37 protein-coding genes and 1 riboswitch (1 of these 38 running past the window's edge) are annotated in these 57,671 nt (G+C 63.3%); of the genes, 18 read left to right on the top strand and 19 right to left on the bottom strand.

What is annotated here, in order from left to right; genetic code table 11:
• The 10 genes from CHB96_RS27350 to CHB96_RS27395 form a co-directional block, all read left to right on the top strand.
• A partial coding sequence (locus CHB96_RS27350) for a biotin/lipoyl-containing protein (protein ID WP_141136589.1) occupies positions 1–915 on the top strand: 915 nt, incomplete at its 5' end.
• A 123-nt stretch (positions 916–1,038) separates the two neighbouring features.
• Positions 1,039–1,179: riboswitch (cobalamin riboswitch) on the top strand.
• 100 nt (positions 1,180–1,279) lie between these two features.
• Complete coding sequence (locus tag CHB96_RS27355; protein ID WP_089252299.1) at positions 1,280–2,272, top strand: ABC transporter substrate-binding protein; 993 nt, start codon at positions 1,280–1,282, stop codon at positions 2,270–2,272.
• Positions 2,272–3,360 carry a FecCD family ABC transporter permease gene (locus CHB96_RS27360; RefSeq protein WP_089252301.1) on the top strand — a complete coding sequence of 363 codons (1,089 nt, stop codon included), beginning with the start codon at positions 2,272–2,274 and terminating at the stop codon, positions 3,358–3,360. Before CHB96_RS27355 ends, CHB96_RS27360 begins: the two co-directional genes overlap by 1 nt.
• Positions 3,357–4,124 carry an ABC transporter ATP-binding protein gene (locus CHB96_RS27365; protein WP_089252303.1) on the top strand — a complete coding sequence of 256 codons (768 nt, stop codon included), beginning with the start codon at positions 3,357–3,359 and terminating at the stop codon, positions 4,122–4,124. Before CHB96_RS27360 ends, CHB96_RS27365 begins: the two co-directional genes overlap by 4 nt.
• Positions 4,121–4,816: a (2Fe-2S)-binding protein gene (locus CHB96_RS27370; protein WP_089252305.1), complete on the top strand. Its 696-nt coding sequence runs from the start codon at positions 4,121–4,123 to the stop codon at positions 4,814–4,816. Before CHB96_RS27365 ends, CHB96_RS27370 begins: the two co-directional genes overlap by 4 nt.
• 195 nt (positions 4,817–5,011) lie before the next feature.
• The gene (locus tag CHB96_RS27375) at positions 5,012–6,853 is read left to right on the top strand and encodes an ABC transporter ATP-binding protein (protein WP_089252307.1); all 1,842 of its coding nucleotides are present in this window, start codon (positions 5,012–5,014) and stop codon (positions 6,851–6,853) included.
• Complete coding sequence (locus CHB96_RS27380) at positions 6,850–8,580, top strand: ABC transporter ATP-binding protein (RefSeq protein WP_089252309.1); 1,731 nt, start codon at positions 6,850–6,852, stop codon at positions 8,578–8,580. The genes CHB96_RS27375 and CHB96_RS27380 overlap by 4 nt, the downstream gene beginning before the upstream one ends.
• Entirely contained in the window at positions 8,577–9,536 is a 960-nt protein-coding gene (locus CHB96_RS27385) for an ATP-binding cassette domain-containing protein (RefSeq protein ID WP_089252310.1), read from the top strand. Before CHB96_RS27380 ends, CHB96_RS27385 begins: the two co-directional genes overlap by 4 nt.
• Complete coding sequence (locus CHB96_RS27390) at positions 9,533–10,321, top strand: ABC transporter permease (protein WP_089252311.1); 789 nt, start codon at positions 9,533–9,535, stop codon at positions 10,319–10,321. The genes CHB96_RS27385 and CHB96_RS27390 overlap by 4 nt, the downstream gene beginning before the upstream one ends.
• The gene (locus CHB96_RS27395; protein ID WP_089252313.1) at positions 10,318–11,106 is read left to right on the top strand and encodes an ABC transporter permease; all 789 of its coding nucleotides are present in this window, start codon (positions 10,318–10,320) and stop codon (positions 11,104–11,106) included. The genes CHB96_RS27390 and CHB96_RS27395 overlap by 4 nt, the downstream gene beginning before the upstream one ends.
• A 1-nt stretch (position 11,107) precedes the next feature.
• On the opposite strand, the gene CHB96_RS27400 is transcribed toward CHB96_RS27395, so the two are convergent.
• Complete coding sequence (locus CHB96_RS27400; protein WP_089252363.1) at positions 11,108–12,073, bottom strand: ABC transporter substrate-binding protein; 966 nt, start codon at positions 12,071–12,073, stop codon at positions 11,108–11,110.
• Positions 12,074–12,093: 20 nt separating this feature from the next.
• Complete coding sequence (locus CHB96_RS29880; protein WP_089252315.1) at positions 12,094–12,897, bottom strand: MTB12 C-terminal domain-containing protein; 804 nt, start codon at positions 12,895–12,897, stop codon at positions 12,094–12,096.
• A 186-nt stretch (positions 12,898–13,083) separates the two neighbouring features.
• Here CHB96_RS29880 and CHB96_RS27410 point away from each other — a divergent pair, with 186 nt between their 5' ends.
• Positions 13,084–13,725, top strand: a complete 642-nt coding sequence (locus CHB96_RS27410) for a GNAT family N-acetyltransferase (protein ID WP_089252317.1) — start codon at positions 13,084–13,086, stop codon at positions 13,723–13,725.
• A gap of 84 nt (positions 13,726–13,809) precedes the next feature.
• Here CHB96_RS27410 and mbtN read toward each other — a convergent pair whose 3' ends face one another.
• The 8 genes from mbtN to CHB96_RS27450 all read right to left on the bottom strand — a co-directional run bounded on the left by mbtN (position 13,810) and on the right by CHB96_RS27450 (position 29,999).
• Complete coding sequence (gene mbtN, locus CHB96_RS27415; RefSeq protein ID WP_089252319.1) at positions 13,810–14,955, bottom strand: mycobactin biosynthesis acyl-ACP dehydrogenase MbtN; 1,146 nt, start codon at positions 14,953–14,955, stop codon at positions 13,810–13,812.
• Positions 14,952–16,526 carry a long-chain-fatty acid--ACP ligase MbtM gene (mbtM, locus tag CHB96_RS27420; protein WP_089252321.1) on the bottom strand — a complete coding sequence of 525 codons (1,575 nt, stop codon included), beginning with the start codon at positions 16,524–16,526 and terminating at the stop codon, positions 14,952–14,954. Before mbtM ends, mbtN begins: the two co-directional genes overlap by 4 nt.
• On the bottom strand, positions 16,523–16,762 hold the full coding sequence (locus CHB96_RS27425; protein ID WP_089252323.1) for an acyl carrier protein: 240 nt from the start codon (positions 16,760–16,762) through the stop codon (positions 16,523–16,525). The genes mbtM and CHB96_RS27425 overlap by 4 nt, the downstream gene beginning before the upstream one ends.
• 33 nt (positions 16,763–16,795) lie before the next feature.
• A complete protein-coding gene (locus CHB96_RS27430) occupies positions 16,796–19,780 on the bottom strand; it encodes an acyltransferase domain-containing protein (RefSeq protein ID WP_176444531.1) in 2,985 nt (994 codons plus the stop codon).
• The gene (locus CHB96_RS27435; RefSeq protein ID WP_089252327.1) at positions 19,773–21,116 is read right to left on the bottom strand and encodes a beta-ketoacyl [acyl carrier protein] synthase domain-containing protein; all 1,344 of its coding nucleotides are present in this window, start codon (positions 21,114–21,116) and stop codon (positions 19,773–19,775) included. Before CHB96_RS27435 ends, CHB96_RS27430 begins: the two co-directional genes overlap by 8 nt.
• Complete coding sequence (locus CHB96_RS27440; protein WP_089252329.1) at positions 21,113–21,883, bottom strand: thioesterase II family protein; 771 nt, start codon at positions 21,881–21,883, stop codon at positions 21,113–21,115. Before CHB96_RS27440 ends, CHB96_RS27435 begins: the two co-directional genes overlap by 4 nt.
• A 28-nt stretch (positions 21,884–21,911) precedes the next feature.
• Positions 21,912–27,944: a non-ribosomal peptide synthetase gene (locus CHB96_RS27445; RefSeq protein WP_089252331.1), complete on the bottom strand. Its 6,033-nt coding sequence runs from the start codon at positions 27,942–27,944 to the stop codon at positions 21,912–21,914.
• 114 nt (positions 27,945–28,058) lie between these two features.
• Positions 28,059–29,999 carry a condensation domain-containing protein gene (locus CHB96_RS27450; RefSeq protein ID WP_089252333.1) on the bottom strand — a complete coding sequence of 647 codons (1,941 nt, stop codon included), beginning with the start codon at positions 29,997–29,999 and terminating at the stop codon, positions 28,059–28,061.
• Between the two features lie 139 nt (positions 30,000–30,138).
• Between CHB96_RS27450 and CHB96_RS27455 the strand changes: the two genes are divergently transcribed.
• Positions 30,139–33,180 carry an AMP-binding protein gene (locus tag CHB96_RS27455; RefSeq protein ID WP_089252335.1) on the top strand — a complete coding sequence of 1,014 codons (3,042 nt, stop codon included), beginning with the start codon at positions 30,139–30,141 and terminating at the stop codon, positions 33,178–33,180.
• Between the two features lie 69 nt (positions 33,181–33,249).
• Here the strand turns inward: CHB96_RS27455 and CHB96_RS27460 are convergent, their stop codons facing one another.
• The 5 genes from CHB96_RS27460 to CHB96_RS27480 all read right to left on the bottom strand — a co-directional run bounded on the left by CHB96_RS27460 (position 33,250) and on the right by CHB96_RS27480 (position 44,956).
• Positions 33,250–36,702, bottom strand: a complete 3,453-nt coding sequence (locus tag CHB96_RS27460) for a non-ribosomal peptide synthetase (protein ID WP_089252337.1) — start codon at positions 36,700–36,702, stop codon at positions 33,250–33,252.
• Positions 36,699–37,979 carry a SidA/IucD/PvdA family monooxygenase gene (locus CHB96_RS27465; RefSeq protein ID WP_089252339.1) on the bottom strand — a complete coding sequence of 427 codons (1,281 nt, stop codon included), beginning with the start codon at positions 37,977–37,979 and terminating at the stop codon, positions 36,699–36,701. Before CHB96_RS27465 ends, CHB96_RS27460 begins: the two co-directional genes overlap by 4 nt.
• Positions 37,979–42,286, bottom strand: coding sequence for a non-ribosomal peptide synthetase (locus CHB96_RS27470; RefSeq protein ID WP_089252341.1), 4,308 nt, complete (start codon positions 42,284–42,286; stop codon positions 37,979–37,981). Before CHB96_RS27470 ends, CHB96_RS27465 begins: the two co-directional genes overlap by 1 nt.
• Entirely contained in the window at positions 42,283–43,629 is a 1,347-nt protein-coding gene (locus CHB96_RS27475; protein ID WP_245866258.1) for a salicylate synthase, read from the bottom strand. The genes CHB96_RS27470 and CHB96_RS27475 overlap by 4 nt, the downstream gene beginning before the upstream one ends.
• A 61-nt stretch (positions 43,630–43,690) precedes the next feature.
• Complete coding sequence (locus tag CHB96_RS27480) at positions 43,691–44,956, bottom strand: lysine N(6)-hydroxylase/L-ornithine N(5)-oxygenase family protein (RefSeq protein ID WP_245866260.1); 1,266 nt, start codon at positions 44,954–44,956, stop codon at positions 43,691–43,693.
• A 143-nt stretch (positions 44,957–45,099) separates the two neighbouring features.
• On the opposite strand from CHB96_RS27480, the gene CHB96_RS27485 reads away from it, so the two are divergent.
• Positions 45,100–46,722 carry a (2,3-dihydroxybenzoyl)adenylate synthase gene (locus CHB96_RS27485; protein WP_089252345.1) on the top strand — a complete coding sequence of 541 codons (1,623 nt, stop codon included), beginning with the start codon at positions 45,100–45,102 and terminating at the stop codon, positions 46,720–46,722.
• A 130-nt stretch (positions 46,723–46,852) separates the two neighbouring features.
• Here the strand turns inward: CHB96_RS27485 and CHB96_RS27490 are convergent, their stop codons facing one another.
• Together CHB96_RS27490 and CHB96_RS27495 are read right to left on the bottom strand one after the other, a co-directional pair.
• The gene (locus tag CHB96_RS27490; RefSeq protein WP_089252347.1) at positions 46,853–48,307 is read right to left on the bottom strand and encodes a hypothetical protein; all 1,455 of its coding nucleotides are present in this window, start codon (positions 48,305–48,307) and stop codon (positions 46,853–46,855) included.
• Positions 48,300–49,295 carry a hypothetical protein gene (locus CHB96_RS27495; RefSeq protein WP_089252349.1) on the bottom strand — a complete coding sequence of 332 codons (996 nt, stop codon included), beginning with the start codon at positions 49,293–49,295 and terminating at the stop codon, positions 48,300–48,302. The genes CHB96_RS27490 and CHB96_RS27495 overlap by 8 nt, the downstream gene beginning before the upstream one ends.
• Before the next feature lie 176 nt (positions 49,296–49,471).
• Between CHB96_RS27495 and CHB96_RS27500 the strand changes: the two genes are divergently transcribed.
• A complete protein-coding gene (locus CHB96_RS27500) occupies positions 49,472–50,617 on the top strand; it encodes a pyridoxal phosphate-dependent aminotransferase (RefSeq protein WP_089252351.1) in 1,146 nt (381 codons plus the stop codon).
• A gap of 14 nt (positions 50,618–50,631) precedes the next feature.
• On the opposite strand, the gene CHB96_RS27505 is transcribed toward CHB96_RS27500, so the two are convergent.
• On the bottom strand, positions 50,632–51,354 hold the full coding sequence (locus CHB96_RS27505; RefSeq protein WP_089252353.1) for a GntR family transcriptional regulator: 723 nt from the start codon (positions 51,352–51,354) through the stop codon (positions 50,632–50,634).
• Between the two features lie 244 nt (positions 51,355–51,598).
• Here CHB96_RS27505 and CHB96_RS27510 point away from each other — a divergent pair, with 244 nt between their 5' ends.
• The 4 genes from CHB96_RS27510 to CHB96_RS27525 are packed head-to-tail and all read left to right on the top strand — an operon-like array spanning position 51,599 to position 57,401.
• The gene (locus CHB96_RS27510; protein ID WP_089252355.1) at positions 51,599–53,701 is read left to right on the top strand and encodes a hydantoinase/oxoprolinase family protein; all 2,103 of its coding nucleotides are present in this window, start codon (positions 51,599–51,601) and stop codon (positions 53,699–53,701) included.
• Positions 53,698–55,434, top strand: coding sequence for a hydantoinase B/oxoprolinase family protein (locus tag CHB96_RS27515; RefSeq protein WP_089252357.1), 1,737 nt, complete (start codon positions 53,698–53,700; stop codon positions 55,432–55,434). The genes CHB96_RS27510 and CHB96_RS27515 overlap by 4 nt, the downstream gene beginning before the upstream one ends.
• Before the next feature lie 45 nt (positions 55,435–55,479).
• The gene (locus CHB96_RS27520; protein ID WP_089252359.1) at positions 55,480–56,823 is read left to right on the top strand and encodes an MFS transporter; all 1,344 of its coding nucleotides are present in this window, start codon (positions 55,480–55,482) and stop codon (positions 56,821–56,823) included.
• A complete protein-coding gene (locus tag CHB96_RS27525; protein ID WP_245866262.1) occupies positions 56,820–57,401 on the top strand; it encodes a cysteine hydrolase family protein in 582 nt (193 codons plus the stop codon). The genes CHB96_RS27520 and CHB96_RS27525 overlap by 4 nt, the downstream gene beginning before the upstream one ends.
• Positions 57,402–57,664: 263 nt before the next feature.
• Here the strand turns inward: CHB96_RS27525 and CHB96_RS27530 are convergent, their stop codons facing one another.
• Positions 57,665–57,671 carry the 3' portion of a Glu/Leu/Phe/Val family dehydrogenase gene (locus CHB96_RS27530; RefSeq protein WP_089252361.1) on the bottom strand. 1,091 nt of this gene lie beyond the right edge of the window, so the window shows 7 of its 1,098 coding nt (coding positions 1,092–1,098); the start codon falls outside the window, past its right edge — the gene reads right to left on this strand; the stop codon is at positions 57,665–57,667.

Here is a 57,671-nt window from a genome sequence, read left to right on the forward strand (position 1 = left end):
CTCGAGGTCAACACCCGTCTGCAGGTCGAGCACCCCGTCACCGAGGAAACCTCCGGCATCGACCTCGTGCTGCAGCAGTTCCGCATCGCCAACGGTGAAGAACTCTCCATCACCGAAGACCCCGAACCGCGCGGACACTCCTTCGAGTTCCGCATCAACGGTGAAGACGCCGGCCGCGGGTTCCTGCCCGCACCCGGACCGGTCACCACGTTCATCGCCCCCGAAGGCCCCGGCGTGCGCGTCGACTCCGGTGTCGAATCCGGCAGCGTGATCGGTGGCCAGTTCGACTCCATGCTCGCCAAACTGATCGTCACCGGCGCCACCCGCGACGAAGCCCTCGCACGTTCGCGTCGCGCCTTGGCCGAATTCAAGGTCGAAGGCCTCGCCACAGTCATCCCATTCCACGCTGCCGTGGTCTCCGATCCGGCGTTCATCGGCGACGGCGACTCCTTCGACGTTCACACCCGCTGGATCGAAACCGAATGGGACATCACCGTTGCACCGTTCACCGCAGGCGAAGCCCTCGATGACGACGAGGCGCTGCCCCGTCAGGCCGTGGTCGTCGAGGTCGGTGGGCGACGCGTCGAGGTCTCCCTCCCCGGCCAGTTCTCGATCGGCGGCGGCGCAGCCGCATCCGACGGTGCCGTACGGCGTAAGCCCAAGGCCCGCAAGCGCGGCGGCGCAGGCGCAGGCGCTGCCTCCGGAGACGCCGTCACCGCACCCATGCAGGGCACCGTCGTCAAGGTCGCCGTCGAAGAAGGACAAGAAGTCGCCGAAGGCGACCTCATCGCCGTCCTCGAAGCGATGAAGATGGAAAACCCCGTCAACGCCCACAAAGCAGGCGTCGTCACCGGACTGACCGTCACACCCGGATCCGCCATCACCCAAGGCACCGTCCTCGCAGAACTGAAATGATCACTCCTGCACCATAGTTCGATGAAAGCGTGCGTAGGCAATGGGATTGTCTACGCACGCTGCCTGCATGAATCCACCCGCTCGCGCTCAGGTACCAGGATCCCCGAATGATCGTGGCCTCACAGTTGGTGCATACTGCAGGTCTGCACAAGCAAGCCAGTCGTAGGGGGAAGCCGGTCGAAATCCGGCGCTGACCCGCAACGGTAGGCCACCTCGTTCCTCGAGACGGCGAGCCCGATTACCCGACGACCGGTGTGCGACAACCCATTCGTCGTGGTCTACGAATCGGCAGTCCAGCTCGTGGCCGATTCGCGGACGCGTGCTGACTCTCATTTCGTGGCTCTGAGCTCCAAGTGAGGTTCTCATGTCACGCTCTACCCACACCGCTCGTCTTCTTGCGCTCGGCTCTGCGCTCGCACTCGTGCTCGCCGGTTGTTCTCGCGGCGACACTCTCGACATTGCATCCGACACGGCCGCATTCGACGAGCCCATCTCCATCACCAATTGCGATCTCACCCAACAGTTCGACGCACCACCCCAACGCATCATCTCCATGAACGACCATGTCACCGAAGTCCTCATCGAGATGGGCGTCGCCGATCGCATCGTCGGGATGGGCTACCGCAACGCCACCCCCACCCCCGACACTGCAGAAGCCTTCGCTCGGATCGACGGCCTCGCCGACGAATACCCCACCAAGGAACAAATCCTCGACCTCGACCCGGACCTTGTCGTCGGGGGTATGCGCAGCGCGTTCAACGACAAGGAAGGCCGGTCACGTGACTCGTTCACCGAGGTCGGCATCCCGACGTTCCTGTTCTCCGAATACTGCGGATCCGGATTCCCCGACATCGGAATGCTCGAGAACGACTACACACAACTCGGCGACATACTCAGCGCCGAAGACTCTGCCCGGGGCATCACCGACCGAGTCGTCGCCGAACTGACGGAAACGAACGACGCGCTTGCCGGAGTCACGCCGACGCCGACGTTCTTCTACGACTCCGGCGAAGACGTCCCGACCACGATCGGCGGAGTCGGTGTCGGCCAACTCATCGGCGACTATGCAGGAGCCGCGAACATATTCCCCGAAGGCGAACGCCCCTACCTCGACACCACGTGGGAAATCATCGGCGAACGCGCCCCGCAGGCCGTCGTCGTGCTCGACTACGGCGACACCACCGCCCAGGGCAAGATCGACTTCCTGAAAAGCCAACCGATCATGGCCACCACCCCTGCAGTGCAGCAAGACAACTTCATCGTCGTCCCACTCGACGACTTCTTCGAGAGCCCCCGACTGTTGACCAGCGTCGACACGATCGCCCGCGCACTGCACCCGGACAGGTTCGACTCCTGATGGTCGCCGTTACCGGAAGACCCACGAGGACAACAACACCCGAGCCACCACGACGGTCCGCGATCGGGTTCGGGGCTCTCCTCGTCGCCTTGACCGCAGTGCTGATCCTGGCCATCGCAGCGGCAGTGTCGTTCGGCTCGGTCCGCATTCCCATGGGAGACGTCTGGGCGATCGTCGCCCACCGCATCATGCCCGATGCATTCGAGTCCTGGTGGACCGAAGCTCGAGCAGTGATCGTCGTCGAATCCCGCCTGCCCCGATCGTTGACTGCCGCTGTCGTCGGCGCATCGCTCGCCATTGCAGGCGGCTCCGCTCAGGCAGTCACCCGCAACCCGCTCGCCGATCCATACTTGCTCGGAGTGTCCTCCGGCGCCGGCTTCGGCGTCGTGCTGGTGATGACAATGGGTATCGGCGCGGGAGCGCTCGGTGTGTTCACGATCCCGGCCGCAGCATTCATCGGAGCGATGATCCCGCTCTTCCTCGCCCTGCTCATCGGCGGCCGATATCCACAGTCGACGGCCATCGTTCTCGTCGGCGTGGCCCTGGGCAGCGTGTTCTCCGCGCTGATCACCTTCACGCTGCTCGTCTTCGCCGACGAACACACTCTCGGTGGCGTGTTGCACTGGCTCGCAGGAGGATTCGGTGATGCCCGCTGGGCAACACTCACCTTCCCCACCGTGGCACTGGTGGTCGTCGGCACGCTGTTGTTGCTCAGCGCCCCTCGGATGGACCTACTGAAAACCGGCGACGACGGGGCCGCTGCGCTCGGCTTGAACGTACGACGCTTCCGCGTGATCCAGCTTCTCGCTGTCTCGATGCTGGCCGGTGCAGCCGTATCGGTGGGTGGCGGAATCGGATTCGTCGGCTTACTGGTTCCCCACCTCGCCGGTTACATCGTCGGAACCCGCGCAACTCGACTGTTGCCGGTCGCAGCGCTGCTCGGTGCCGTCGCGTTGGTCTGCGCCGACACCCTCGCCCGGTCGATCGCGCGCAGCACCGAGGTACCCGTCGGTGTCGTCACCGCCCTGATCGGCGCGCCGATCTTCGTGTTCATGCTGTACCGCCAATACGGGAGGACCACAGGATGAGCCTGTCCGTTCACGACGTGACCGTCAGTCTCGGCAAACGAGAAGTACTGCACGGCATAAACTTCGACGTGCGACCCGGCCAGATTCTCGGACTCGTCGGACCCAACGGGTCCGGCAAGACGACCGCACTGCGTTGCTGCTATCGAGCCTTGACACCGACAACGGGAACGGTTCTGGTCGACGCCGTCGACGCTCACACCATGAAACGCGGAGTGCTCGCGCGGACAGTCGGCGTCGGGACTCAGGAACCGGAAGCCTCTGTCGGACTGACGGTCCGAGAATCCGTCGGGCTGGGGCGGGTACCCCACCGCGGCTGGTTCGACCGCCCGAGCGATAGCGACGAACGCATCGTCTCGGAGTGTTTGGCGCGTGTCGATCTGTTGGACCTCGCCGACCGTGACGTCGGCGCATTGTCCGGCGGTGAGCGCCAACGCGTCGCCATCGCTCGGGCGCTGACTGGGCAACCGCGCATCCTGCTGCTCGACGAGCCCACCAACCACCTCGACTTGCGCCACCAACTCGTCGTCATGAACGCCGTCCGAGATCTCGCCGCCGACGGCGTGGCCATCATCGTCACCGTTCATGATCTACGGCTCGCCGTCGAATACTGCACCACGCTGGCTGTACTCGACCGCGGATCCGTAGTCGCCAGTGGACCGACCGTCGAGATTCTCGACGAACGACTCCTGGCCGACGTCTTCGGGATCCGTGCCACCGTGCGCGCACACCCCGCGCTCGGCCTCGACATCCACGGACTCGCATGAGCATCTACTCGCAGACGATCGAGCGGGTGCCGGCGCTCGCGGACTACCTCGACGGCCCCTTCGATCTACCGGCGACGATCATGCTCGACTCGGCCTGGATCCGCGCACGCGTCGACGACACCGGTAGACGTTGGGACTGCGACGACGACCGCGTCAACGCCACACTGTGGTGGTATTCGGCCAGCAGCACACTGGCATTCGTCGCAGTTGCCACGTCGATGGTCACGGGCCGCGCAGCCGACCCAGCCCTGGAGACCTCGACATGCTTTCTGCGTGCGAACGGGTATCTCGGCGGTGTCTGCACCGACCGCATCCTCGACATCGACCATCTGTCGGCCGCCTTCGACAACACCCTCGGCGCCGTCATCGACGTGCTGTCGTCTGCCTCCGGCGTGCGTCGACGCGTCCTCTGGGCAATCACCACCGATTCCATTGCAAATCGTGCTCTCGATGTCGGTGCTGCACTGGACAATCGAGAACTGGGCAGCCGATTCGCCACCGCGGTGATCGAGAGGATGCGAGCGCCCCTCCCGACACCCAGATTCGTCGATGTCGGCGGTCGCCGGTTCACTCGACGCTGCTCCTGCTGTCTACTGTACGAAACCCAGGGGGCGGACAAATGCTCCAGCTGCCCACGACGACCATCGGCAGAGCGGCGGGATCTCCTCGCAGCCGCAGCCCGCAACCCTTGAGTAGAGGGTCGAGTTACCTGCATTTGCACACCGCACAGTGCGCGCCTTCGGTGTCGTCGACGACGTGCTCCTCGTATACGCCGGTACGGTCGAACACCCAATCGGAACGAGGTTAGGCTAACCTCTGGTACTGATGCGAAGATGTCAACCGTCCGGCGGTGCGATCCGCGTGGAGCGACACAGGAGTGAGTCAGCATGACGGGTGGGTCCGAGCCGCTTTCATCCAACGAGGCGGGCAATCGGCTTCCTCGCAGTGTCGCGAAGCGGATCAAGGAAGAAGAAGCGGATGCGCGTCGCGCTATCCTGGCTCCGGTCCGGACACGGTTGAACGCCGCAAGCGTGATCATGGCCTCTGCCGCGGTCTGCGCTGTCGCACCGTTCATCCTGATCGTCGAACTGTGTCGCGAACTGTTGGACGACGACATCGACACCGACCGCGTATGGCTGCTGCTCTTCGCCGCGGTGGGCACCCTCGGCCTTCACATCCTGCTGCAGGCATCGGCTATGACGTTGTCGCACCTCACCGACGCCGGCTTCCAACTGTCCCTCCGCCGAGCGCTCGCGGAGAAGCTCACCCGAGTTCCGCTCGGCTGGTTCGGTTCTCACAGTTCCGGTGAGGTCAAGAGATACCTCCAAGACGATGTGGAGGCGTTGCACTATCTCGTTGCCCACGCGAGACTCGAATTCGTCGGTGCCGTCGTCGTACCCGTCGTGACACTCGCGTACTTGATCGCCGTCGAGTGGCGCCTCGCCCTATTAGTTCTGCTGCCACTGGTCGTCTACGCAATCCTGTTGAGTCGCATGATGGATCAGCCGAGCCGCGATCGGCTTGCGATCTACAATCGTTGGGTTCGTCGAGCTCAGTCCACGACGATCGAGTACATCGACGGAATCCAGGTCGTTCGCGCGTTCGGCCAGGCAGGGAAAGCTCATCGCACGTTCCAGGATTCGATCGATGGTCAGGCAAAGAGCCTGGGACGCTTCAAGACTCCGATGATCACCCTGCAGGCCACGGCCGACATCATCATCTCGCCGGTGTTCGTGATGCTGCTGATCATGATCGGAGGGTTGATCGGCGTCGGACGAGAGTGGTTCGACGCGATCGATATCCTACCGTTTCTCCTGGTCGGCCTCGGCCTGGGAAGTGCTGTAATGGGCCTCGGGTACAGCAGCCAGACTCTTCGAGAAGCGTCGGCAGCTGCGAAACGACTGCACGAGATACAGCAGGAACCCGAACTGCCCAGCACCGTCACACCCTCCGGGGCAGTGGCGGACGGAACCGTCCGATTCGATTCGGTCACGTTCGGTTACCGTTCCGACCGCATGGTGTTGCACGACATAACATTCGAGCTCCGACCAGGGACCATCACCGCACTCGTCGGGCCGTCCGGGTCCGGCAAGTCGACGCTGGCTGCGTTGCTGCCGAGGTTCTACGACGTCGGCGCCGGACGAATCACCATAGGCGGACAGGATATTCGTGAGGTCGACTCCGAGGAGCTCTACCGAACCGTTGGCTTCGTCTTCCAGGATGTCCGTTTGATCGCAGGCACTGTGCGCGAGAACCTGCTCCTTGCGCGTCCCGACGCAGATTCGACCGCGCTGGAGAACGCCGCACGCGCGGCCCACATTCACGAACGAATCGTCGCTCTCCCCAGAGGGTACGACTCCGAGATCGGTGTGGACGCACTGTTGTCCGGCGGGGAGGCACAACGGCTGTCCATCGCGCGAACCCTGCTTGCCGACACGCCCGTCCTCGTTCTCGACGAAGCAACCGCGTTCGCCGATCCGGAATCGGAAGCAGCGGTGCAGGATGCACTTGCCACCCTCGTCGCGGGACGCACCGTGCTGGTGATCGCACACCGTCTGGGCACCATCACCGGCGTCGACCAGATCCTGGTACTCGACAACGGATCGATCGTCGAACGCGGAGCACACGGGGACCTCAGGAACGCGGGTGGTCTGTATCAGACGCTGTGGGAAATCGACGAAGCTGCGCTCGGTGCCATGTCCGCGACCGCAATCGAGGAGAACCGATGATCGACAAAGCCTTCCGACTGGTACCCGACGAGCTCAACTCCCTCACGCCGAGGCTCGTCGGCGTCACGATCGCTCAGGCATCGACACAGGCAGCCGCGTACTGTCTGCTCGTACCGCTGTTGGAAGCACTGTTCGACGACGACATCAGCAGGGCATGGCTCTGGGCAGCAGTCATGACTGTCACCGTCGCGGTGTTGGGGGTGTTCACATTCCTGCAGGCAACACTCGGCCTGCGCATCGCGATCGGAATGCAGCTCGGTCTCCAAACCAGGCTCGGTGACCACCTCAATGCGCTCCCTCTCGGATGGTTCGAATCCCGCAGTACTGCAGCACTGTCACGGGTCGTGGTCGACAACGTCCGTGAAATCCAAGGTGCCGTAGCCTATTTGACCGCAAAGTTGATCACGAGCGTCGTCGTACCGGTCGGCGTTGCGGTCGGCATGCTGTTCGTCGACTGGCGGATCTCGGTGTCCATGCTCGTCGCCGCACCGGTGCTGTTCGCCGTCAACAGGTTGGGCAACCGCGCCTACCTCACAGCTGACCGACGAACGCATGCCGCAGCAGCCGAGGCCGATACACGAGTCGTCGAATTCGCTCAGGCACAACCGGTCCTGCGCGCATTCGGCGCCGTGGGTCACGGCAACCGAGCGCTCGACTCCGCACTGCACGCTCAAAAGACGGCCGCGACCCGCAACGTATTCTCGGCAGTCACCGGTGTCATCGTGTTCGGACTCGTCGTTCAGGTGGTGTTCCTGGCATTGACGTACGTCGTCGTTGGACAGGTAACCGGGGGTACGGTCTCCGCTGCCGCCGCGGTCGCCCTGATCGCAGTGAGCGCGCGGTTCATCGAGCCGGTGAATCAGGCCGCCCAGCTCGCGGGCGCACTGCGCTCTGCTTCGTCCTCTGTCGATCGCGCTACCGAGCTGCTCGCCGAACCCGTTCTGCCCGAATTCGATTCATCGGTTAACCCGGGCCCACCAGCTGTCACGTTCGACGCCGTCTCGTTCGGATACGATGCCGACTCCCCCGTGCTGTCGGACGTCGAGTTCACCGTCCCTGCAGGCACCACCACCGCTGTCGTCGGCCCCAGCGGTGCGGGCAAGACAACCCTGCTCCGGCTTGTCGCGCGTTACGCCGACGTCGGTTCGGGATCGATCTCGGTCGGCGGACACGACGTCCGTCGGCAACCGTCGGCGACGTTGTTGGATCAGTTGTCCCTGGTCTTTCAGAACGTATATCTCTTCGATCGCTCGATCGCCGAGAACATTCGCATCGGACGACCCGACGCATCGGACGACGACGTCAGGACAGTGGGCGCGGTGGCTCGGGTCGACGAGATCGTCGAGCGACTCCCCGACGGCTACGACAGCCCTGTCGGAGAAGGAGGCACGACGCTGTCCGGCGGAGAGCGTCAACGAGTCGCGATTGCCCGAGCGCTGCTGAAGGACGCCCCGATCGTTCTTCTCGACGAAGCAACGAGCGCTTTGGACCCGCACAGCGAGGCAGTCGTCGTCCGAGGAATCCACGAACTGACCCGCGACAAGACCGTACTCGTCGTCGCACACCGATTGGCGACCGTCGTACACGCGGATCAGATCCTGTTCCTCGACGGCGGCCGCATCGTCGAACGGGGGACTCACGACGAGCTTCTCGCCCGAGGCGGCCGATACGCGGGGTTCTGGAATGAGCGCTCACGTTCCGCCGGATGGAGATTGGAGGTTTCATGACCGACGAAGGAAGCAACGACCGCGAAGTCATTGTCCACGTAGAGGGGCTGACGAAATCGTTCGGTGAGGTGAAAGCGCTCCAGGGCGTCGACCTCACAGTGCGGCAAGGACGAATTCTCGGCCTGTTGGGCCCCAACGGGGCAGGCAAGACCACCACGATCAATGTGCTGACGACGCTCGTACGTCCCGACGGGGGCACTGCACGCGTCGACGGCATCGATGTGCTGACAGACCCCGGCGCCGTACGTTCACGCATCGGGCTCACAGGGCAGTTCGCTGCTTTGGACGACAACCTGACTGCCCGCGAGAATCTAGTGTTGTTCGGCCGCTTGCTGAAGCTGGGCAGTGGGCGCGCCCGCGCGCGGGCAGACGAACTATTGCGTCAGTTCGCGCTCACAGATGCCGCGGACCGGCGAAGCGGAACGTTCTCCGGCGGGATGAAGCGCCGGCTCGATCTTGCGGCGTCGATGGTCGGCAGCCCGAAGGTCCTGTTCCTCGACGAACCGACCACCGGCCTCGATCCGCGCAGTCGTAACGCGTTGTGGGACATCGTGCGAGAGCTCAAAGCGTCCGGAATGACGATCGTGTTGACGACACAGTATCTCGCGGAGGCCGACGAACTGGCCGACGAGATCGTCGTCATCGATCACGGCAAGGTCATCGCTTCCGGCACGTCGTCCGAGCTGAAGGCGCGGATCGGAGGCAGTTCGGTTCGGGTGCGGGTGCACGACGAATTCGACCGCGCGCGAACGGTGTTGGAGACGCGCTGGACCGTCACCGGCACGGACGACGATTCCCTCGGAATCCCTGCAGCCGGCTCGGACACACTCGTCGAAGTGGTGCGTCTGTTGGACGAGAACGCCATCACCGTCGCCGAAATCGGTTTCCAGGAACCGAGTCTCGACGACGTCTTCCTCTCGCTGACCGGTTCGACGCGCGCGGACGTGTCCGCATGAGCACCATTTCGCCCGATGTCGGTTCCTCGATTGTCGGGGACACGCTGTGGCTTGCGGGCCGTCACCTACGGTTGATGTCCCGTCGACCCGCATCGATAGTCGGCGCGCTGGTTCTTCCGCTGATATTCACGCTGCTGTTCTACGCGGTCTTCCGGATTCCGATGGAACGGCTCGGCATCGACTACGCGCAGTATCTGCTTCCCGCCGTGGTCATTCAGGCGATGTTCTTCAGCGCCATGTCTGCGTCGGTGTGGGCGGCCGAAGACGCGTCGGGCGGTATGGTGAATCGCTTGCGATCGATGCCGGTCGCGCGGACCGCCCCGGTGCTGTCGCTGCTGGTCGGAGAACTGGTGCGCTCCCTGATGAGCATCGTCGTTCTACTACTGGCCGGATATGCTCTCGGCTTTCGATTCGAGAACGGCGTCGGCACGGCAGTGTTGTTCTTCGTTCTGGCCCTGACTTTCGGTGCCGCAACATCGTTGCTGTACTTGGCAATCGGTTACGCGATCGCCAAGGCCGACACCGCTCAGTCGGTCGGCGGTCTGCTCTACTACCCACTGTTGCTGCTGTCCAACTGCTTCGTGCCGACGAGCGCGTATCCGGATTGGCTCGAACCGGTGGTAGAGCAGCAACCTGTCACCCGCGTCGCCGACGGGCTTCGCGCCCTGTCGACGGCCGGCACCGCCGGTGCGACGAGCACTGTTCTCATCGCGTTCGTATGGTGTGCAGCGCTGATCGTCGTCGGCGGTTGGGCAGGATCGCAGGCATTCGGGAGGATCCGATGACCACTGACCGAGCACCACAGCCGAGCCTGGTACTCGACACCGTCTTGATGACTCGACGCGCCTTCACGTTGATGCGTCGGTCTCCCACGACGCCGATGGCTGCCATCGGGTTCCCGGTCATCCTGATGCTGTTCCTCAGTGTCAGCTTCGCCGACGTCGTCATGCCCGGAGCTGGATTCTCCGAATACGTGGACTACAGCACACCACTGTTCATCGCGATGGGGATCACCTTCGCGACCCTCGGAACCGCCATCGACGCACACACCGACCGGGTCTCCGGCTTCCAGATCCGCATGAAGACGCTTCCGGTCTCACCGATCGCCCCGTTCGCAGGCCGCGCGATAGCGGATCTGGTTCGCAACATGATGACGGCCCTCGTCGTCACCGCTGTTGCTTTCACTCTCGGCTTCCGATTCGGTCCCGACGCAGGGTTCGGCGACATCATCGGATTTCTGACGTTTCCGCTCGTCTACGGGTTCGGTCTCGCGTGGTTCATGCTGGCGGTGGCCGAATGGATGAGTTCCGCGGAAGCCGTCAATGCCGCTCTCAGCGCTGTGCTGCTCGTCTTTTCGTTTCTGTCGACGGGTTTCGTGAAGCTCGAGGATCTCCCAGGTTGGGCGAAGCCTGTAGCCGAGGCCAACCCGATCTCGAAAATCGTCGAAGTCATGCGTGGATTCGCCTCCGGTACAGCGGATTCCAACGCCGTGTTCGGCGCGAGTGCATGGGCAGTCGGCATGACCGTGGTCTTCGGATCGATCCTGCTTCTGATGTCTCGACGCCGATGATCTACCCGGCCGCTGCCGCCGCGAGCGCAGGCCTCATCTTGTCGAACACGTACGGAATCGATGTCGGCGACGGTTCGTTGATCGCCGTGATGTCGGTCTGCGACAACAGCGATACCGCACCGCTTCTCACAGCATCGAGATTCGCGTAGCTCGGTAGACCGACCAGGCGCTCCTCGAGTTCGGGGGTGCTCGCGCTCATGACGAGAAGGTCGGAGTTCAGCAGCGGTACGTTTTCGACGCTGATGGGGAACCGAGGTTGTCCGGTCTTCGCAGTCTCGTCGGCAAGAGCCGGCGCCACCACGAGACCGAGCGTCGAGAACAATTGCGCGGCACCGTCGGTCGCGCTGCCGAATGCCTGAATCTGATCGGGTCCGTACATGAAGGCGAAAGAATAGCTCTTGCCTGCGAGCCCGGGATACTCGGCAGCGAGGTCCGCGACGTCGGTGTTCACGTCGTCGACGATCGACTGCCCTTTCGCCGGCTCGTGCAGAATGACGCCCATCAGCGTGACCATGTCCTCCCACGGGTCGATCTGCTCACCGCTGATCTTGTCGATGGTAGGCGCGATCTCGGAGAGCTTGTCGAATTGCGATGCCTGCGCTGCGAATCCGGGAGCAACGATCAAATCAGGCTGCAATGCCGCGATCTGCTCGACCAGATCGCCGTTCGGGTCGATCGCCGTCGACTCCGACAACTCAGCTCCGAACCACGGCGCAGTGTCTCCGGTGGCGGTCTCCAACGCGTCGTAGTAGCCGACCGGCGTGATCCCATAGGAGAGTGCGACGTCGGTCCACTGCCCTCCCAGGGTGACGATGCGTTCCGGGGTTCCGTCGATCGTCACCTGTCTACCGTCGGGCAGCGTGATCATCACGGGTGCGGCCGCAGGTGCATCGGAGACGGACGAGCATGCCCCGAGGAGTACGGCTGCACACGTCAGTACAGCGGTGGTAATTGCCTTGTGTCGCATGGATTCGATTCCCGTTCGACTCAGACCGAGCACGGCAGCATGGCGTACGACGCGATGCCGCACACGCTGGCGTTGGAGAGCTTCCACTTGTCACCGGCCCAGATCCACGTCAGCTGCTGCGATCTCGTGCCGCTTCCCGCCAACGACATCACCAGAGTGGCACTCATGCTCTGACCGTCGACCTCCACCGGACCGGACATGGAGTAGGTGAAGGCACCACCCGCGACGTTGATGAACGCTGCGACAGCATCGACGCTGGACAACGCCGCTTCACCGCCTTCGATCTCGTCCCCACGGGCGAAACGATCACCGCCGACGTTCATGATCGTATTCACCTTCGTGTTGAGCTGTTCGGGACTGAGCGCCGCAGGAGCAACCAGCGGCGCGTCCGCTGTCTCCTCGGGCGCCTGAGTCTGCGCAGGTGCCTGCTGCGTCGCGGTGGAACCGGATCCTACGCCGGCTCCCCCTCCGCTCGGCGCCACCTGTTCGACAGGAGCCGACGCAGCCGTCGACGCCGCAGGCGCAGGCGCTGCTGCGGGTGCCGGGGCTGCTGCGGGTGCTGGGGCTGCTTGAGCTGCTGTCGCGGCCTGAGGGGCCAAGTTGACGACGGTCGGTTGGGCTGCAGTCGTCGTGTCGACTCGATTGCCGTAGACGACAACGATTCCGACGACGCCGATGGCGACGACAAGCGCCGCTACGATGGCCGAAATCCCAGCCGACGCAAGGATGGTGGGAACGTCGAGTTCTCGCTTGGCGCGATGAACCTCGCTCTGTCCAGAGGTGTCGCCTGCGTCTCTCGTGCTGGCGTCGTGCGTGCTCGACATCTGCTGTCCGTCTCTCTGTCCTGGCATCCGCTGCGATCCGGCGAATGCGCATAGTAGCCACGAGGGCATAGCGAAGGCTACCCTTGCTTCGGCACGCATGGTACCCGAAGCCCGCTTCGTCTCGACGATGTCCGATTTCGGCCTCTGCCAGCACATTCCCGTACCCAAGCAAGGACTGCGACTACCGTGACCGAGACCTTTCCCGTCCTCGCCCGCGAACTGCACGACATCGCCGACGACGTTCGTGCCGTTCCCGCTCCCCCGATCCCTGCCGTTCCCGAGCCGTATGCGATCAGGGTTGCCGAGACGACGATCTCGTCGCCGGACGCACCGGACACCGAGATGATCACCGAGTGGATGAATCGACCGCATCTGGCCGAAGCCTGGGAGTACGACTGGCCGCTGGAACGCTGGCATGCCCACCTGCAGGCTCAGCTCGACGGGCAGTACTCGCGACCATTGATCGGTTCGTTCAAGGGCAAGGACATCGGCTACCTCGAGATCTATCGGGCGGCAAAGGACCAGATCGCCGGTGTGTATCCGTCGGACTCCTACGACATCGGAATGCACGCCGCCATAGCCGACTCGAGCGTCGTCAACAAAGGTTTCGGTGCGCTTCTGTTGCCCAAGATCATCAAGAGTGTGTTCGACCTGGACCCGAATTGCCGCCGCATCGTCTTCGAACCCGACTACCGCAACACGGCCATGCGGAGGCTGTCCGAATACGCAGGCGGCGTCTTCCTCGGTGAGCACGACATGCGCGCCGACCGTCGCATCGCACTGTTCGTCGTTCCCCGCACACCCGGAGATCTACCCGACATGTCCTGAGAGTGCGCTCCGACATCACTTGAATGGTCCATTCATGTTGTCTGTCAACATGAATGGGCCATTCAAGCACTCTTGCCATGCGGCTCAACTGATCGTTCGCGCCAGTCGCTCGTATCCGTCGTAGTCGGGCTTCATGGCGTTGGCGACGAGTTCCCACAGCACCTCGTCGGTTCCGCCGCCGACCCGTGCGAGTTTCATATCCCTCCACCAACGGCCGAGCGGCGTCTCGTCGGACAGGAAGCCGGATCCACCGAAGATGTGCATGCACTCGCTCATCACTTCTTCTCCGAGCCGGGCAGCGGAAACCTTCAACGCCGCAGCGGTTCGAAGGTCGACCTTGCCTTCGGCCGCAACACCGTTCAATGCATAGCGCAGGATGTCCACGCGCGCCCCAAGATCGGCAACCCTGAACCGCAGCGCCTGATGATCGAACAGACACTGGCCGAACTGCGTTCGATTCTTCATGCGAGCCACCGTGATTCCGAGAACATGAGTGCACGATCCCGCGACCTGTCCCGCGATCGACAATCGCTCGTGAGCAAGTCCCCAACTCACGGCTGCCAGTCCTGTGCCAGACCGCGCAATGAGGTTGTCCGCGGGCACCCACGTGTCGATCTCGACGGCCGCCGTGTCCAGCGGCCCCGCGCTGACCTTGCGGTACGGCGGTTCGATCGTCACCTGCGTCGTCGGAACGAGGATCAACACGACGTTGCCGTGGCGACTGGCTGCGTCGTGGTCGACACTGCGAGCAACGACGAGGATGTGGTCGGCGATGGGCGAGAGCGAGACGAACTTCTTTCGCCCCCGGACACGGTACCCGTCCCCTTCGGTGGCGACCTCGGTTTCGACGATCTGAAGGTCGGATCCGCCCGACGATTCCGATGCAGCCAAGCAAAGGACGGCCTCACCTCGAATCGCCTGATCAGCAACCGATTTCAGATGATCCGACTTACCGAAGCGCCGGAGGATCGCAATGGCGGAATCGTGCAGGCTCACACCGACGCTGATTCCTGCCGAACCGAGTTCGCCCAACCGGTAAGCGAGTTCGAACAACTTCGGCACGTCCGGTGTTGCGCCCTGCGCCCACTTCGCCTCGAAGACGCCCTGTTCACCGAGACGTTCGAGCAATTTACGTGGAAATCGTTCGCTGACTTCTGCTTCCGCCGTCCACCCGCGGACTTCGTCGTCGAATACCTTCGCCAACAACTCGCGATAGTCGTCGTCGTTCATGCCAGAGCACCTGTTTCGACGAGCCTCTTCACTTCGAGGCGCCGCAGTTTGCCCGACGTCGTACGAGGGAGGGTTCCGGCCTCGACGAGCACCACGTCGCCTGGCACGATCCCACACGACGACGCGACGGCGCCGATGACGCCACTGCGTGCCGACTCCTTGTCCGATCCACGGTATTCCGCGACCATCACCAGACCGGGTCGGGCCGTGTTCTCACGCGCCATGGCGACGACGCCACCACTTCGGACACCCTCGACCTGTGCTGCGGCTCGCTCGATCTCGACCGGGAACAGGTTCCGCCCCGCCACGATGACCAATTCCTTGGCACGACCACAGATGACCAGACAGCCGTCGACCAGGTAACCGAGATCGCCTGTCTTGAACCATTCGCCGTCGGCGAGCGCGTCCTGACCGAGGTACCCGGACATCATCGACGTTCCCCGCACTTCGATCTCACCGACGTCTCGGCCGACTATCACCGGTGTCTCCACTGCAGCCTCGGCTATACGAACTTCCATACCGTCGATGGGACGTCCGAGCACGGCGTACCGCCGCGGCGAGCCATCGACCTCCGCGTCGTCGTACCGTGCTCCGTCGCCTGCAGCAGGCATCGTGATCGCACAGGTCGATTCGGCCATGCCGTACGCGGGCGCGGCGGCCGCAGGGTCGAAACCGAATCGCGCTGTCTGCTGGAGGAAAACGTCGAAAGCTTTGGGGTCGATGGGTTCTCCCCCACTGATCGCTACGCGAATCGACGACAAATCGGCGTCGTGCAGGAACTTCCCGTACCGACCCACTATGTCGTACGCGAAATTCGGTGCAGCAGTGATGGTGGCGCGAGATTCGGTCAACCAGTCCAGCCACTTGAACGGCGCGGCCGCGAAGGCGGAGTTGGAGACGATCCACGTCGACATTCCGCTCACCATGTTCGCGGTGAGGAACGCAAGTCCCATGTCGTGGTACAGAGGAAGCCAGGTGAAGCCGATGTCGGTCCTGCCGTCGACACTCAGTCGTTGCAGAAGTCCTCGTGCATTGGCCAGAACGGCGGCAGCAGACAGCACCGCGGTCCGTGGTTCCCCTGTAGATCCTGCTGTCCCCTGGAGAATCGCAGGCGATGTGATCGCCGGCGACGCCTCGAATACTTCCGCGCCCGTAGCGAACTCCGACGCCTCGACCACGTTCAGCAAACTCGACACGGTTGCGAGACTCTCGCGCTGATCACCGCTACCCAGGACGGTTCGCACACCCATGGATTCGTATCGTGCGACGGTCGCTTCGGCCCATCGGGCGGTGTCGGCGCCGCGAACCGGACCGGGCAAGATCGTGACCGACGTTCCGGCCAACCATGCGCCCTGAATTGCTGCGATCAGATCGAATCCCGGATCGCCGATCAGGCCGACCGGCGACGGATTCTTCGAGATTTCGCGCGCGATCTTTTCTGCACGGGCATGTACATCCTTCCACGGATACCGGCGCCACTCCTTCGTGCCGGACTCGAAAACGACCAGCTCCCCGGTCGATTCGGTCATCGATGTCGAGATCGCGGCGGCAAGCACGCTCGACTGGCTCATCGGCGTTTCGCCAAGACTGCGTCTTCGAGATCTGCAACGGTGTTGCAGTTCATCAATTCCTCTTCCGACAGAGCGACACCGAGTTTCTCCTCGATGGCCACCATGCCTACTGCGAAACCGACAGAGTCGAGGCCGACCTCGTCGATCAGATGAGAGTTGCGGTGTATGCGGGAGGTGTCGATCTGCAGCTCCTCACGGAGGATCGCTTCCAGCTCAGGATTGATCGTGTCGGACATAGGAACACTCCATTCTCGAAAAGGTGGAACAAGTCAGGTGGTGACCAGGGAGGTCACGTCATCGAACGACGCGCCGGCAAGGAGAGCTGCAACGGGAATTTCGAGGTCGAGCGACTTCTTCACGGACTTGTGAAAGTCCAGTGCCTGAATCGAATCCATACCGAGAGCAACCAACGCTTTACCTGTGTCCAGATGATCGTCGTCGGCGAAGCCCATGATGCGACCGAGGAGAGACCGAAGATCGCGTGATGTCGCCGCCGAATTCGGTATCGAGGACTCGACCGGCGCTGCGTGCCCGACCGTGTCGATCGCCGACGCCGATTCGGTGGATTCGCTCTTCCGTGGCAGCAGGGATCGAAGGCCGAGTATCCCGCAGACGGATTCGATGGTCGACCACTCCGCCGAGACCACGAGACAGTTACGTCTCCCTGCCGTGAAACCAGCCGTCAGCGCCGATTCTGCCGCCATCGAAAGGATCCCGGCGTCTGCAGATCTCGCGATCAGTGAGTGGTAAGCCTCGTCGGTGCGAGTCTCGTCGGCCCAGACTCCCCATTGCACGGATACCGCGTTCAGGCCGCGTGAACGCATTCGGTGCGCGACGGCGTCCAGCATTCGGTTCGTGGACGCGTACACCGCCAGCCCTGGCCCACCGAACGTTGCCGACACCGACGAGCACAGCAGTACGCGGCAGTCAGGAGCAAGCTCGAGACGACTCGTCACGGTCTCGATCCCGACGAGCTTGGCCGCCGACGCCCGTGCAACGGCATCGCGATCGACGTCGCCTGCGGTGGCATGGACGTAGTCGACCGCGGCGTGCACGACGAGCGTGATCGGACGGCCTGCACGTGCCGCCGCGAACGCATTCACGGCGTCGGGATCGGTGACGTCGCACGCCTCCACTGTCACGTTCGGGATCTCCGACGACCCGCCGGTACGGTTGACCAGCGTGATCCGTCCTGCACCCTCTCGTACGAGGCGCTCTGCGACGGCTCGTCCCACACTTCCGGTGCCGCCCACGATCATCACCTCGGCCAGGTCACCGAAGTCGGTGTCCGCAGGCTCGTCCACGAGGCGTTGCGCGTACAGCTTTCCCTCGCGCAGAGCGAGTTCCGCCTCCCCGGCGGTGTGTAGCGCCGTGATCACGGCGGCAGCTCGTTTCGGGGTCACGGGAGCGTCGTCGATGTCGAGGTGACGGAACGTGGTGCCGACGTGTTCGGATCCCAGGGACCTTGCCGCGATTCCCACGGCGCTGTGCAGCAGGTGGGGGACGTCGCCGTCCGACACAGCCTCACCGCCGACGGTGACGACCCAGAAGTTCGGCGCACCAGCGGGTCTCAGCCACTCGGCGTGCCGTTCGAGAAGCAGGCCAAGCGCCTCGGTTGCTTCACGGGCGTTCATGTCCTCCGACGCAGGCAGCAACGCGACCACCACGTCGACGTCCGACGCGTCGGCGCCCCCGTCGGCCAGGACCGCGGTGGCACCGTGCCGCCCCGCCTGCGCCACCATTTCGGCGGCGAGCTCGCTGCATCGACCGGTGTGGTCGATGATCGATATTCGTTGCGGCCGCGTCAGACGACGTCGTCCGAGTTGTTCCCACGTCTCCACGAGACGTTCCGGACAAGCGACCTCTGCCGGCACGGGCGCGGGCGTCACCGCACGATCTGCCCAGTAGCGCTTCTGATTCATCCTGCTGTTCGGGAAATCCGGTAGGGGCAGACGGACCTCGGTGTCCGACGGATCTCGCAACGCATCCCATCGGAACTGCTCGTCGTGGACCGCGACCGTGGCGACCGCACGTGCGAACTCCGTGAGCGTGGTTGCTGTCCGACGTGAGGTTCCGACCACCAGTCGGTTGTCGGACGAACCGAGGGTGTCCTCGATGGCCAGTTGCAGCGCCGGATGATCGGACATCTCCACGAACGTGTCGATACCGGAATCGGCCATTGCCTTCGCTGCGAGATCGAATCGAACGACGTTGCGTAGGTTGAGGTACCAGTACTCGCTCTGATCGAAGTCCGAGGTGATCCTTTCGCCGCCGACCGCCGAGCTGAAGCACGGCGCGTCGGGCTCGCTGAACAAGGCGCTCGAGCATGCGTCTCGCAGCCGGGCCTGCAGCCGTTCACGTACCTGACCGATCGCGGACGTGTGCGCTGGGTAGCTCACGCCGATCTCTTTCGCGAAGCTGCCCGATCCGCTGACATGCTCCACGATGTCCTTCACCGTCGTGCGGTCACCTGCGACGCATACCGCGTGCGGTGAATTGATCACCGTCAGCTCGGTCCACCCCGTTCGTCGCGCCATGAGCGCTTCTGCCGCGTCCCGGCGAATCCCCAGGAACCCCATCGAGTAGTCGGTCGCCGGAAACTCCGCTACGAGTTCGCTTCTGATCGCCGCAGTACGCAACGCGTCCTGCCACGTGATCGCTCCACTGATGTAGGCCGCGGCGATCTCGCCCTGCGAGTGACCCACGGTGGCGTCGGGGCACACCCCGACGGCATTCCACATCCGCGCGATTCCGATCATGTGCGACGCGAGTGCGGGCTGCACGATGCGTACGCTGTCGTCGTTACCTTCACCGAGCAGGAAGCTGCGCACCGAGATGTCGAACTCCTCGACGAGGAGCTTCTCCGACGCATCGACGACGTCCCGGTACGGCGCGGACGACTCGTAGAACAGTTGACCCATCCCGAACCGCTGGCTTCCCTGACCGGGGAACACGAATGCTGTCCGACGCGTCCCCGCCGGACGCTCACCCGCTACGACGGCGTCATCGGGGGTGTTCGCGGCGATCGACTCGAGACTGCTCCGCAGCGTTGCGGTGTCCGTGGCCATGATCAGCGCGCGGTGTTTCCTTGCAGTCCTGGTCCGGAACAGTGTGGACGCGACGTCGGTCGGCGATGTGTCCGGTTGGGCGCGAAGATAGTTCGCAATCGACTCCGCCTCACCGCGTAGGAGTTCGGCACTGTGCGCGGACAGGAGAACCGGTACCGATCCATCCGGGAGAATGTGGCTAGGCACGCGCGTACTCCTCGTCACCCACGGCGACGACGACATGCGCGTTGCTGCCGCCGATGCCGAATGCCGATACCGCGCCGTGCCGAGTTCCGTCCTCCGCAGGCCAGGGCCGCACCTCGTCGACGAGCCTCAGCCCCGAACGATCCCAATCGATCTTGTCCGTCGGGTCGTCCGCGTAGAGCGTCGGCACCAACTCGCGACGGTCGGCGCACGTGAGCACCTTGACGAGTCCGAGAACACCTGCGGCTGCCTGGGTGTGGCCGAAGTTCGATTTGCACGAACCGAGCTCGACGCGGGTATCCGACGCCATCGCCGCTGACCCGTAAGTCCGTGCGAGAGCATTCAATTCGATCGGATCACCCACCTGGGTGCCGGTCCCATGCCCCTCGACCAACGAGACCTGGTCCGCACGCACACCCGCTGCACGAAGCGTTCGGTCGATCAGTCGAACCTGCGACTCACCTCGTGGAACGGCGAGCGCGGCACCCGACCCGTTGTGGTTGGTCGCCGAGCCACGAATGCACCCGTGAATTCTATGCCCCAATTCTCGTGCACGAGAAACACGTTCGAGGACGACCACCCCGGCCCCCTCCGACCACACGGTCCCGGTCGCCGATGCGGTGTACGAGCGACAGTGCCCGTCGACCGACAGCGCGTTGTTCTTGGCGAACTCCACGAACATCATCTCCGAGCCCATGACGGTCACACCCCCGGCCACTGCCCAGTCACACTCCCCCAGACGGATCGAACTGCAGGCAAGATGCACTGCGGTCAGCGATGCCGCGCATCCCGTATCGACGGTAAGACACGGCCCGACAGAACCGAGGACGTGAGAGATCCGACCCGCGACGGCACTGAGCGACGTTCCGGAAAGCTGATACCCGTTGTGCTCGTTGATCGTCGACATCGACGGTCCGTACTCGGTGATCATGGCTCCCATGAAGCAGCCCATCTCGTCGCCGTCCACGGAGTCGGGATCGATACCGGAGTTCTCGAGTGCGCGCCACGTCACGCGAAGTCCTACACGCTGCTGAGGATCCATCGCGATCGCCTCGCGCGGTGTGATTCCGAAGAACTGGGGATCGAAATCCGCTGCCTCGTCGAGGAATCCACCGGCATCGGGGACGGTGCGCCACCCTTCGGATCTTCCCAACGATGCGAGCCCCTGCAGGTGCCATCCCCGATCGCGTGGGAACCGTCCGATCGTTTCCCGTCCATCGCGGAGTACGTCCCAGAACTGCTCCACCGTCTCCACCCCACCCGGCGCTTCGACTGCCATGCCGACCACGACGATGTCGTCGTCGGCATACACACTCGCGCCGCGCTCGGATGACGTCATCGGGAGATCACCGGCACGTCGACGCCGTCGGGCGAAGCCAGCAACTCGGCGATGGATTCCATGTTGTCGTTCAGATAGAAGTGTCCGCCGCCGAAGAGCGACACCGACACTCCTGCGGTGGTGTGTGCCTCCCACCCATAGAGATCGCCGACCGTGACGATCGGATCGTCGTCGCCACCGAGCGCCGATACCGGTGCATCGACGGTCTCGTCGTCGGCGCAGGAATAGGTGTCGATGATGCGGTAGTCGGCCTTGAGTGCAGGGATCGCCATGCGCATGATGTCGCGGCTACCTAATATCTCTGCACCCGTGCCACCCAGCTCGACGAGTCGATCGAGGATGTCGTCCTCGTCGTCCGGGTGAGGCGCCTGCTCGTCCTGTCGACCGGGCGGAACCACCGCCGACACCGCAAGAAGGCGGACGGGAATTCCAGCCGACTCCGCAGCGCGAACGAATTCGAACGCGACGATTCCACCCATGCTGTGACCGAATACGGTGACGCCTTGCCCGCGATTGTGAGGTGACTCCGCAAACTCGGCCAGCGCCTCCTCGGCGAGTTCCTCGACGGACGCAGCGGCGGGTTCACCGACACGGTCCTGACGACCGGGGTACTGCAGCGCGACGACGTCGAAGTACCGGCTGAAGTGCTCCGAGAACGCCCGGTACGCCGACGCCCCCGTGCCTGCGTGCGGGCAGATCACCAGTGGTGGCGCCGAAGGGGATTCGGGTGTGTGGAACTGCCTTATCCAACCCAGTGTGGTGGACATGTGATCTCCTCGAACGAAAAGTGGGGTGTCACCAGCTACGGCGCATGGTCAGATACGCCTGGTCGTTCTCGTCGAGTACGTCCGCGTCGCCGAGCGGTGCGTCGGGCTGCTCCGCGATCGACCGCAACGTGCCGTCGAACGCGGACTCGATGATCTCGACGTCGGACATGTCGAAGGACGTGGCCGCATAGGACAACACGATTCTGAGGCCGTCGTCGGGAAACACGGTCAGGCGTAGAGCATGCTCGGATTCGCCTCGAGCACTGAACGAGACGAGGTCGAGTCCACGCCGGTTCAACAGCCGCTCCATCTCGGCGCGGCCCGACGGGTAGGACTGGAACGCGATCATCGTGTCGAACAGCCTGCGCACTCCGGTGACCCGATGCGCTTCGGTGATCGAATACTGCTCGTACTCCATCAGTTCCACGCGCTCACGCTGCAGCACGTCGAGATGCTCGCGCCACGACCGGTCGTCGACCAAGTCGAACACCCGAGGCACCGTGTTCGCGTAGGACCCGACGGCACTGTCGATGTCGTCGATGTCCGTCGGGCGACCTGCCACGACTTCACCGAACACGATCCGACGCTGACCAGTGAACTGCCGCAACACATTCGCCCAGGCGAGTTGACACACGGAACTCAATGTCGTCGCCCCGTCGGTGGCGATGGCACGCAGACGTTCGACGATGTCCGGAGCGATCTCGAACTCGTGATCGACCGGCATCTCCCCCGAACTATGTTCCGGTGCAACGATGGTCGGCTCCGAAACGGGCGCGAGATACCGAGCCCACGCTTGGTCGGCTTCCTGGCGACGATCACGGATCAGGGTCACGAACTCGGCGAATGCCGTCGACGGTTCCAGCGCATCGGAACCGACGCGAGTGGCGTAGTCGACGAACACCTCACCCGGCATCAGCTGACCCGACCATCCATCCGAGATGATGTGATGAGCCGTCAGCACCATGAGGTGCTCGTCATCCGGAAGATGGACGACCATCGCTCGAAGCAACGGGCCGGCAGAGACGTCGAAGTGGCGGGCCATGTCCTCGTCGAGCAACTGTTCGAGGGCTTCCGGTACGTCACCGACGCCCGTCGCGAAATCCAGTTCCCGAACCTCGAGTTCGATGTGAGCGGGCACGATGCCGACTGGCTTGCCGGCACGGGACAAGCCGATCGACACCCTCAGATTGGGATACCGATCGGCCACCAGATTCATGGATTCGACGAGTCTCGGGGTATCGAGGTCACCGCGGACCCCGATCAACATCTGAACCGAGTAGACGTCGCCGGCACTGGTGACCCCGGCGAGATACATCGCCTCCTGCATCGGCGCCAGCGGGTATACGTCGACCACATCGCCGTACTGTTTCTGCCAGCCGTCGAGGTCCAGCTGCGTGACGCCCTCGGCGAGAACGTCACTCGGGGTCCGGTGCTCCTGCGGATCGCGCCGAAGTTCGGCCGTGATCTCGCGAAGTGCCGTCACCCAGCTGTCGGCGATTTCCTGGGCGGCGACACCTGTGAGGACTCCTTCGGGGAAACGGAACGACGCTTCCAGACGCGCCTCGTCCCCGTCGACAAGCGTCACGGTGTTGACGTCGAGAATCGCGGCGGACGGCATGTTCTCGTCGGCATACCCGGAGAGGTAGGGAAATTCGGGAGCAGGCCCCCAGTCACGAGTCTGCTCGTCACCGAGCGCGAAGCGGCCCATGTAGTTGAAGCTGACCCGAGGTTCGGTGCGCTCGGACAACAGCGAGCGAGTGTCCTTGTTCAGCCATCGCAACAACCCCCATCCGATGCCCGCGTCCGGGACTGCGAGCAGGTCCTCCTTGACCGACTTGATCGCATCGACCATGTCGACCGAACTGTCGGTGAAGGTGACGGGGTAGATCGACGTGAACCAGCCGACGGTGTCGGACAGATCCGCATCGGAGAAAAGCGCTTCCTCGCGGCCGTGTCGCTCGAGATTCACCGACAGTGCTCCGCCCCCACGATGGCGCCGAACAGCGACGACGAGGGCCGCGAGCTGGACGTCGACCAAGTCGCATCGGAATGCACGAGGGACCGTGTCGGTGAGCGCTTCGGTCTCCTCGGGACCGAGGGTGACGGTCACCTCGCGAACGGTCGAGACCAGGTCGACGGCGGGATCGAACAGCCGCGTTCCAAGTGTGGGCTCGGGCACGCCTGGTCCACTCCAGAAGTCGATCTGTTCGGTGAACCTCGACGACAAGGCCAGGTCCGTGAGACTCGTGTTCCATTGCTTCACCGACGTACTGACTACCTCGTCGACACCGCCCCCGGACCAGAACCGCCGCAGGTCGTCGCCGATCACACGCCACGAGACACCGTCGACCACCAAATGATGGATCACCAGCAACAACCGTCCTGGTGTCTCGTTGCCGCGATTGATCCACACGACCTCGACGACGTGGCCGACTCCAGGATTCATTCGGCTACCGGCCGCGCGAAGCTGCACCGCCAGAACGTCTTCGACGGACCCGTCCGGCGGAAGCACCACCTCGGTGAGGGCAGCTGTCACCGGGTCCTCGGGTACCACGAACACGGCTTGCCCGTCGGCACCACGTCCGACGGAGGCAGACAGCATTGGATGTGCTGCAACCAACTTGTCGAGGACCTCGGCGAGTCGGTCGGCAGTTGCATCGGCAGGGGTGACAACGGCAGTCGCTTGACAGTACCCGGAATAGTCGACAACCTTGTCGATCAGCATCGCCGCAACGGGATTGAGCGGAACCTCGCCCGTCTCGGTCTCGACGACGACGAGCGGCGGCGCGTCGTCGACCGCACTCTGCTCCGTGGCCGCGGCGATCAGTGCAATGGTTCGTGCCTCGAACAGTGCTTTCGTGGTGACATGGAGTCCGCGTTTCTTCAGCGCCGCAGCCATCCGGATTGCACTGATCGAATCGCCACCGAGACCGAGGAAGTCGTCGTCGGCACCCAGTACAGTCGCCTCCGGAATTTCGAGGGTCGCTCGTACGATCTCGGCGACGATGTGCTCGGTCTCGCCTCGCAACGCACGCCCGGTTCCGGACTTGTCACCGAAGTCGGGTATCGGCAAAGCCTTCTGGTCGAGCTTGCCGTTCGCGGTGAAGGGCAGCGACGTCATCTTGACCAGGATCGTCGGCACCATGTAGCTCGGAAGTCGCTGTGCCAGATAGCTCTTGATGTCGTCCGCATGCTGCTCGTCCGTGATCTCCTCGGTGCCCGTGTCCGCGATGTAGTACGCGGCCAGAACCGGACCGGCGTCACGCGGGATCGCAGTCGCCGCAGCGGACATCACACCGGGAACCTGACGCAGTACGGTTCCGATTTCACCGAGTTCGATGCGGTGTCCGCGAATCTTCACCTGGTCGTCTGCACGTCCGATGAATTCGAGGCGTCCGGTCGGACTCCACCGGACGAGATCACCGGTGCGGTACATACGATCACCGGGCTCCGAGAACGGATTGGCGACGAACGCGCCTGCCGTCAGGCCCGGACGGTCGTGGTAGCCGATCGCCAGTTGCACTCCACCGACGTACAGTTCGGCGGTGACACCCTGTGGTACCTGGCGAAGCGCCGAATCCAATACCCAGACACTGGAGTTCGACTCCGGAATACCGATCAGCGACGACCGGAACTGCGTGTCGTCGGTGATCCCGCTGAAGTCCTCGTACGTGATGTCCATGGTCGCTTCGCTCGGACCGTAGAGACCGATGACCGGGCAGTCGAACGCCCGGCCGGCCTCGTCCGCCAGCCAGGGCGACACCGCTTCTCCACCACAGAACAAGAAGCGCACCGACCGCAGTCTGTCGTCACCCGTCCCGGCGTCGAGAAACGCTCTGAGCATCGTCGGAACGAACGAGAGGACGGTGATTCGGTATTTCTCGATGAAGTCCGTGAGCGCATGGGCGTCCATCCACCACCACCCCGGTTGCGCCAGAACCAACGATGCGCCCGACGACACCGCCGCGATGATCTCGCACACCGACACGTCGAATCCAATGGGTGTCTTCTGCAGAACACGCTCGGTCTCGATCATCCCGAAGTGATTGCGCATCCACTGAACTCGATTGCTGACCGCCCGGTGATCGATCACGACGCCCTTGGGCTTGCCGGTGGTTCCCGAGGTGTAGATCAAGTACGCCGGCTCGCCCGGAACGGTCTGCCGTTCGAGTTCGTCCTGCCGCACCGAGTCCCCGTCGGTGTCCTCGATCTCGGCGACGACCGCGGGGTCTGCAAGATCCAGCACCGGTACGTTCAGCGCGGGAGGCGTCCGTTCTGCCGTGAGATGTCGGACCACTATCGCCGGCCGTGCGTCGTCGACGATGTACTCGACGCGATCGGCCGGATAGTCGGGGTCGATGGGGACGTAGACCCCGCCTGCTCGCAACAGGCCTGCCACGATCACCGCGAGCCATTCGCTGCGGTCGGCGTGCACGGCCACGAAGTCCCCGGGACGTATTCCTCGATCGAGCAGCGCACGTGCGAATTTGTTGACGGCGGAATCGAACTGCCCGTAGGTCAGCTGCACGTCACCGAAAACGACGGCGATGCGGTCCGGGTACTTCTGTGCGGCCTCGCGCGTCATGGCATCGACGGTCGTCGGAGTGATCTCCATGGCAGGGCCCGACGTCCACCGGTCGACGCGCGCCGAGTCGGAACTCGACAATGCGGCCAGATCTCCGATCGCCGTCGACGCGGTTGCGCGCGTGAGTACCTGGTCGATGTACTCGTGCAACCGCGCGATGGTCTCCGGGCCGAACAGGTCGGTCTGGAACGTGATCTGGACGTCGACACGATCTGCGAGCAGGAATGCCTCGACGGCGATCGGCAACAGCGCCGAACCGTTGTCGACGAGTTCCCACGTGGTGGTGCATCCCGGCAGTGTTGGGCCGTCGATCTTCTGGTCGAGAAAGAGCACCATGGTGTCGAACAATTGGTTACCGACCGTGGGATTGACCCGCTTGGCGATACGAACGACCTCTTCGTACGGGAAGTGCTTGTGCCGGAACGCGTCCGTCTTCACCTGATGGACGTGACCGACCAGATCGGCGAACGTGCGACTGTCGTCGGAGTCGAAGCGCAGGGCGACCATGTTGCTGAGGTTGCCGATCAGCAGTTCCTGCCCCGCCGCTTCGCGGTTGGCGACAGTGGTGCCCACGACGAGGTCGTGCTGACCGGTGATCTGACGCAATGCCACGTAGTACGCGGCGAGAAACACCTCGAACGGGGTCGCGCGCAGTCGGGTGCTGAGCCCCCGAAGATTCTCTGCGGCAGCGACATCGAGACTGCGATCGAGGCGTGCACCCCGGGACGACGCGTGGGCGGGCCTGCGGTCGTACGGCAACTGCAACGCGTCCAGTTCGGACCGCCAGGTGTTTTCCCAGAACGAGACCGCCGGCGTCTGATCGGTCTTGTCGAACTCCGCGTTCTCCCATTCCGCGAAGTCCGCCACCTGCAGCGCCAACGGCTCGGCGTCCAATTTCCCGTCCAGCGCAAGGCGATAGAACTGCTCCACGTCGCGCGACAACGCCTGCAATGTCATTCCGTCCCAAGCGATGTGCTGCATCAGCACGATCGCAACAGTGCGATCGTCGCCCATACGCGCGACGGTCAGACGCAGCGAGGACTCGACCGCCAAGTCGAACGGTTCGGCGACCAGATCGTCGAGGAGGTCTCGGTACCGTTGCACCGCATCCGGGCCGTCGCCGACGTCGATCCTGGTGGATCGATGAGGAAGCGATGCGTGGATCCTTTGGTACGGACTGCCTGCCGCATCGGAATGATATGTGGTGCGGAGTATTTCGTGGCGTTCGACGACCGCCGCGAAGGCCTGTTCGAGGGCAAGATCATCGACGAGCCCGTCGAAGGTCAGAGCCAGACACAGGTTGTAGACCACGCTGTCGGGAACCAGTTCCTGGTAGGTCCAGACACCCTGTTGAGCCGAAGACAGTACAGCGCGCTCCGGGTTCGAACGGCTCGGCACCGCGCCGCCGTCCGTGACCACGCCCTCGGTCAGGAGTCGTAGCCGCAGCGCAGCCTCGACAGCGTCCAACGATCGCATCGACTTCTCCTCTTGTGAACCCCGGCAGACCAAGTGAGCCTAACCTAATTCGCCCTGCGTGTGTCACGTAGCTTTTTTTGGAATCTCTTTACTCGAATCCGTTGGCGCAGTGGCTTACCGAGACGAAAGTCGGGCGCGCAGTGCTGCCAGCGCCGCCTCGTCGAGACCGGATGCAGCCATCGGCGCCACAGCATCCGGCGTGGTCGTCGGTTCGACAGTGGGGTGGTCGAGTTGCTCGGCCAGCTCTGCGACGGCTGGGTGGACGAACACCGTGTGCGGCTCGACGACGAATCCCGCGTCCTTCAACTGCGATACCAGGCGAAGCGCCGCAAGGCTGTCTCCTCCTAGTCCGAAGAAACTGTCCTCGCGGCCGATCGACACGTCGTCGCCGAGGGAAAGAACGACCCGCAGTGCGGCCACGACCGTTTCCTCGGTACCTGTCCGAGCCGGCCCCCCGAATCCCGATTGCCGCTCCACAGTCGGTTCCAGGAGCGCCTCACGGTCGATCTCACCGGATGCCGTCAGCGGGAGCCGATCCAGCCCTGTCACCGTCGCGGGTACGGCCACCGAAGGAAGCCTGTGACGCAACGAATCATGCGCGGCAAGGGCGGCGGCCGCGTCGCCGGTCACGTAGGCGTCGAGCCGGGGACCGTCGGCAGAGTCGCGCACCTCCACCACGCCGGGCGCCACCCCCTCGACCGCGTTCAGCACAGCTTCGACGTGGGCGAGGTCGACCGCACAACCGTGCACGACAGACAACCGCGCCGCCGCGCGAGCCGGAGACTCGGGCAGCACGCCGATCGCCGTGTCCGAATCGATCGTGCCGATCGCCTCACCGAGACGATGCATGAAACCGGCGATGTCGTCGACGCCGCACAGGGCAGGCGTCATTCCCACCGACACAGACCACCCGTCGTCCTCGGATCGAAGGACGACAGCGAGATCCACGCCTGCCGGAACACCTGTACGACGCTCGACCGACGCGACGTGATGTCCGTTCAGGTTCAGCGGTATCGGGCCGACCGTGTCGATCTGCACGGCCACCTGGAACGGCGTCGTCCCACGCGTCCGAGACTCTTCGGACACCATCACACCCACTCGCTCGATCCGAGTCGAAGCGTGCGTACGCGCACTCTCGATGCGATCGGCAGCGAGGGCGAGAACCTCACGAGGTGTTCGGGTCCCGTCGAGCGTCACGCGGCAGACAAGCTGATTGGCGAAATGGCCGACCACCGCATCGTGCCGTGCGTCACGGATCGCATCGAGAACACCGATCGCGATATCCGTGATGCCCCACTCACGATGCAGCGCAATGGCAGTCGCAGCGAGTACGGATGCCGTAGGGTCGTCCGCAGCAGGGCTCAGTCCGCCTGGAATTGGATACCAAAGATGCTCGCTCGCACGGGCCGTCGCGGCCAGCGCGAGAAAACGAGTCGGTACACCCGCCAAGTTCTCGACCCAGTACGCGAGATCGGCGTCATCGGTGGCGGAGGCTTTGATCTGGTCGGCGGAAAAGTCTCGGTACTGCGCCACCTGCTCGGTCTCGAAGTCTGAATTGTACGCTCGCACAATTGCTTCTGCGACGAGGAATGCCGATTTCAGGTCGCCGGCTACACGGTGGATCGTCAACTCCAGAACCGCTCCGACAGCGGATGGGTGGACTCGGACGCGGATCGGGACCTGCGTTTCCAGATCGAACGACGAGGCAGCTCCCCCCGGCACGTACGGTTCGTCCACGTACTCGATGAACGGCGCCGGTGTGTCCACTACCTTCTGGTACGGCATACGTCGGTCTGCCGGATACACCGTCCGAAGTATTTCCACGTTCTCGAGGACCTGCGTGCACGCCGACTCCAGTCGCTCGCGATCAGGAGCAGGGACGATCTCCCACACGACGGTGTCGTGGGAGAGCGACGGCCCGAGCGCCCGTTCCGCACGTATGGCTGCCTGTTGCGCCAGAGACAGGGGAACACGACTCGCACCCTGGCCGGGAACTCGCGAACTACGCTGATCCTCGTACCTTTTCGACAGACTTCGAATGCTGGATTCTGACATTTCGGATCTCCCGCGACGATGCCGTGCCGCCACGATCGACCGACACGTACGAGCGCAGAGGATAGCATAGGCTAAGTTAACTACGGGCGTCGTCGACAGTCCGTTCGATTACCGCACATCGACATGTGGAGCACTCACCATGACTTCCGATTTCGCCGATATCGTCGCCCTGTCGCCTCTGCAGCGCAGTATCTACTTCGTCAGTACAAGCACCTCGGGAGTCGACCCGTACAACGTCACGTTCTCGGTTCGAATCGAAGGGATCGAGTCCCTCGACTCCGTTCATTCCGCAGTGGACCAACTCGTCGCACGGTACCCGCACCTCGCCGGACAGATACTTGCCGACGGCCTTCCACACCCGGTTCTGGTGGTTCCTTCGGATCCCCGGATCGATTGGGAGGAAATCGATTACAGGTCGGATCCTGATCCCGCCTCCAGGACTCGCGATCTGTACTTCGCCGAGGGGGCCCGTCGCTTCGATCTGGCCGCTGGTCCACTTGCGCGAGTGGCCGCTGCCCGCGTCGACGAGCGCGACTTCGAATTGATCTTCGCCATTCACCATGTCGTCGTAGATGGGTGGTCGGTGCCTGTTCTCTTCTCGGATCTCGTGGCGTTGCTGCACGGCGCAGGCGCGAGCCTGCCTGATCCCCCACTCATCCGTGAGCACGCAGCCTGGATCGCATCGCGGGACGACAACGAAGCCGTGCGCGCATGGACGAGCGAGTTCGCGGGCCTCGAATCGATGCCCGCAGTGGCACCGCCCGCGCCGGCCGATGCAGCGCTTCCGGTGACCGGTGAAGCACGACTCGGCGACGCGCGCAGCGCTGCAGTGCATTCCTGGACTCGACGGCACGGTCTGACGATCAACACGGTGTTCCAACTGGCCTGGGCACGAGTTCTGTCCTCACTCGTCTCACGGGACGACGTCGTGTTCGCTCAGACGACGAACGGTCGGGATTCGTCGTTGCCGAACGCCGAACGCATGGTCGGCGCCTTGATCGCCACGATGCCGATACGCGTACAGGTCGACGACCACATGGTGACTGTGGCCGGAAGTGCTCTACAACAACGTATTTCACTACTCCGCCGACACGAGCACATCGGCATCAACCGCATTGCACGTGCCGCGGGCGTCGACGCGCTGTTCGACACGCTGCTCGTGTTCGAGAACATGCCCATGGTCGGCGTGGATACCGTCGTCGACCTGCCCGGGTCTGCTCGCCTGATCACGGGACGAGTGGATTCTCTCAGCCATTTTCCCATCGTCGTGATGCCGATCGTCGTCGACGAACAAATCGTCGTTCGCGTCGAGATTCGACCGGATCTACTGGACCGATTCTCACCGGACACTCTTGCGCGGCGATTTCTCGCCGTCGTCGAACGTCTCACTCGAGCAACGAGCCTCGCGTCGGTCGACACCACAGTCGGCGGCGATCGTGCCGAGATCACCGGGCCCGCAGGAGACGGACGGATCGACCGATCGGTGCCCGAAGTACTACGAGACGTGATCGCTCGGACTCCCGACGGGATCGCCGTCGTCGATCGTCTCGGGACACAGACCTTCGCCGAATTCGGCGCGGCGGTCGACGCACTCGCATCGGACCTCGTTGCTGCGGGGGTCCGACCGGGGGATGCCGTCGCCGTCGCGTTGGGACGGGATCGCCGTGTACTTCACGCCCCGTTCGCGATCGCGTCCGCAGGCGCATTCTGTGTTCATCTCGATCCCGCCACTCCTGCCCCTCGAATCGACCGGATACTCGAGATCGCCGGTGCCGAATTGCTTCTGGCAGAACCGCACATCGACGCAGCCGTTCGAATCGTCACCCCCGATGGCGAGGGCCGGATCGACTCCGGGCCGGCCGTGACCCTACCCACTTCTGCCGATCCGGCTGCACCGTTCTACACCATTTTCACCTCGGGCACGACCGGCGTACCGAAAGGCGTGTCGACGTCGCACTCGGCACTGCTCGCACTGTGGCGGCATCACGACCGCCAGGTGTATCGGCCGACGCAATCCACGCTGAAACGTCCGCTACGAGTCGGTCACAACTGGTCGACCGGTTTCGATGCGGCCTGGCAACCGACCGTCGCTCTGCTCAGTGGTCACTCCGTCGCACTCGTCTCCGAGGACGACCGAGCGGACCCCGCCCGCCTGCTGACATTCGTGATCGACAACGCCGTCGACTTCATGGAGTTCTCACCGTCGATGTTTCTCCGTCTCGCGGAAGCAGGCCTTCTCGAAGGCACACGCGGATCCGAGACGTGCCCGTTGAAAATCCTGGGCCTCGGTGGTGAGGCAATTTCGGCGGACACCTGGCAGCGATTGAAGGGCTTGTCGGACACACGGGTTCTGAACTTCTACGGACCCACCGAGGCCACTGTCGACGCCCTGATGGCGGACGTCGCCGACCATGAGGTCACCACCATCGGAGTACCGCTCGACCGCATGGCGGCCTCGGTTCTCGACCATCGCCTGAGGCCGGTGCCCACCGGCGGTGTCGGCGAGCTCTACCTGTCCGGCCCGCAGATCGCATGCGGATACCTGGGACTGCCTGCACTCACCGCCACCACCTTCGTCGCAGCCGAGAACGGCCGGCGCCGATACCGCACAGGCGATCTCGTGGGTCTGCGGACCAGCCCGGGTCTCGCTTACCTCGGCCGCGGAGACAGTCAAGCGAAGATCAACGGGTATCGGGTCGAGCTCGGCGAGGTCGCGGCAGCCCTCCGGCAGTTGGACGAGGTGCGGTCCGCCGAGGTGGTGGTCGACGTGCGCCGGGGACGTTCCCGGCTCGCAGCACTCGTCGTGTCCGCGTCGACCGCACGCGAGCTCAGAGCGAAGCTCGTACATCGTCTGCCGCACTTCATGATTCCGACGCGGATCGTTCACGTCGAGTCGATCCCGCTCAACCGCAACGACAAGCTCGACACTGCAGCGGTGGCCGCGATACTGGACGTGGCCGTAGCAGGCAGTGCTGCAGAAGAACCGGTCACCGTCGCAGAGAAGGTTCTCGCGGAAGCGACTGGGCTCACTGTGACCGACCCTCTCGCCGATCAGGGCTTGGACAGCCTCGCGGTCATGGATCTGGTGACCACGCTACGACGCGCGGGCTACACCGTCGCACCCGAGGATGTCCTCGGAGCGGTCGATCTTCGGGAATTGGCGGCGCTGCTCGACGAGTGAACGCAATGTCGCGACCCCGATGACGTGGCCGAGTGCATCGGATCGACACTCGACCACGCCACCCGGGGATCAGCTCTGCGTCGTCAGCTCCGTCGCCGAACCGGTTGCGATTCCAGCGATGTCGACCAGAATGCCCGCGACCTGCTCCAGCTGTTCGCTTCGGTCCTGCGTACGCAGCCGCGCCGCCAGTGCACGCACGGTTCGGGCGTCGAACACATCGCTGATCGTGACCGCGGGCACGAGCAACATGCCGCGGACCTTGGCGACGAATATCGTTGCCATGATCGAGTTTCCACCCGCTTCGAAGAAGTCGGTCTCCACACCGAGTGACTCGACTTCGAGGATTTGTTCCATCAGATAGGCCAGTGCCGCCTCGACGTCGTCGCCCGGAGGTACGTACGAATTCCGCACCGTCCCGTCCGTCGAATCACGAAGAATCGCGAGAATCGCTGCGCGATCGACCTTTCCGTTACCGGTGACGGGCACGGTGTCGAGCACGTCGACGGATTCGGGAATCATGTAGTCCGGAAGCAACACCGACAGCCCTTCGAGCAATTCCTCCGCAACGAGTCCGGTCCCGTGCGCTGCGGCGACGAGTCGCGCAGAAGTACCGATGCCGACGACGGCGGCCACCGCAGTCTCGACGCCCGAGAGCCGCTTCATGGCAACCTCGATCTCGCCGAGTTCCACTCGGTAGCCGCGAATCTTGACCTGATGATCCGCACGGCCCAAGAAGTCGAGCGTCCCGTCCGGTAGATAGCGTCCCATGTCACCGGTGCGATACCACCGCTGTCCTTCGTATGTCACGAACCGGTCGGACGTCCGATCGGGGTCTCCTCGATAGCCCTGCGCGACGCCGCGACCGCCGATCCAGATCTCGCCACGCACCCAATCCGGGCAGTCCTCGCCGCGGGAGTTGACCACTCGGCACGCGACGCCGTTCATCGGCACGCCGTAGGGCACGTACGTCCAGTTCGGTGATTCGTCGGTGACTTCACAGATCGTGGAGTGGATGGCAGTCTCCGTAGTCCCGCCGAGACCGATGAACCGTAGCCCGGGGACCGACGTCCTGAGACGTCGAGCCACTGCAGCGTCGACGCGATCGCCTCCGGTGAGAATCACGCGGAGGCGTGCGATGTCATCGGCGGATGCCGTGTCGGCGAGCATGGTGATCAGGCCAGGTGCGGCGTTGACGACGGTCACGCCGAACCTGCGAATCATTGTGCTCCAGGCGTGCGCGTCGCGACTCATGGACGCGTCGACGCACGCGAGTGTCCCACCAAGTCCCAAAGTTGCGAAGATGTCGAACACGGACAGGTCGAATTCGAGCGCCGAAAGTCCGATGAGACAGTCGTCGTCCGTCAGGTCGACATGACCCGTGATGGCGTCGATGGTGGCGGCCGCCGCAGAGTGCGACACCTCGACTCCCTTCGGCTCCCCCGTCGATCCCGACGTGAACAGCACGTACGCAAGCGCATTCGGCGCGACAGTGGCGCGAGCTACGGCCGGTGTCGCCCGGAGCGCGTCGGAAAAGTCCAGTCGCCGAGCCGGCGCCGGGAGTTCGACGCCATCGTCGGCGATCGCGATCCGAACGTCGCCACGTTCGAGAATCTTGGCCTTCCGTTCGACCGGCTGGTCGATGCCGACGGGCAAGTAGACACCCCCGGCGGCCAGTACGCCGAGTACCGCGACGACCTGACGATGCCCCTTGGGCACCACGACAGCCACGGTGTCGCCCGGAACCACTCCCGTGGCAGTCAAGCTCGCCGCGACACGCAGAGCATCCGCGGCCAGGTCGCCGTACGAGTAGGAATCGTCCTCGCCCCAGCGCAACGCTCTCCGCTCGGGTCGGATGGCCGCCAGGTCGAAGAATCTGTCGTGCAGCGTACGGGCCGGTAGTTCGGCAGTCACACCGGCGTTCGCCTGATTCCGACGTCTCGACTGCTCGACAGGCAGAACAGCCGGCGTTGTTGCAGTCCAGTCGTATTCGGGCGCGAGGGCGTTCTCGATCATGTCCACGTAGCGCGCGAACATCGTCTCGACCACACCTGCGGGGAGCGCGTCACGGCGCACATCCCAGTTGATCAGGATTCCACCACCGATCTCGACCACCTGCGCATCGAGATCGACCTGAGGTCCTTGCGACAAGATCCAGACCGGATCACCGAAGACGTCGGTCACAGTGTCGGAAAACAACTCCCCGAGACCGAGACCGGAAGTGAAGACCACGGAAGGCGTGATCGGACTGCCCCGGTGTCGGCCGATGTCTCGCAGCACTTCCAATCCCTCGTATGCGCTGTGCGACGACGCCGTGTGGAGGATGTGCTGGAAACGGCGAGCCCGCGAGAGCGCGGAATGCGCGTCGGTGAGGTCGACGTCGAGCAGAACCGAATTGGTGAAATCGCCGACGACGCGATCCACGTCGGGGTGCAACTGTTCGCGGTTGAACAGTGGCACGTTGAGCAGAAGCTGCTGAGAGCTGGACCATTCGGCGAGCACTTCGCAGAACAAGCCGCCCAGAACGACAGCAGGTGTCAGTCCATGGCCGAACGCGACATCGTGCAGTCGCTGCTTCTGGGCGGCATCGAATCGGTGGTGCACGCGCACGCTGCGTCCGACATCGGTGCGTTCCGCTTCGGGGATCGTCGGGAGTGCAGGAACGTCGGGCAGCGTGTCGATCCGATCGTCCCACCATGTTCGGTCTCGTTCGATCGTGGATCGGTCGGCCGCGCGTGCCTTGTCCGCGAGATACCGTCGGTACGTGTAGTCGATCGGGGCGAGAGCGTCGGCGTCGGATACATAGAGATCCGCAAGATCGGCGAGAATCCGTCGATAGCTCATGGCGTCGGCAGCGAGCATGTCGACGTCGACGTGTACTCGGTGACGACCATCCGGCAGCACGCTGACCGAGAAATCCACGACCTGGCCCGCAGCGACATCCATGAACTGGTGGCTCTTGGCCTCGCGTGTGTCCGCGAGAGCCTGCGTCACCGCGCCCGGTTCCAGACCGGACAGATCCTGAACCGACCAGACCTGCGCGGGAGCTTCGGAGAGAATGCGCTGAGTTCCGTTGTCGGTGAACGCTACTCGTAACATGTCGTGGCGTTCGATCACTCGACGAACGGCGCGCGCGAGGCGATCGACATCGATGTCGGCGCCGTCGAATTCGACGTAGAGGTGTGCCGCGACACCGCCGAGGCTCTGTCCTGATTGTCGACCGACCCAGTAGGCGTGCTGCATCGTCGCCAGTCCGAACTCCGGTTCGTCGTCGGCCGCGGGTAGTGCTGCGATGGGCTGGGTCTCGGCGACGCCGAGTAGTGCCGCCCACGCCTCGACCGTCGGTGCGAGCACCAGTTCGGAGTAGTTCACCTGATGCCCGAGTTTGCGCCAACGACCGGCTACCTTCATGAGCTTGAGCGAGTGCATCCCGAGTTCGACCAAATTGTCGTCGTCTGCGAACGAACCGGGATCGACCCCGATTTCCTCGGACACCATCGCGCGCACATCGTCCCTGGTGATCAACTTCTAGCTCCATTCGTCAGTGCTGTTGTGAGAGTTCTCGATTCGGTGAGCGCGGAACAGACACGATCCGACAGCAGCCCAAGGCAACTCAGGTTCGGAAATCCTGGCCCCTGCCTCAGCGCCGCCAGCGCGGGTAGGAAGAGGGCCGGGCCGAGACCGCCGACGGCCATCGACCGCTCGATCGACATCTGTACGCGCTCGGACGTCGCCGGCCCGCCGATCGCAAGCTCGAGTCGATCGCGGGCGGAGTCGTCGAGGAGGTCCAGCATCCACATCTCGCGTGCACCTCGCGCGTCGACGACATAGTCGAAGCTCTGGCTCACGTATCCACTCGCGGTATCGATTCCGACCACTACGTGGTCACCGACGGCCTGCATGCCGCTCACACGACCTTCGACATGGCCGACCCTGATGTCCATACGGAGTTCTTCCATCACCCGGGTCGACAACACACCGCGATCGGCGCGATTGATCAGTTCACGGCGCTGTGCGAGGCTGAGTGCGCTCCACCTGACGTCGTCGGTGAACACTCGATTCTCGAAATAGCCTTCCCCCCGGGTGAACAGACTGGCTCGGGGCGCGATGACAGAGATGCTCATCGCATCGAGATTGCTCATCTGATGCAGAATCGCGCCCGCTGTTTCTCCCGCACCGATGACTGCCGCGCGGTTGACGACGGGCACCGAACGGCCTGCAACCTGATTCCAGAATGTCGACGGACCGACGATGCGCTCGCCGAGCCGTTCCCAATCGCTCTGTGCGGTACCGGGTCCAGTGATCATGACCGCGTCGGCGACCAGAGACTCGGTGGATCCGTCGCTTCCGATGACCCAGCGATCGTCCACGATGGACAGCGTTTCCGCCCTGGCGAGAACTACTTCCACCTCAGCCTGCCTGGCCGCCCACTGGAGATACCGCGCCCACTCGCGGTGACGCGGTGCAGGGCGCCCACGGTCTATCCACTCTCCGAAGGTTCCGGCCGCGATGAGGTGCGAACTCCATGAGAATCGACTCATCGCGTGGTCGACGTGACGATTGAATCCCTTGAATTCGGCTGAACGATAAGGAAATCCCAGATCCTTCTCCGGACTGGTACCGAGCCGGTGGGCGCCGTCCGTCCACCCTCCTGCAATGGTCCAGTTGGCACCGATGCCGTGCTGCTCGACGATCATCACTCGCGGCGCGGGCAGGCCGAGGTCACCGAGCACCTTCGCCTTCGCCGCGACGGCCAACGCCTTCGGACCCCCGCCGATCACGACCAGCAACGGAGTGTCCATCAGATGCTCACTTTCGCTTGGATCAGACGTGCCGAAGCACCGATGGGTCGGGCGGATTCGTCGGCCAGGTCGCTCACGACCTGCTGCAGTAGCGCGATCAGTCGATCCCCCGCGTACCTGTCCCGGTGATACTCGATACGACAGGCCAATCCTTCGGGTTCCCGGCGGAACACGATGGTCATATCGGTCGTACCGGCGGGACGAACGGCGGGTAGCGACACGAGAACAGCCGACGGACCGAACCGAACACGCACGTCGGACGGCTGCTCCATCATCACGACCGGTCCGGATGGAACGCCGACACCTGGTGACACGTCGTTATGATCCATACCTGCCGAGACCCTCTCGGCGATGTGAGACAAGATCGTCTGCACATCGTCGGATCCCGTCAGTCGAGTCCTGACCGAGATCGTGTTCACGAGGGGGCCGATCATTCCGTCCGCTCCCTCGGGTACGCGTTCCGGCGTGGGAGTCCACACCACGATGTCGTCGTCCCCTGTCAAAGTTGCACTGAGCGCGGCCGTCACGAGAATCGAGGCGGCCAGTTCGTCGTCGATTCTCGAAGAGATCGAATCGAACTGCTTCAGAAGAAGTGAATCCGGTGCCAGCTCCACCATGTCGATGAGTCCCGTCGGACGGAGCGTGGCGTTCGACGCAGACAATTCGTTCCTCCAGTACCCGGTTTGCTCGCCCACGGACGGGAGTCGAGCCTGCCAGGCTGCGAAGTCCGCATACTGCACTACCAACGGTGCCCAAGCAGGCGCCGAACCCGCATGTCGCGCACGATAGGCAGTCGCCAAGTCCGCGAACAGAACCGGCGACGACCACACGTCGCACGCGATGTGATGAACGACGAGAATCAGCAAGTACTGCTCTTCGGACCGGGCCACCAGCTCTGCACGAATCGGCAGGCCGTCTGTGATTTCGATGCGGCATTTCGCAGACTGCCACAACAGGTTTCGGCTTGTCTCGGACGAATTCGACTGCAAGAGAATCGGTGTCGATCGAACGATCGTACGCGTCGGCACGCCGTTCTCCGCAGGGTAGGCCGTGCGCAGAACCCGATGCCGCCGCACGAGATCTTCCAGTGCCCGCTCGAGCGACGGGACGTCGACCGGTCCCGTAAGCTCCGCACCGAACGCGACGTTGTCCGTGGCGTCGACTTCCTCGCAGTGGGCGCTCCAAATCTCGTGTTGGGATGCGAACAACGGTGATCCGAGATCGTCGTCGATCGGGGTGATTGCAGGACGCAACGCGGCGAGCGGACGACGCAACCGAATCACCGCGAGATCGATGATCTCTGCCAGCGCCGCGACCGTAGGCGACGAGAACACCTGCCGCACAGACACGTCCACGCCGAACTCTGCCCGCACTCGTGCGACGAGGCGCACGACAGACAACGAGTGACCACCGGCGTCGAAGAACGAGTCGTCGACATCGACCACATCTCGTCCGACGAGCCACGTGAAGATCGCGCACAGTGCCCGCTCGGTGTCCGTTTCCGGACCGCGGCCGGACGTGGGAGCGCGAAAGTCCGGACTCGGCAGGGACGCTCGGTCCAGTTTTCCGTTCCGAGTGACAGGGATTCGGTCCACCACCACGATGCGTTCGGGGATCATGCAGTCCGGCAGCAACGCCGCGGCAGCAGTGCGGACTCGCTGTTCGAGCTGCGTGTCCTCCTCTGCGACGACATAAGCCACCAGCGCCGTTCCACGCACGGGATGATTCACGACGTCGACGAAGACCTGGCCCACGTCTGCCACGGCGGCGACGACCGCCTCCACCTCGCTGCGCTCGATGCGGAAGCCACGCACCTTGACCTGTTGATCGACTCTCCCGATGAATTCCAATCCGCTGTCCGGAGACCATCGACCGAGGTCGCCCGTCCGGTAGAGGCGACCACCGGAGCAGAACGGATCTGCGACGAACCGCTCCGCCGTCAGGCCCGGCCTCCCGTGATACGCGGTCGCAAGCTGGGTTCCGCCCACGTACAGTTCGCCGATCACACCGACACCGACCGGCTGCAGTCGTTCGTCGAGCACGTAGACCTGCGTGTTGTCCTTCGGCGTTCCGATAGGAACCACGCGTCTACCCTGCGCCGAGACCACCTCGTACTGGGTGACCGCCAGGGTCGCTTCCGTCGGACCGTAGAAGTTGTAGAGCCGAGCATCGAACATAGCGTTGAACTGGTCGGCGAGCGGACCGGGAAAAGGTTCGCCGCCGACCGGAACACGGCGCAAGGACGTCCACCGTTCGACGCCGGGCAGCGTCAGGAACGTAGCCAGCAGGGAGGGGACGAAGTGCATGGACGAGATGTCACGTGTCCGCAGCAACTCGGTCAGGTATCCCATGTCGGCAAGTCCCCCCTGCCGCGGTACTACCAGTCGAGCACCGGATCCGAGGCATCCGAAGATCTCACCGATGCTGACGTCGAATCCGGGGGATGCAACCTGCAGGATCGAGTCTCCCCTGCCCAACCGACCGTTTTCGATGATCCATTCGATGTATTCGACGATCGCCGAGTGCGACACCACCACACCTTTGGGCGGACCGGTGGACGCGGACGTGTACACGATGTAGGCCGGTGCGCTGGGCTGCACCTCCGGGAGGCGGACATCACAGAGCCTGGGCAGGTCGGTTGCAGAGGCATCCAGCACACGCGCCGCGCCCACGTCCAACGCCGAGACGTCACCCACCACTGCGGCAGGCTGTGCGTCGTCGACGAGATACTGCAGTCGCGCCGCAGGCAACCCGGCGTCGAGAGGCAGGTAGACCGCGCCTGCCTTCATGATTCCGAGCGCCGCGACGACGAGTTCGATGGAGTGCGGAAGAAGCGTCGCCACCGTCGAACCCGGCTCGACGCCTACTCTCACGAGTTCCGATGCAAATGTCGTCGAGCGCCGATCCAGGGCACGGTACGACAACGCCATCGTGTCGTCGACGACGACGACCGCATCGGGGGTCGAAACAGACTGTCGTGCACAGAGATCGGGCATCGTGCTCGGTTCCGTACGCCGTGCCTTCCCGCGTGAGTGAGCAAGAATCTCTTCACGCTCACTCGACGTGAAGAGTGGTACGTCGACAACCGAGGCCTGCATGCCACCTCGAACGACCCCGTCCAGAACGTAGTGGAGGGACCCGAGCATGGCCCGCGTCACCGCATCGGACAACACATCGGTCTGGTACTCCATGCGCAGCCCGCACTGCTCCCCCATCTCGAACTCGAAGCTCAGCGGAACCTGGCTGTGTCCGATATCCGAGGAAAGAATTCGAGCGGTGATTCCCGGCGGCTCGAACAAGGCGGTCGGGGTCCTGCGTTCCGAGAAACACAGCCGTACAGCCGAGTTGGCGCCGCTGTCACGATCGGGGTTGGCGCGACGCACGATGTCGTCGAGTTCGACATCGGCGTGCCGCAGCGCGCGCCGATGGTCGCCCGATACTCGGTGGAAAAGTTCGGCTATGGGCCGCAGCGGATCGACTCTCGCGCGTAGGACAACCGTGTTCCCCGAATACCCTATCCGCCCGGCGGCAACGGGATCAGCGCGCCGTTCCACGGGCAGTGCGATCGCCATGTCGCGCGTGCGGCAGTACCTCGACACGACGACTTCGAACGCAGTCAGAAGTATCGCCGCCACCGATGAATCGGTCGATTCGGACAAGGCAACGAGCGCGGCGGTCGACTCTGCCGACAAGCTGGACGAGACGATCGCGGAATCGGTTCGCGCCGAGCGCGTCAGCCCATTCTCGCCGGGAAACTCGATGGGCTCCGGCAGGCTCGCCAATCGAACGTTCCAGTATTCGACCGATTCGGGGGACGGCGGGACCGGCACGTGCGGGAGGGGCGCGACGGGTTCCTTGCCCTCGTACGCGTCGGTCAGCATCGCCAGATACGGCGTCCAGCATCCGTCGTCCCACGCAATGTGGTGCGCCACCACGAGCAGGATGTGAGTGGACGGATCGGCCTTCATGAGGCTGACCCGCACGGAATGCTCGCGCTGTAGATCGAAGACGTGCCCGAATTCGCGTCGGATTGCCGGTTCGAGACGATCCCTCGAATCGATCTGGCCGATGGACACGATCCCACCACAGTGCTCGTCGATGTGTGCGACCGGACTTCCGTCTCGGTCTTCCGTATAGGTGGCCCTGAGGATGGGATGGGCATTGGCCACGATGCGGACTGCGCGATCGAGCCTGTCCATGTCGAGCTTCCCGCTGAGCTCCAACGCAAGCCCGAGATTGAGGGCGGTGTCGTCCGGATACAATCTGTGCAGCAACCACATCCGCTGACGACCGTGGTCAAGTGTCACGCGCTCTGCCTGCCCGGGATCGAACGCTCGACGAGATGCGGCGCAACGCTGGCGAGTTTCTCGCAGGTCTCTTCGAATTCTCGGTCGGGGTCGGACTGGGCAACGATGCCTGCGCCTGCCCGAATCCAGGCCTCGCCGTCCTCACGGAACACAGTTCGGAGCGCCAGTGCCGCTTCCACTTCGCCGTTCGAAGACGCTGTTACCACGGCTCCCGAGTACAACCCTCGGGAGTTCCCTTCCAGTCGGTAGATGGCGTCCACCGCTTCGGCTTTGGGCACACCGGACGCTGTGACGGAGGGAAACACTGCTTCGATTCCGTCCCACGCGTCGGTCTCCGGGGCAAGTGTTCCTCGTACCGTCGATGCCAGATGCTGAACACTGCCCCGTTCGCGAACCACCATGAATTGGGTGACGGCCGTGGTGCCCGGCGCTGCGATGCCATCGACCTCGGCGAACGACGTACGAACGGACACAGCGTGTTCCGCGATCTCCTTCGCATCGGACACCAAGTCTTCACGTGCGATGCGGTCGAGTTCGGGGCCTCTCCCGAACGCCCTGGTACCAGCCAATGGCTCGGCGACGAGCGCTCGATCCACGCCGACCGATCCCACGAGTTCGGGACTGAATCCCGTCGCTTCGAGCCCTCCCATCCGGAACAGGAAGGATCGCGCGGGATTGTTGGCGGTACGGCCTCGCACGTATGTCCGGGGAATGTCGACGTCGAAGGGCACGGCGATCGTGCGGGACAAGATCACCTTCTCGTACAACCCGGAACGAATCTCGGCGATCGCGTCGGCGACGATGCTTCGATAACCCGAGTCGTCGACGCCGACATCGACTGTGCGCGCCAGAACCGAGTCGTCGTGATCGGCCACCGCTGCCAGTTCTCTCATTCTGCGTTCGGTGTCTGCATCGACGCCTGTGAACGTGATGCCGTCCGCGTCGATCCACGCCTCGAACTTCGGCACCACAAGATGGGCTAGCACGGCCGCGTCATCGATGTGCTCGCCCGCTCCGAGACCGGGAGAACCGAAATCGAAACCGAGCCAACCATACGCACGCCAGTCCGAGAACCCGAGCCCTGCGAGCGCCGCCGCCAGCGCCTGCGCGGGTCGTCCGGTCCATGCCGAAGCCCGCTCCCCGTCGGTGGTGACGGTTCGGATCTCGTTCCGTCGAAGCATGATCGATGCACGCGACCCACCTGCGTACACCCATCGGCCATGACGCTCGTAGACGACGTAGTCCGGGGCCAGGCCCGCAGCAGCCCACGACGCACACACACGCGCACCGCGAAGGGTGTCCGTGACGTCACGGTTGTTCTCGCACTCGATTACTGCAGTCACCGCATTACTCCCCGACATCGATCGATTCTTTTGCGACGCTCGCCTTTCCGACTACGAGCCGTCAGGACACCTGCAGTCCCGCATGGCGACGAACCGAATCCAGGATTTCGCCGGAACGTATCGCGATAGTCGAGAGCAACGTCGACGACAGTCCGTGCGTCCCTTGGACGCCGCCGTTGAGGTAGATACCAGCACTGATCGCATCCGATGTGTGCAGACGGTAGTCACGAGAAACGACGGGATCGGTTCCGTCGAAGGAACACTCGAAGGCTGCATCGCCCAACAGGTCTCGCACGTTCCCGGGCCTGAATCCAGTCGCGCAGATCAAGGCATCGGTCTCGAGAGTCCAACTCTCACCGGCCAGCTGATCCACAAGATCGAGCGTCACACTGTCCGCCCCCTCGCTCACGTCACGAAGTTCCGTGGCGCCGTGAACGAACAACCTTCGGGCGCCGGCGACCTTCTCTTGATACTCACGCCGATACAGTTCTGCGATGAGTTCACCGTCGACCGCCGAGTAGTTGGCCCCCTTGTGATAGTTCAGCATTCGAGCACGAACCTGGGGTGTTGCTCCGTACCACCGATCCACGGTGTCGGGATCGAACACGCGGTTCGCGAACGGGCTGTCGTCCGCGGGCGTCATCCCGAACTTGGCGTGCACGACGTGCACCTCGGCAGTCGGATATTCGGAATGCAGGTAGTGAGCAACTTCGGCCGCACTCTGTCCTGCGCCCAGAACCACGAACGAGCCCGTCGGTGCCGACGGAATTCGCGGCAGAGCTTCCAGTAAACCGTGATTGTGAAAGACGCGGTCCGACGTTCGGACTCCGTCGGGAAGTCGAGGGGTGAGTCCGGGTGCGAAAAGGACATTTCGGGCTCGGAATTCGATCAGGCCTTCCGGACCGTCGCAGATGACGATCGCGAGGTCGTTCTCGAACCGAATTCCGACGGCGCGGGTGCCGTAGCGAACGTCCGCATTCACCCTCTCCGCCGCCCACGCCAAATAGTCGCCGAATTCTCGCCTACTGGGGAAGAAAGTCTGATGATTGATGAAGTCAACCATCCGACCCTGTTCGTGCAGATAGCTGAAGAAGCTGTACTCGCTACGCGGATTACGCATCGTGACAAGATCTTTCGGGAAGGCGATCTGCATCGTCGCTCCCGGCAGCATCATCCCTGGGTGCCACCCGAATCGTTGCTTCGATTCAACGAAGACCGCGCTGATTCGCCCGTCCTCGTACGCTTGACATTCGGACGCAGCGATGGCGAACCCCAAATTGGACGGACCGAATCCGATCCCGATCACATCCGACACAACGTCGGACATTCGCTCTTGCATGAACACAGTTGCACGTTCCTCTCGGGTGCTGTTCCGACTTCCGAACGAACATCCGACCCGGAGATGGAACGTGGCACGGCGCACAAACAACCGACTGACGATTGAGGTAACCCTAAGCTAACATTGCGCCCATGCCAACCGTGAGAAAGGCGACAGTGGATCTTCTCGAGGGTTTCGAACCGCACCGCGCCGACGACGAGCTGAAGTACCGCGAGCTCGAACTCTTCGCCGACGCGCCACTGTGGACCATAGCGGCAGACAGCGTCAGACGGGTGCCCCACGCTCCCGCAGTGAGCGACGCGCACTCCACGCTGACCTACCAGGAACTCGACATCGCCACCGCGAGGCGTGCAGCCGGACTCCGTCGAGTCGGATTGGCCCCCGGTGATCGCGTCATCCTGCAGTATCAGAATTCGGTTGCGTTTGCGGTAACACTGCTCGGATCGCTGCGCGCAGGTATCGTGCCCGTCCTGACGCTCCCGGCTCATCGCATCAACGAGATCTCTCACCTCGCGTCGGTCTCGAGGGCACGGGGCTACATTTGTCACGATGTCGCGGCAGGATTCGACTACAGAGTGCTTGCAGCCCAGCTCGTCGAGCGCGTTACGACGGTGGACATCGTTCTCATCGAGGGCGACCCGGGCGAGTTCGATGCGGTCGTCGACGGAGAACCGAACGACTGGAACGACGTCTACGCCCAACCCGATTGTCCTGCACTGTTTCTCGTGTCCGGTGGGACGACGGGGCTACCGAAGCTGATACCACGCACCCACAACGACTATCGGTACAACGTCGAAAGAAGCTGCATAGCTGCTCGATTGACCGAGCAGGACGTGTACCTGACAGTGCTGCCGGCCGCGCACAACTTCCCGCTCGGGTGCCCCGGTTTCCTAGGAGTGCTTTCGGTGGGCGGACATGCGATCTTCGCTGGGGACCCGTCTCCCGACCACGCTTTCGAGCTCATCGAGCGGCACGGAGTCACGGTGGTCGCGCTCGTTCCGGCGCTGGCGCAGGTATGGACCGCAGCCACCGAGTGGGAACCTGCCGACGTCTCCACCGTGCGGTTGATGCAGGTCGGTGGGGCCAAACTCGCCGAACCCGATGCTGTCGCGGCGAACGCTGCGTTCAGTGGCGCAGTACAGCAAGTGTTCGGAATGGCCGAAGGCCTCATCTGCTACACGCTGCCCGACGACGACGAGGCAACTGTCATCAGAACGCAGGGACGGCCGATGAGCGAGCACGACGACATCCGCATCGTCGACGAGCACGGTTCCGACGTTCCCGACGGGACGGAAGGCGAACTGATGGTGCGGGGGCCGTACACGATTCGTGGCTACTATCGCGCCGACGAGCACAACGCTCGGTCGTTCACCGGCGACGGCTATTACCGGAGTGGTGACCTGGTGCGACGCACCCCCTCGGGTCACCTCATGGTCACTGGACGCATCAAGGACACGATCGTGCGCGGCGGTGAGAACGTCGCAGCCGACGACGTCGAAGAAAACCTGCTAGCCCACCCGACCGTGAGACAGGCTGCAGTTCTCGGCTTACCCGATCCCGATCTGGGCGAAAGGATCTGCGCGGCGGTCGTCGTCTACGGTACCGGGCTCGACCTACCGTCGGTGCGACAATTTCTGACCGCACGAGGCTTGGCCACTTTCAAACAACCCGACGAACTACGCATCGTCCGTTCGCTACCAGTCACCGCAGTAGGCAAGATAGACAAGCGGACTCTCCTGGCGCAACTCACATGATCGACACGGTCCGAACATCGCCAGGCTCTGCTCCTTTCATCCTGTCGCGCCCACACGGAGCCGAGGTACGTGAGACGAGGACCAACTCGGAACCGTCACGCCGGCGCTGGGGAACTCTCGGGTGTAGTCGCTAGTCGAGAAAGTAGGCGAGGACTTTCGCGTCGGAATCCAAGACCTCATCCGAAGCCACCCCTAGCTCGAGTGCGAGTTCGACCGAGCCGAGGAGCGCAACCTCCACTTCAGGGGAGAAGGCTCGTTCCAGCACCCCGAGGTAGTCGGACATACTCGCATCGAGCTTGTCGATGAGCTGTTGGTATTCAGTAGCGAGTAGATCGTCGAGCGCGCGCTGTTCTTCTAGGTACTGCATGATCAGCGAAGCCTCGCGCTTGGAGAGCGACGTTGAGACCGACTTGTACAGGATGGTGCCGACGGTATTGCCGATCACGGCGCCAACGACTGGCACCGGGATGAGAGCCTGTCCAACGCAGGAGGACAGAGCGCTGATGGCAGTTTCCAGGCACACCAGCTCCGCGTTCTCGATGAACTCCAGCTCGTCGATCTCGCCTTTACGAAGCTTGTTCGCCTGCTCTGCAACACCGAATGCCGCGGTGACGACCGAGCTGGCGACGGCTGCGGGTGTCGCGGTGAAGTTCGTGAGCGAGTAGATACTGAGCCCACGGACACCACCTTTGGCGAACCCGAAGACGCCTTCTCCGGCAATGTCGGCCCAGTCCTCGCCCGTGAAATCTTTAAGTTTCATACCCGCACGGCGTTTCGTGACGACGGCCAGCGCCAAAGCGGTCGCACCCTCGATGGCGGCGGCCGCAAGCGTGGCCTTTGCGCTCTCCTCGAGATTCGGCCGGCTCTCCTGGTAGGCCTCGTCCCGCAGGGATTGGTCTGTGGTTCGGAGGGAGTGTTTCTCCGTCTCCAGAGTCGCGCCGTAGGCACCCTTCTGCACCTCGGCGTATTTCAGGTGGGAAGGCTCGAGCGACTCGATGCCTACCGATCCCTCCTCGAAGAATGCCTGGACGCGTTTCCAGTCCTCGAGCGACGGGCCGTGGTTGGCCGTCAGGAGCTTGCCCGCTTCCCCCCGCGGCATGGCGTGCAGCTTCGCGATCACCTCGTAGTGGTCGCCAGGAATTTGGTATTTCCCGCCGCTTTCCAGGAAGTCGGGGTACTTCTGGAGGTGTTCCGTTATCGCGCCGAGGCCGAAACGTCCGCCAGCCGCGACGAACTTCTGCTGGATCCCGACACCGCCGCGCATCAGGTCCACAGGGCCGTTGTCATTGACCCACTGGTTGACAGCGTCGCCACCCTCAATCAGCCTTCGAGCATTGCCGACGCCCACCTCTGCAACCTCGGCAATGAAGCCGTGCATACCCTTCACTCCGCCGCGGTTGGCAGCGACCACTTTGCCAATATCCCGCATCGCCTCGTTGACGCTGGCGAGCGCGTCCGTCAGATTCCTGTCCTGCCGATTCAGAGCGCTCAGTAGGTTGTCCAGCCGGAGCTGATTGAGGTAGTTCACCCAGGCAGCGACTGCCTGTTCCTGATTGCTTTTCCCGAGCTGCGCCGCGTCATTCATCACCGGCACCCGGCTCGATGCGCTTGTCCAGCAAGGCAGCACATGCTTTGGTGTTGTTCACCAGCGCGACGAGCTGGGACTGCTGCGGTGCGGACAGCGCCCGGAAGTCGGCGCCATAGCACCTCAGCGCTTCGCTGTAACTCTGCACGAGTCGCTCTCGAAGAGCGGCAGTACGCCGGAGGAAGTCGCCGATCTGAGCGTCCATGCCTTCGATGATCGCGGTGTTCTGCTTCACCGAGTTCAGCGCCTCATGTTTCGCGTCGCGGTTCTCGAACTTGTTCTTGGCGAACAGTCCGATCGACGCGAGGAGGGTGGCACCAGCCACCGTCCAACCGATAGGGCCGGCGAGGGCGAGCAAAGCACCGCCTGCCGCAGTGCCTCCACCGCCGGCTGCGATCGCCCCTCCGCCGAGCCAGGCGAGAGCGGCTTTGGTGGCAGCAGCCCCGGTCAGTGAGGAAATCGCCGTGCCGGTCGATGCGGTGCCAAAGGTGGTGGCGACCCATAGCGCGGCAGTCGGAGCCATGCTCGCGACCGCAGCTCCCGCGGTGAACCCGGCAGTGGCGCCGGCAGCCGACGTCCGCGCGGCCTCGAGGTCCTTCCGGGCGAACTCCTCCGCATCCAGGAAGTGAGCTTTGTGGATGCCGATGTCCTCGAAGTCGGTATCGAACGACTTCGGCGTGTTGACGATGCTGTTCACCAACAGCTCGACGAGTTCGATCAAGTCCGTCGATCGTTCGCGCTGATGTAGGAGCAAAACTCCCTTGTCGTTCATCGAGGTGAACGCGCCGTTGTACTCGGTGATGGCCGACTCGTAGGGATCGGGCTTCTTTGCCGTCAGCCTCTCGTAGGTGTCCGCAGCAGCGTGCTTGAAGTCGGCGGTCTGTTCACCCAGTTGCTTGGAGCTACTTCGCGCGAGCCTGGCGAAGTCGCCGACCCGTTTGTCGAATCCCCTCTGCTTGGCCTCGTCCACCGCGAGCGGTTCAACCATCGAAATCTCCGAATCCCGTTGCTGTGTGTCCTGGCGGCAAGAGAGTATCGATCACGAGTGACAAGTTCTAAAGCCGGATGAGCTACACCAATTCCACCGTCTTACAACGCCCTGGCGTCCATGTGTCTACTCTTAAGATACCAATAAACCCTACTTAGTATCTCAGGAGAATCGATATGGCCTCGCGGCTGCCCGCTCTAGCGTTCAATGAACACGTCGCTTCGTCCGTCGCTCTGGGGAACTGCGCGATTCCCGTGCGGGGCGTCCCTGTTCTACCCATGCCTGCGCATGTGGTGGCTGCGGCCGCCGAAGCTGCAGGTCAAGTGTTCCCGAGGCGCACTCGGGGAGCACTGGATCTCCGTCAGGCGATCGCTGACCATCTGAACAGCTCATTCGCGATGACAGTCAATGCCGAGACGGAACTCCTTGTCACCCATGGCGCGCAGCACGGAATGAGCATCGCTCTACGGGCGCTGATGGAAGCGGGAGACGAGGTCATCGTCCCCGCACCCACCTACTTTTTCGACGGGGTCATTCGGATGGCCGGCGCGATCCCCCGATACGTGCGCTCATCAGCCCAGTTGCGGTGGTCGCTCGACCTCGAACAGATCGCGGCGTCGATTACGGAACGAACAACGGCCATCGTGCTGTGCAACCCGAACAATCCAACGGGCAACGTTCCGACGGCTCAGGAACTGCGCGAAGTGCTGGCCTTGGCCGAGAAGCATGGGCTGTGGGTATTTACCGACGAGTCGTACGAAAGGTATGTGCACGACGGGCCCGGTTACATCCCACTCCAGTCGATCAGCGGAGGGCGCGACCGCGTGGTGACAATAACGAGCCTGAGCAAGAACTACGCGTTTTCCAGCTGGCGGATCGGTTACGTGCATTCGTCTCCGTCCACTGTCGACAGGATTCACGCTGCTCTCGAATGGGACGTGATCAATATCGGGGACGTTCCGCAGGCGGCAGCGACCGCCGCACTCACTGGACCACAGCATTGGTTGGACGTCGAATTCGACACGATGAAAACTCGCCGAGATGTGTTGTATGGCGCGCTGGCACGTGCCGACATTCCGATTGTTTTGCCGCAGGCCGGAATCTTCGTGTTTGCCGATCTGAGCGCGACGGGACGCAGCGGAGAGGACCTCCAAGACTTTCTGCTCGCCGCCGGAGTGGTGGCACTGTCGGGCGGGGGGTTCTTCGGCCCGGACACACACGTCAGGCTTCTTTATGGCGCACAAGAATCGGAGGTTCAGGCCATGGGTGATCGTGTGGCCGAAACGGTTTGCACAGCAAGGACTTCGGGGTCACACGCCTAGCCGTCGACGACTGTTCAGCTGGGCAACAAAATCGGTGTGGATGTCACTGCATGGCTGCTGGTCAGCGCGTCGATGATTTCGCGGCGCGCTGACTGGGTGCGGTGCTGCATCGCCGCGCGGGCGGCGTGAGGGTCGCGGGCGGCGATGGCATCGACAATCGCCATCCGCTCGCCGATACGCCCTTCCGGCATCGACGGTGACAGCGTCACCGCCAGGCGAACTACCCGTTCGATTTCGTCGAGAACCTCGACAATACTTCTGGTTAGACGGGCATTGCCGGCCCCGTTGGCGATGATCGTTTCGAACTCGTAATTCTCGACAAGTCGCTCGTTCAAATAGGGCCCGCCGAGCTGACCGTAAGTGTCATCGACCGACAACTCCGCAAGGCGATCGGATCGGCCAACATCGAGCCCAAGCGATGCGGTCAGTGCCGATGCCTCACCCTGGAGGAGGGTCCGCATATCACAAAGATTCGCAACATCGCCCAGTGTCACCGACGAGACGACATAACCGGCCCGGGGCATCGGTTGCACCAGACCGTCGCGATGCAATCGCGCCAGCGCCTCACGGACTGGCGTTTTACTCAATCCCATCGACGCAGCCACATCGGGCTCGGTGAAGTGCTGGCCCGGCGGCCTGCGCAGCTCGATGATGTCGCGTTTGAGCGTCAAATAGGCGCGCTCCATCATCGACCCGTCCGCAGTCTGCTCCAGGAGCAGCGCCGGTCTGTACTTCATGACTTCACCAGCCTTCCGATTACGTGCACTTTACCTGACTCCAGGATATATGACTTGCGTGTAAAAGATCTCAGATGGCTCTTGTTAATATCTCTAGCCCGAGTTACGGTTTGGTGACGCGGGACACATCCTCCGCCACTACGGCGATCTCATCGCGCCACCAGACCTGCATCCGAGGCGCTGTTTCATCGATGTCGGCCGGAAGCGCCCGCGCGGATATTCTCCTCTTCAGAAAGGTCTTGTCATGGCCACGTCCAGTTCTGTGGATCCGGTTGCCAACGCGCGATGGCGCGTAGCAGCGGACATCGGCGGCACGTTCACCGACGTCATCGCCCTCGGTCCCGATGCTCGCATCGTGCCTATGAAAGTGCTGTCGACGCCTCCCGATTTCGGGACGGGCGTCATCGACGGTGTGACAGCGTCGATGCGTGATGCGGAGATTACTGCAGATGACGTCTCCGCAGTTCTGCACGCCACCACAGTGGCAACGAATGCCATCCTCGAGATGGAAGGCGCTCGCACAGCCCTGATCACGACCAAGGGCTTCCGTGATGTGCTCGAACTCGGCCGACTACGGCGGCCGCTTCTCTATGACCTGTCCTGGAGAAAGCCGACCCCGCTGGCTCGCCGACGCCATCGCTACGAAATCGACCAACGTATTCACGCGGACGGACACATCGAGACTGCAGTGGATTTCGACGAAGTCGATGCACTTGCACAGAAACTCCGGGCAGACGGAATCGAAGCGTTGGCAGTGTGCTTGATCAACTCGCACGTCCGACCGGACGCAGAACGCGCTGTTGCGCACCGTCTTCAACAACTACTACCCGATGTGTACGTGACCACGTCGGTCGACATCTCCCCCGAACCCGGTGAATTCGAACGAAGCAGCACCGCTGTCGTCAACTCGTACGTCGGAACGGTGGTGCACGGATACGTCAGCGAACTCAGCCGTAGTCTACGCAAACGCGGAATCGAAGCACCGTTTTCCATCATGCAGTCCTCGGGAGGGCTTCTCGACGCGGAATCGGTGGTCGAACGCCCCGTCCAAATCATCGAATCAGGCCCTGCAGCTGGGGTCATCGCGGTTCAGAAACTCGCCCAGCTTCTCGGTCTCGACAACGTCGTCGCGTTCGACATGGGCGGCACCACAGCGAAGGCATCGCTGATCGAGAACGGACAACCGTTCCTGGCCAACGACTACGAAGTCGGCGGCGGGATGAACATCACCCGAAGCATGGGAAAGGGAGCGGGATACACAGTCCGCGTCCCCTCGATCGACATCGCGGAAGTCGGCGCGGGCGGCGGCAGCGTAATCGGAGTCGACTCGGCCGGCGCGCTCCACGTCGGACCCGGCAGCGCCGGGTCCCGGCCGGGACCTGCCTGCTACGGCCAAGGCGGCGAACGACCCACCCTCACCGACGCCAACGTCGTCCTCGGTTACCTCAACCCCGACGCCATCGCCGGCGGCCGCGTCACCATTCAGCCGGAACTGGCAGCGAAAGTACTCGGCGCCGTCAGCGACCGCATCGACACCGACCCCGGCGCGATCGCACGAGGAGCCTACGACGTCGCTATCTCAAATATGACCAAGGCAGTCAAAGCTGTCACCAGCGAACGCGGCCGCGACCCGCGGGACGCAACGATGGTCGCGTTCGGCGGCGCCGGCCCCCTCTATGGCGCCGCACTGGCGCGTGAACTGGGCATCAGCACAGTCATCGTGCCCGTACACACCGGCCTCTTCAGCAGCCTCGGACTACTCGTCGCCGACAACGAATACCAAACTGTCACGCCGTTCCGCAGCGAACACCTCTCCCTGCACCGCTTCGCCACTGAATTCGACAACCTGGCAGCGACCGTCACCGAACACCTGGGATCCGACGACGTTCGGATCGACCGAATCCTGGACATGCGCTACCACGGTCAGCGATTCGATCTTCGAATTCCATTGCCGGACGGCGACATCGACGACGCCTTGCTGCACGAAGTCAAACAGCGATTCCACGCCGAGCACCACAAGACCTACGGACGATCCGGCACCGACGACCTGGTGGAAATCGTCAACATCCGAGTCCGCGGTTTCGTACGCAACACGGTCACCATCGACCAAGCGTTGACCCTTGCCGACACCGACCCCGGTGCACGACGAGTACGCGAATGCCGCTTCGACACCACAGTCAGCACCCCAGTCATCGCGCGGGCGCACCTGACCCGCACCCCGGAGGCAGGGCCCTTGGTGATCGAAGACATGGACTCCACCACCCTCGTTCCCCCGGGCACGACCGCCCATCTCGACGAGTACAACAACATCATCATCAGCTGGACGGACATCGAGGTCACCGCATGAGCACCACCATCATTCGAGACGCAGCCACGTTCGAAGTGTTCCGAAACGCCATCTCCGGGTTGGCCGACGAGATGGCCATCACCATCCTGCGCACCGCCCATTCGCAGATCGTCGCATCGAGCATGGATTTTTCGACCGCACTGTGTGATCGGCAGGGCCGCATCATCGCCCAAGCGAACACCTGCCCAGTCCACCTGGGATCCATGCCAGCCGCCATCGACGCCGTGCTCGCGGAGTTCGGAGATTCGATCACCGACGGGGACGTCTACATTCTCAACGACCCGGACAAGGGCGGCATGCATCTACCCGACATCTTCTCGGTCGCACCAAGTTTCGCAGGTGAGCAGTTGATCGGATTCACCGTCACAGTGGTCAACCACACCGACGTCGGCGGCTGGGCGGCAGGGTCGATGGCAGTACAGTCGACCTCGATTTTCGGTGAAGGGATCCAGATCCCGCCCTCTCGTCTGGTGGCGGGAGGGGAACTGAACACCACATTCCTCGACGTGATCCTCAGGAACGTACGAGAACCCGACCTGTTGCGCGGAGACCTCGAATCTCAATTGGCAGCAAGCCACGCGGGCGGCCTCGGGCTTCAGGCTCTCGTCAACAAGTACGGAATCGACAAATACACGCGGTTGATCGACGAACTGCTCGACTACTCCGAAACACTCGTCCGAACCGAACTGAACAACGCCCCCGACGGTACGTATGCGTTCGAAGACCAGATCGACGACGACGGACTCGGCTCGGGCGCAATCCCGTTCAAGGTGGCAGTCACGGTCGCCGACAGCGATATCACCTTCGACTTCACCGGCTCCTCCCCCCAGGTTGCGTCCGCGCTCAATGCCACCGCCTCGTTCACTCAGTCCGCCTGCTACGCAGCCCTACAGGGCGCACTCGGCTCCGACATCCCCGCCAACAGCGGCTTCTACCGCCCCTTCACTTTCGTGATCCCCGAAGGCTCCATCCTCGACGGGAAACGCCCATCTGCGCGCGGAGCGCGTGGCTTGGTGGCCTATCGCATCATCGACACCGTGCTCGGTGCGCTCGCACCTGCCTTCCCGGACCGCGTACCCGCCGCGGGCGACGGTGGCCCGAACTCGGTGGCAGTAGGCCTCGTCGAATCCGATGGCAGTTCGGTGATCCTGTGGGACATCCTCTGCGGCTCATGGGGTGCAACGCCCACAGGCGACGGCAACGACGGCATCAGCCCGCTGGGCGCGAACCTCGCAAACACACCGATCGAGGAATTGGAAAAATCCGGTCACATCCGGATCGACGGATACGGCTACCTCCCCGACACCGGGGGCGCAGGAAAGTTTCGCGGCGGAGTGTCGACCTTCCGGGACATGACCGTGCTCCACGAGAGCGCAAGCGTGCAGATCCGTTCCGACAGGCGAACATCCTTCCCGTACGGACTGGCCGGCGGCGGCGCCGGCGCGCCCTCGGCGAACATCCTCGACCACGGTACCGGCACCGAACAGCTCATCGAGACGAAGCCGCATATGACCGTGCACGCCGGTAGTCGGCATCGACAGGTGACCGCGGGAGGTGGCGGCCACGGCGATCCGCTGCGCCGCGACCCGCAGCTGGTACTCGACGATGTTCTCGATGGAAAGGTCACCGTCGAAGGTGCCCTCCGTGACTACGGAGTAGCCATCGACCTCGACGCCGGGCACGTCCTCGCCGATGACACCGACGCTGCCCGCACCGCACGCCGCACCCATTGACCCACCTCTGACCCCATTCACTCATCCTCGGAAGGCCGCACCACTGTGTTCGATGAGGAAACCGAACGCCGATTGTGGCGCAAGATCGGATTCCGCATCATTCCGCTCGTCGGAATCGCGTACATCATCAGCTATATCGACCGAGCCAACCTCGGCTACATCGCCAAACCCATGTCGGCTGATCTGGGCATGACCACGGCGCAGCTCGGGCTCGCCGCAGGACTATTTTTCATTGGCTACATCCTGGTCGAAGTGCCCAGCAACATGATGTTGCGGCGTTTCGGTGCACGAATTTGGATCAGCCGCATCATCATCTCGTGGGGCATCGTCACTGCGCTCACCGGAGCAGTCCACTCGGCGACCCAGCTGTACATCGCGCGGGTGATCCTCGGCTTCGCAGAAGCCGGCCTCGCCGCCGGGATCCTGCTGTTCCTGACGTTTTGGTTTCCGAAAAAGCAACGCGCCTGGGCGATGTCGGCGTTCTTCTTGTGCATTCCTCTTTCGAGCATCATCGGCGCCCCGATCGCTGCCGCTCTGTTGCAATGGGGAGAAACGCTGCTGGGCATCGCCGGGTGGCGGTCGCTGTTCGTCGTCGAAGGCATCCTTACGGTACTCATCGGTGTTGTGATCTTGATTTTCCTGCCCGACCGCCCATCGAAAGCGAAATGGCTTTCGCAGGAGGAGAAGTCGTACCTCGGCGAAATTCTGGCGGCCGAAGCGGCCGCGCAGGTTCACCATGGTGCCATGACCGGAATGCGCCAAGCGTTGACCAACGGTCGCACGTGGGCCCTGTCGATCGCATTCTTTGCGATCGTGTTCGGTCTCTACCCACTGGCATTCTTCCTGCCGACCATGATCGAGAACCTCTCGTCCACCATCGGCTCTGCCGCGAACGTCTCCAGCGTTCTCCTCGCTGCGATCCCATCGGCTGTCGCGATCGTAGTGATGATCTTGTGGTCGCGTGTAGCGGGACGGCGTTCGGCGGTCTTTTCCACCACCATCCCAATGGCGTTCGGTGCCGTGGGATTGGTGGGCGCGACATTCACCCAGAACGGCGTGCTGTTCATCATCGCGGTATGCGTCAGCATCTCCGGCATCTACACCGCGATGCCGCAGTTCTGGCGTATCCCGGCTCTGTCGATGACGGGCGCCGCAGCGGCAGCCGGCATCGCGCTGATCAATTCTGTGAGCAACCTCAGCGGCTTCGTCGGCCCGTACGTCACCGGTGCCATCGAAACCGCCACCGGGAGCTACACCTATGCTCTGCTCACCATCACCGTCGTGATCATGATCGGTATCGCGATTCTTCTGACGGTAGGGCGACGGGCCGAAGCACTCGGTACCCGCGCCGACGACGAAACGCCCACACAGACCGCGGACACGCTGTGACAGACGCGGTATCTGGCATCCGGACGGCGCTGATAGTCGGAGACGTCCAGACCGGGATCGTTCGGGAGTTCCCGTTCGCCCGGCCGGTCGTTCCGATCCTCGCCGACGCCATTCCGCGAGCTCGGCGCGCAGGTGTACACATCGTGTACCTGCGCGCCGGGCTTCGCCCCAACGCCACAGACGTGCACCCCAACAACACCGTGATGCAAGGCTTTCACTCGATGGGCGAGGTCTTCCACGACACCTCCGACGACACATGGATCGACAATGCTCTCACCGTTGACCCAAGTGACTCTGTGGTTCTCAAACGCCGCGCCAGCGGATTCGCGGCGACAGACCTCGACCTGGTGCTGCGGAGTCAACGTATCGACCACATCGTCGTCTGCGGCGTCGCAAGTTCCGCCGTCGTCGCGGCCACCGTCTACGCCGCCGCCGATCTGGACTACGTCGTCACGGTTCTCTCCGACGCATGCGCAGACCCCGATACGGCGGTGCACCAATTCCTGATGGACACACTGTTTCCCGCCCGCGGGATAACAGTGCTCACCGCCGAGGAATGGGTCCGCTCAATCGGCTGACGCGACTGCACGCGTCCCCGTGTGACCTTGCATGTCCGGCCAAGGGCACACGGAGGTCTCGACATCATTGCAGTCGGTCACATCACGTGAGAAGCGGCCTGGCGACTTCTCACCAAGCGCCAGGCCGCTTCTCGCTCTCCCAGATCTGTACTCACGCAGATCGACGGACGGTGCGAACTGACGTTCAGACCGGTGCGGCAGAAGAGCTACCGTGGTCGTACCGCCCTGATTCCAGGACGGTACGACCATTTCCAGGGTCTCGATCAGTGC

It is taken from the genome of Rhodococcoides kyotonense (assembly GCF_900188125.1).
In the GTDB taxonomy this organism is placed as follows: Bacteria; Actinomycetota; Actinomycetes; order Mycobacteriales; family Mycobacteriaceae; genus Rhodococcoides; species Rhodococcoides kyotonense.

What these genes read in the sequence shown, in the direction of transcription:
- CHB96_RS27490 (WP_089252347.1), bottom strand. Translation starts at nt 48,307, where the DNA reads ATGAATGACGCGGCGCAGCTCGGGAAAAGCAATCAGGAACAGGCAGTC.
- CHB96_RS27370 (WP_089252305.1), top strand. Translation starts at nt 4,121, where the DNA reads ATGAGCATCTACTCGCAGACGATCGAGCGGGTGCCGGCGCTCGCGGAC.
- CHB96_RS27400 (WP_089252363.1), bottom strand. Translation starts at nt 12,073, where the DNA reads ATGCGACACAAGGCAATTACCACCGCTGTACTGACGTGTGCAGCCGTA.
- CHB96_RS27425 (WP_089252323.1), bottom strand. Translation starts at nt 16,762, where the DNA reads ATGTCCGACACGATCAATCCTGAGCTGGAAGCGATCCTCCGTGAGGAG.
- CHB96_RS27500 (WP_089252351.1), top strand. Translation starts at nt 49,472, where the DNA reads ATGGCCTCGCGGCTGCCCGCTCTAGCGTTCAATGAACACGTCGCTTCG.
- CHB96_RS27445 (WP_089252331.1), bottom strand. Translation starts at nt 27,944, where the DNA reads ATGCGATCGTTGGACGCTGTCGAGGCTGCGCTGCGGCTACGACTCCTG.
- CHB96_RS29880 (WP_089252315.1), bottom strand. Translation starts at nt 12,897, where the DNA reads ATGTCGAGCACGCACGACGCCAGCACGAGAGACGCAGGCGACACCTCT.
- mbtM (WP_089252321.1), bottom strand. Translation starts at nt 16,526, where the DNA reads ATGAGCCAGTCGAGCGTGCTTGCCGCCGCGATCTCGACATCGATGACC.
- CHB96_RS27390 (WP_089252311.1), top strand. Translation starts at nt 9,533, where the DNA reads ATGAGCACCATTTCGCCCGATGTCGGTTCCTCGATTGTCGGGGACACG.
- mbtN (WP_089252319.1), bottom strand. Translation starts at nt 14,955, where the DNA reads ATGAACGACGACGACTATCGCGAGTTGTTGGCGAAGGTATTCGACGAC.
- CHB96_RS27355 (WP_089252299.1), top strand. Translation starts at nt 1,280, where the DNA reads ATGTCACGCTCTACCCACACCGCTCGTCTTCTTGCGCTCGGCTCTGCG.
- CHB96_RS27485 (WP_089252345.1), top strand. Translation starts at nt 45,100, where the DNA reads ATGCCAACCGTGAGAAAGGCGACAGTGGATCTTCTCGAGGGTTTCGAA.
- CHB96_RS27455 (WP_089252335.1), top strand. Translation starts at nt 30,139, where the DNA reads ATGACTTCCGATTTCGCCGATATCGTCGCCCTGTCGCCTCTGCAGCGC.
- CHB96_RS27450 (WP_089252333.1), bottom strand. Translation starts at nt 29,999, where the DNA reads ATGTCAGAATCCAGCATTCGAAGTCTGTCGAAAAGGTACGAGGATCAG.
- CHB96_RS27505 (WP_089252353.1), bottom strand. Translation starts at nt 51,354, where the DNA reads ATGAAGTACAGACCGGCGCTGCTCCTGGAGCAGACTGCGGACGGGTCG.
- CHB96_RS27395 (WP_089252313.1), top strand. Translation starts at nt 10,318, where the DNA reads ATGACCACTGACCGAGCACCACAGCCGAGCCTGGTACTCGACACCGTC.
- CHB96_RS27465 (WP_089252339.1), bottom strand. Translation starts at nt 37,979, where the DNA reads ATGGACACTCCGTTGCTGGTCGTGATCGGCGGGGGTCCGAAGGCGTTG.
- CHB96_RS27380 (WP_089252309.1), top strand. Translation starts at nt 6,850, where the DNA reads ATGATCGACAAAGCCTTCCGACTGGTACCCGACGAGCTCAACTCCCTC.
- CHB96_RS27480 (WP_245866260.1), bottom strand. Translation starts at nt 44,956, where the DNA reads ATGTCCGACGTTGTGTCGGATGTGATCGGGATCGGATTCGGTCCGTCC.
- CHB96_RS27515 (WP_089252357.1), top strand. Translation starts at nt 53,698, where the DNA reads ATGAGCACCACCATCATTCGAGACGCAGCCACGTTCGAAGTGTTCCGA.
- CHB96_RS27495 (WP_089252349.1), bottom strand. Translation starts at nt 49,295, where the DNA reads ATGGTTGAACCGCTCGCGGTGGACGAGGCCAAGCAGAGGGGATTCGAC.
- CHB96_RS27510 (WP_089252355.1), top strand. Translation starts at nt 51,599, where the DNA reads ATGGCCACGTCCAGTTCTGTGGATCCGGTTGCCAACGCGCGATGGCGC.
- CHB96_RS27365 (WP_089252303.1), top strand. Translation starts at nt 3,357, where the DNA reads ATGAGCCTGTCCGTTCACGACGTGACCGTCAGTCTCGGCAAACGAGAA.
- CHB96_RS27385 (WP_089252310.1), top strand. Translation starts at nt 8,577, where the DNA reads ATGACCGACGAAGGAAGCAACGACCGCGAAGTCATTGTCCACGTAGAG.
- CHB96_RS27360 (WP_089252301.1), top strand. Translation starts at nt 2,272, where the DNA reads ATGGTCGCCGTTACCGGAAGACCCACGAGGACAACAACACCCGAGCCA.
- CHB96_RS27435 (WP_089252327.1), bottom strand. Translation starts at nt 21,116, where the DNA reads ATGACGTCATCCGAGCGCGGCGCGAGTGTGTATGCCGACGACGACATC.
- CHB96_RS27375 (WP_089252307.1), top strand. Translation starts at nt 5,012, where the DNA reads ATGACGGGTGGGTCCGAGCCGCTTTCATCCAACGAGGCGGGCAATCGG.
- CHB96_RS27440 (WP_089252329.1), bottom strand. Translation starts at nt 21,883, where the DNA reads ATGTCCACCACACTGGGTTGGATAAGGCAGTTCCACACACCCGAATCC.